Origin of the sequence: Lachnobacterium bovis DSM 14045 (assembly GCF_900107245.1) — a bacterium.
Lineage (GTDB): Bacteria > Bacillota > Clostridia > Lachnospirales > Lachnospiraceae > Roseburia > Roseburia bovis.
This window is the reverse complement of the sequence record NZ_FNPG01000021.1, coordinates 1-57,671: the sequence shown is the minus strand read 5'-3', so window position 1 is coordinate 57,671 and position 57,671 is coordinate 1. Positions and strand designations below refer to the sequence as shown.

Annotated in this window: 60 protein-coding genes, 1 tRNA gene, 1 other RNA gene and 1 riboswitch (1 of these 63 running past the window's edge); of the genes, 58 read left to right on the top strand and 4 right to left on the bottom strand. The window is 31.1% G+C overall.

What is annotated here, in order from left to right:
- The 10 genes from BLV79_RS08915 to BLV79_RS08870 all read left to right on the top strand — a co-directional run.
- On the top strand, positions 1–296 hold the 3' portion of the coding sequence (locus BLV79_RS08915) for a LytR/AlgR family response regulator transcription factor (RefSeq protein WP_207645671.1). 55 nt of this gene lie to the left of the window's left edge; the window shows 296 of its 351 coding nt (coding positions 56–351); the start codon falls outside the window, past its left edge; its stop codon occupies positions 294–296.
- Between the two features lie 141 nt (positions 297–437).
- On the top strand, positions 438–1,226 hold the full coding sequence (locus BLV79_RS08910) for a DUF2705 family protein (RefSeq protein ID WP_074718229.1): 789 nt from the start codon (positions 438–440) through the stop codon (positions 1,224–1,226).
- The gene (locus BLV79_RS08905; RefSeq protein ID WP_022748208.1) at positions 1,207–1,953 is read left to right on the top strand and encodes a WxPxxD family membrane protein; all 747 of its coding nucleotides are present in this window, start codon (positions 1,207–1,209) and stop codon (positions 1,951–1,953) included. The genes BLV79_RS08910 and BLV79_RS08905 overlap by 20 nt, the downstream gene beginning before the upstream one ends.
- A gap of 17 nt (positions 1,954–1,970) precedes the next feature.
- Positions 1,971–2,615, top strand: a complete 645-nt coding sequence (locus BLV79_RS08900) for an ABC transporter ATP-binding protein (RefSeq protein WP_330389976.1) — start codon at positions 1,971–1,973, stop codon at positions 2,613–2,615.
- A complete protein-coding gene (locus BLV79_RS08895; RefSeq protein ID WP_074718225.1) occupies positions 2,605–3,147 on the top strand; it encodes a leucine-rich repeat protein in 543 nt (180 codons plus the stop codon). Before BLV79_RS08900 ends, BLV79_RS08895 begins: the two co-directional genes overlap by 11 nt.
- A 24-nt stretch (positions 3,148–3,171) precedes the next feature.
- Positions 3,172–3,873, top strand: a complete 702-nt coding sequence (locus BLV79_RS08890) for a DUF2705 family protein (RefSeq protein WP_027422311.1) — start codon at positions 3,172–3,174, stop codon at positions 3,871–3,873.
- Positions 3,874–4,127: 254 nt separating this feature from the next.
- On the top strand, positions 4,128–5,015 hold the full coding sequence (locus tag BLV79_RS08885; RefSeq protein ID WP_083354521.1) for a transporter substrate-binding domain-containing protein: 888 nt from the start codon (positions 4,128–4,130) through the stop codon (positions 5,013–5,015).
- Positions 5,016–5,020: 5 nt separating this feature from the next.
- Positions 5,021–5,752: an amino acid ABC transporter permease gene (locus BLV79_RS08880; RefSeq protein ID WP_074718223.1), complete on the top strand. Its 732-nt coding sequence runs from the start codon at positions 5,021–5,023 to the stop codon at positions 5,750–5,752.
- Positions 5,753–5,770: 18 nt separating this feature from the next.
- A complete protein-coding gene (locus BLV79_RS08875; RefSeq protein WP_074718221.1) occupies positions 5,771–6,478 on the top strand; it encodes an amino acid ABC transporter permease in 708 nt (235 codons plus the stop codon).
- Positions 6,475–7,227 carry an amino acid ABC transporter ATP-binding protein gene (locus BLV79_RS08870; protein WP_074718219.1) on the top strand — a complete coding sequence of 251 codons (753 nt, stop codon included), beginning with the start codon at positions 6,475–6,477 and terminating at the stop codon, positions 7,225–7,227. Before BLV79_RS08875 ends, BLV79_RS08870 begins: the two co-directional genes overlap by 4 nt.
- A 413-nt stretch (positions 7,228–7,640) precedes the next feature.
- Here the strand turns inward: BLV79_RS08870 and BLV79_RS08865 are convergent, their stop codons facing one another.
- Positions 7,641–8,138, bottom strand: a complete 498-nt coding sequence (locus tag BLV79_RS08865; RefSeq protein ID WP_143470239.1) for a hypothetical protein — start codon at positions 8,136–8,138, stop codon at positions 7,641–7,643.
- Between the two features lie 869 nt (positions 8,139–9,007).
- Here BLV79_RS08865 and BLV79_RS08855 point away from each other — a divergent pair.
- The 21 genes from BLV79_RS08855 to BLV79_RS08755 all read left to right on the top strand — a co-directional run bounded on the left by BLV79_RS08855 (position 9,008) and on the right by BLV79_RS08755 (position 30,954).
- The gene (locus tag BLV79_RS08855; RefSeq protein WP_173335617.1) at positions 9,008–10,417 is read left to right on the top strand and encodes an alanine/glycine:cation symporter family protein; all 1,410 of its coding nucleotides are present in this window, start codon (positions 9,008–9,010) and stop codon (positions 10,415–10,417) included.
- A 30-nt stretch (positions 10,418–10,447) separates the two neighbouring features.
- The gene (locus BLV79_RS08850) at positions 10,448–10,858 is read left to right on the top strand and encodes a peptide deformylase (RefSeq protein WP_074718213.1); all 411 of its coding nucleotides are present in this window, start codon (positions 10,448–10,450) and stop codon (positions 10,856–10,858) included.
- Between the two features lie 50 nt (positions 10,859–10,908).
- Positions 10,909–11,214: a hypothetical protein gene (locus BLV79_RS08845; RefSeq protein WP_074718211.1), complete on the top strand. Its 306-nt coding sequence runs from the start codon at positions 10,909–10,911 to the stop codon at positions 11,212–11,214.
- A 180-nt stretch (positions 11,215–11,394) separates the two neighbouring features.
- Positions 11,395–12,300, top strand: coding sequence for an alpha/beta hydrolase (locus tag BLV79_RS08840; RefSeq protein WP_083354520.1), 906 nt, complete (start codon positions 11,395–11,397; stop codon positions 12,298–12,300).
- Between the two features lie 117 nt (positions 12,301–12,417).
- Positions 12,418–13,185, top strand: coding sequence for a ZIP family metal transporter (locus BLV79_RS08835; RefSeq protein WP_074718209.1), 768 nt, complete (start codon positions 12,418–12,420; stop codon positions 13,183–13,185).
- A 168-nt stretch (positions 13,186–13,353) separates the two neighbouring features.
- Complete coding sequence (locus BLV79_RS08830; RefSeq protein WP_074718207.1) at positions 13,354–15,342, top strand: methyl-accepting chemotaxis protein; 1,989 nt, start codon at positions 13,354–13,356, stop codon at positions 15,340–15,342.
- A 267-nt stretch (positions 15,343–15,609) separates the two neighbouring features.
- Positions 15,610–16,008: a DUF1284 domain-containing protein gene (locus tag BLV79_RS08825; RefSeq protein WP_074718205.1), complete on the top strand. Its 399-nt coding sequence runs from the start codon at positions 15,610–15,612 to the stop codon at positions 16,006–16,008.
- 139 nt (positions 16,009–16,147) lie between these two features.
- Positions 16,148–17,113 (top strand): lysozyme inhibitor LprI family protein, encoded by a 966-nt coding sequence (locus BLV79_RS08820; RefSeq protein ID WP_074718203.1) that lies wholly within the window; start codon positions 16,148–16,150, stop codon positions 17,111–17,113.
- 128 nt (positions 17,114–17,241) lie between these two features.
- Positions 17,242–18,372 (top strand): SLC13 family permease, encoded by a 1,131-nt coding sequence (locus BLV79_RS08815; RefSeq protein WP_074718201.1) that lies wholly within the window; start codon positions 17,242–17,244, stop codon positions 18,370–18,372.
- Positions 18,373–18,390: 18 nt separating this feature from the next.
- Entirely contained in the window at positions 18,391–19,092 is a 702-nt protein-coding gene (locus tag BLV79_RS08810) for a DNA alkylation repair protein (protein ID WP_074718199.1), read from the top strand.
- 1 nt (position 19,093) lies between these two features.
- On the top strand, positions 19,094–19,273 hold the full coding sequence (locus BLV79_RS08805) for a PspC domain-containing protein (protein WP_074718197.1): 180 nt from the start codon (positions 19,094–19,096) through the stop codon (positions 19,271–19,273).
- A gap of 251 nt (positions 19,274–19,524) precedes the next feature.
- On the top strand, positions 19,525–20,913 hold the full coding sequence (locus BLV79_RS08800; RefSeq protein WP_242871456.1) for a uracil-xanthine permease family protein: 1,389 nt from the start codon (positions 19,525–19,527) through the stop codon (positions 20,911–20,913).
- Positions 20,914–21,054: 141 nt separating this feature from the next.
- Positions 21,055–21,261 carry a hypothetical protein gene (locus BLV79_RS08795; protein WP_074718193.1) on the top strand — a complete coding sequence of 69 codons (207 nt, stop codon included), beginning with the start codon at positions 21,055–21,057 and terminating at the stop codon, positions 21,259–21,261.
- A 106-nt stretch (positions 21,262–21,367) separates the two neighbouring features.
- Entirely contained in the window at positions 21,368–22,231 is an 864-nt protein-coding gene (locus BLV79_RS08790) for an MBL fold metallo-hydrolase (RefSeq protein ID WP_074718191.1), read from the top strand.
- Between the two features lie 113 nt (positions 22,232–22,344).
- Positions 22,345–22,441, top strand: a riboswitch (THF riboswitch).
- A 70-nt stretch (positions 22,442–22,511) separates the two neighbouring features.
- Positions 22,512–23,090: a folate family ECF transporter S component gene (locus tag BLV79_RS08785; RefSeq protein WP_074718189.1), complete on the top strand. Its 579-nt coding sequence runs from the start codon at positions 22,512–22,514 to the stop codon at positions 23,088–23,090.
- A gap of 156 nt (positions 23,091–23,246) precedes the next feature.
- Positions 23,247–23,798, top strand: a complete 552-nt coding sequence (locus BLV79_RS08780) for a 3'-5' exonuclease (protein ID WP_074718187.1) — start codon at positions 23,247–23,249, stop codon at positions 23,796–23,798.
- A gap of 375 nt (positions 23,799–24,173) precedes the next feature.
- A complete protein-coding gene (metG, locus tag BLV79_RS08775; protein ID WP_074718185.1) occupies positions 24,174–26,156 on the top strand; it encodes a methionine--tRNA ligase in 1,983 nt (660 codons plus the stop codon).
- A 438-nt stretch (positions 26,157–26,594) separates the two neighbouring features.
- Positions 26,595–26,813: a cation transporter gene (locus BLV79_RS08770; protein WP_074718183.1), complete on the top strand. Its 219-nt coding sequence runs from the start codon at positions 26,595–26,597 to the stop codon at positions 26,811–26,813.
- 54 nt (positions 26,814–26,867) lie between these two features.
- Positions 26,868–28,793: a heavy metal translocating P-type ATPase gene (locus BLV79_RS08765; protein ID WP_074718181.1), complete on the top strand. Its 1,926-nt coding sequence runs from the start codon at positions 26,868–26,870 to the stop codon at positions 28,791–28,793.
- Positions 28,794–28,954: 161 nt separating this feature from the next.
- A complete protein-coding gene (locus BLV79_RS08760) occupies positions 28,955–29,611 on the top strand; it encodes an HAD family hydrolase (RefSeq protein WP_074718179.1) in 657 nt (218 codons plus the stop codon).
- A 101-nt stretch (positions 29,612–29,712) separates the two neighbouring features.
- Positions 29,713–30,954 carry a methyl-accepting chemotaxis protein gene (locus tag BLV79_RS08755; protein WP_074718177.1) on the top strand — a complete coding sequence of 414 codons (1,242 nt, stop codon included), beginning with the start codon at positions 29,713–29,715 and terminating at the stop codon, positions 30,952–30,954.
- 369 nt (positions 30,955–31,323) lie between these two features.
- Here the strand turns inward: BLV79_RS08755 and BLV79_RS12940 are convergent, their stop codons facing one another.
- On the bottom strand, positions 31,324–31,839 hold the full coding sequence (locus BLV79_RS12940) for a hypothetical protein (protein ID WP_074718175.1): 516 nt from the start codon (positions 31,837–31,839) through the stop codon (positions 31,324–31,326).
- Positions 31,840–32,375: 536 nt separating this feature from the next.
- On the opposite strand from BLV79_RS12940, the gene BLV79_RS08745 reads away from it, so the two are divergent.
- The 13 genes from BLV79_RS08745 to BLV79_RS08685 all read left to right on the top strand — a co-directional run bounded on the left by BLV79_RS08745 (position 32,376) and on the right by BLV79_RS08685 (position 43,252).
- Positions 32,376–33,365, top strand: a complete 990-nt coding sequence (locus tag BLV79_RS08745) for a PTS sugar transporter subunit IIB (protein ID WP_074718173.1) — start codon at positions 32,376–32,378, stop codon at positions 33,363–33,365.
- A 12-nt stretch (positions 33,366–33,377) separates the two neighbouring features.
- On the top strand, positions 33,378–34,199 hold the full coding sequence (locus tag BLV79_RS08740; protein WP_074718171.1) for a PTS mannose/fructose/sorbose transporter subunit IIC: 822 nt from the start codon (positions 33,378–33,380) through the stop codon (positions 34,197–34,199).
- Between the two features lie 20 nt (positions 34,200–34,219).
- The gene (locus BLV79_RS08735; RefSeq protein WP_074718243.1) at positions 34,220–35,149 is read left to right on the top strand and encodes a PTS system mannose/fructose/sorbose family transporter subunit IID; all 930 of its coding nucleotides are present in this window, start codon (positions 34,220–34,222) and stop codon (positions 35,147–35,149) included.
- Positions 35,150–35,243: 94 nt separating this feature from the next.
- Complete coding sequence (locus BLV79_RS08730; RefSeq protein ID WP_074718169.1) at positions 35,244–35,624, top strand: DUF956 family protein; 381 nt, start codon at positions 35,244–35,246, stop codon at positions 35,622–35,624.
- 93 nt (positions 35,625–35,717) lie between these two features.
- Positions 35,718–36,221: a hypothetical protein gene (locus tag BLV79_RS08725; RefSeq protein ID WP_074718167.1), complete on the top strand. Its 504-nt coding sequence runs from the start codon at positions 35,718–35,720 to the stop codon at positions 36,219–36,221.
- Positions 36,222–36,223: 2 nt separating this feature from the next.
- Positions 36,224–36,805: a rhomboid family intramembrane serine protease gene (locus tag BLV79_RS08720; RefSeq protein WP_074718165.1), complete on the top strand. Its 582-nt coding sequence runs from the start codon at positions 36,224–36,226 to the stop codon at positions 36,803–36,805.
- Positions 36,806–37,023: 218 nt separating this feature from the next.
- Positions 37,024–37,899, top strand: a complete 876-nt coding sequence (rsmA, locus tag BLV79_RS08715) for a 16S rRNA (adenine(1518)-N(6)/adenine(1519)-N(6))-dimethyltransferase RsmA (protein ID WP_074718163.1) — start codon at positions 37,024–37,026, stop codon at positions 37,897–37,899.
- A 5-nt stretch (positions 37,900–37,904) separates the two neighbouring features.
- Positions 37,905–38,432, top strand: a complete 528-nt coding sequence (locus tag BLV79_RS08710) for a hypothetical protein (protein WP_074718161.1) — start codon at positions 37,905–37,907, stop codon at positions 38,430–38,432.
- Positions 38,433–38,481: 49 nt separating this feature from the next.
- Positions 38,482–40,098, top strand: a complete 1,617-nt coding sequence (locus BLV79_RS08705; protein ID WP_074718159.1) for a tetratricopeptide repeat-containing diguanylate cyclase — start codon at positions 38,482–38,484, stop codon at positions 40,096–40,098.
- A complete protein-coding gene (locus BLV79_RS08700) occupies positions 40,079–40,363 on the top strand; it encodes a GIY-YIG nuclease family protein (protein WP_074718157.1) in 285 nt (94 codons plus the stop codon). Before BLV79_RS08705 ends, BLV79_RS08700 begins: the two co-directional genes overlap by 20 nt.
- Positions 40,364–40,470: 107 nt before the next feature.
- A complete protein-coding gene (locus tag BLV79_RS08695) occupies positions 40,471–42,072 on the top strand; it encodes a DEAD/DEAH box helicase (RefSeq protein WP_074718155.1) in 1,602 nt (533 codons plus the stop codon).
- 250 nt (positions 42,073–42,322) lie between these two features.
- On the top strand, positions 42,323–42,985 hold the full coding sequence (locus BLV79_RS08690; RefSeq protein ID WP_242871455.1) for a histidine phosphatase family protein: 663 nt from the start codon (positions 42,323–42,325) through the stop codon (positions 42,983–42,985).
- Between the two features lie 181 nt (positions 42,986–43,166).
- Positions 43,167–43,252, top strand: a tRNA-Ser gene (locus BLV79_RS08685).
- Between the two features lie 186 nt (positions 43,253–43,438).
- Here the strand turns inward: BLV79_RS08685 and BLV79_RS08680 are convergent.
- Complete coding sequence (locus BLV79_RS08680) at positions 43,439–43,984, bottom strand: NADH peroxidase (protein WP_074718151.1); 546 nt, start codon at positions 43,982–43,984, stop codon at positions 43,439–43,441.
- 146 nt (positions 43,985–44,130) lie between these two features.
- Positions 44,131–44,688, bottom strand: a complete 558-nt coding sequence (locus BLV79_RS08675; protein WP_074718149.1) for a GNAT family N-acetyltransferase — start codon at positions 44,686–44,688, stop codon at positions 44,131–44,133.
- Between the two features lie 154 nt (positions 44,689–44,842).
- On the opposite strand from BLV79_RS08675, the gene tadA reads away from it, so the two are divergent.
- The 14 genes from tadA (at position 44,843) to BLV79_RS08605 (ending at position 56,459) form a co-directional block, all read left to right on the top strand.
- Positions 44,843–45,331 carry a tRNA adenosine(34) deaminase TadA gene (tadA, locus tag BLV79_RS08670; RefSeq protein WP_074718147.1) on the top strand — a complete coding sequence of 163 codons (489 nt, stop codon included), beginning with the start codon at positions 44,843–44,845 and terminating at the stop codon, positions 45,329–45,331.
- Positions 45,332–45,404: 73 nt separating this feature from the next.
- An RNA gene (gene ffs / locus BLV79_RS08665) (signal recognition particle sRNA large type) lies at positions 45,405–45,667 on the top strand.
- A gap of 84 nt (positions 45,668–45,751) precedes the next feature.
- A complete protein-coding gene (gene nudC / locus BLV79_RS08660) occupies positions 45,752–46,630 on the top strand; it encodes an NAD(+) diphosphatase (protein ID WP_074718145.1) in 879 nt (292 codons plus the stop codon).
- A gap of 71 nt (positions 46,631–46,701) precedes the next feature.
- Positions 46,702–47,127, top strand: a complete 426-nt coding sequence (locus BLV79_RS08655; protein WP_074718143.1) for an RrF2 family transcriptional regulator — start codon at positions 46,702–46,704, stop codon at positions 47,125–47,127.
- A gap of 105 nt (positions 47,128–47,232) precedes the next feature.
- The gene (gene mnmA, locus BLV79_RS08650) at positions 47,233–48,303 is read left to right on the top strand and encodes a tRNA 2-thiouridine(34) synthase MnmA (protein ID WP_074718141.1); all 1,071 of its coding nucleotides are present in this window, start codon (positions 47,233–47,235) and stop codon (positions 48,301–48,303) included.
- Positions 48,304–48,342: 39 nt separating this feature from the next.
- Entirely contained in the window at positions 48,343–49,272 is a 930-nt protein-coding gene (gene cysK / locus BLV79_RS08645; RefSeq protein ID WP_074718139.1) for a cysteine synthase A, read from the top strand.
- 229 nt (positions 49,273–49,501) lie between these two features.
- On the top strand, positions 49,502–50,359 hold the full coding sequence (locus BLV79_RS08640) for a GTP pyrophosphokinase (protein ID WP_083354518.1): 858 nt from the start codon (positions 49,502–49,504) through the stop codon (positions 50,357–50,359).
- Positions 50,360–50,452: 93 nt separating this feature from the next.
- Positions 50,453–50,758 (top strand): CarD family transcriptional regulator, encoded by a 306-nt coding sequence (locus BLV79_RS08635; RefSeq protein WP_074718137.1) that lies wholly within the window; start codon positions 50,453–50,455, stop codon positions 50,756–50,758.
- On the top strand, positions 50,742–50,969 hold the full coding sequence (locus BLV79_RS08630; RefSeq protein WP_074718135.1) for a hypothetical protein: 228 nt from the start codon (positions 50,742–50,744) through the stop codon (positions 50,967–50,969). The genes BLV79_RS08635 and BLV79_RS08630 overlap by 17 nt, the downstream gene beginning before the upstream one ends.
- A gap of 58 nt (positions 50,970–51,027) precedes the next feature.
- Entirely contained in the window at positions 51,028–52,098 is a 1,071-nt protein-coding gene (locus BLV79_RS08625) for a 6-phosphofructokinase (protein WP_074718133.1), read from the top strand.
- 177 nt (positions 52,099–52,275) lie between these two features.
- Entirely contained in the window at positions 52,276–53,856 is a 1,581-nt protein-coding gene (gene dnaX / locus BLV79_RS08620) for a DNA polymerase III subunit gamma/tau (RefSeq protein ID WP_074718131.1), read from the top strand.
- Between the two features lie 213 nt (positions 53,857–54,069).
- Entirely contained in the window at positions 54,070–54,408 is a 339-nt protein-coding gene (locus BLV79_RS08615; RefSeq protein WP_074718129.1) for a YbaB/EbfC family nucleoid-associated protein, read from the top strand.
- Between the two features lies 1 nt (position 54,409).
- Positions 54,410–55,006 (top strand): recombination mediator RecR, encoded by a 597-nt coding sequence (recR, locus tag BLV79_RS08610; protein WP_074718127.1) that lies wholly within the window; start codon positions 54,410–54,412, stop codon positions 55,004–55,006.
- Positions 55,007–55,268: 262 nt separating this feature from the next.
- Complete coding sequence (locus BLV79_RS08605) at positions 55,269–56,459, top strand: DUF5711 family protein (protein ID WP_074718125.1); 1,191 nt, start codon at positions 55,269–55,271, stop codon at positions 56,457–56,459.
- Positions 56,460–57,671 lie beyond the last annotated feature (1,212 nt).

Below are 57,671 nucleotides of genomic sequence, written 5' to 3'. Positions count from 1 at the left end.
GGTGTAAAAAACCAGAAATAGTCTATTGTACGGTAATAGATAGAAAAATTCAAATTTATATAAAAGATGGAAATAGATTTGATATACGATCGACTATTAAAAAAGTGATGTCAACTTTAAATGACATACATTTTTTGAAAATTAATAGCGGAACAATTGTTAATGTTGCTTTCATAAAAGGAGTTAGCAATAAGGAGGTTGTTATGGATAATGGAGATATTTTATCATTAAGTAGGTCAAATTCAAAAAATGTAAGAAATGCTGTCAAAGCTTACTGGGGATATAATGCAGATTAAGCAAAAAAATAAACAGAATACGCAAAATACCTATTAAAAAACAAAAAGAATGCTAAAATATAACTAGATTAAGTTAGAGGTATTCTGAATTCACATGAGTTTGGAATACCTCTGTAAAAAAGTTTTAGGGGGATAGTAGTTATGTTACTTAAGTATCAAGTAAAAAAAATATGGAATGATCCAGTAAAAAACTTCATTTGTTTTTTAGTTTTATTTTTCCCATGTTTGGAGATTATCTACAATTTATTTGATTTAATTTCAACTGAAAATCATGTGTTAAGGCCAGAATTTATGTGTTTTTTGGTTGGTAGTTCAACTCGTTTATCTCATGTCTTTCAAAGTATTGTCTTATGGTTTTTTCCATTATATAGTTTGTTATTAACAGCAGAAGATTGTATAGAAGAAAGAAAAACAGGAATAAGAAATATTGTGATTGCAAAAGAAGGTAAGAAAAAATATATAAAATCACATTTATATAAAAGTTTTATTTTTTCATTTTTATTGATAATGCTAATGCTACTTATAAATATGGCTTTAGTTTATATTATATTTGCAGGTGGCAAAACGCCTATGTATGATGACATGATGCTTTCATTAAGAACAGATAATTTGCTTTGGGCTTGTAAGAATGGTTTGTTAGTTAATTTCATTTATATTATTATCACGGCTGCTATTTGTGGTCTAATTTCTATGGTTGGAACAATTAGTGCAATTATGCTTGTAGATAGAAAAATAGTTTATGGAATTACTATGTTATTTTGGTTTGCGCCAACGTTTTTATCAAAATCATTACTTTATGTATTTCAACCTTTTACAGAATATTCTCTTAGCTTTGTTGCACCAACCATTATCGGTGTTTTCGTGGTTTATATATTATATATTAGTGGTTGGTATGTGAAGGAGGTATGTTTTGACAAAAAAAGTATTTAATAAAAGGGTGTTATTTGCACTTCTTTTCTGTTTGGTTTTAAATGTAATTAAGGTATATGTTGATAATAAAGGTTTCGCAGAAATGTATAGTAAAGGTTTAATGACAAAGGTTAGCTATAATGAAGACCTATTGTCTGGGGCCTATTATACTATTGTGGATTATGCAGTTTGGCAAGCAGCTGTATATTTGATTTTTATAGAGTATGTTATGAATTATAACCGTATATGTTACATGATAAGATATGTTAATCGTGATGAATATTGGAAAAGTCAGATTAAAAATGTAACAAAAGCTACAGCATGTTTTGTTTTTGTACATGAGTTAGTTAGTTTTTTTCTCACAATTCAAAAAGGTGATTATAAGATACTAATGAAGCACAATTGGATACAAGGACTATTTTTGCAGTTTGTTGCTGCAAATTTGTTTTATTTATGTACGTATCTTTTTTATGAGTTTTTAAGATCATATTTTGGAAAGAGCAAATCAAATGTGCTTATTGTAATTATATATTTTGTAGAATACGTTTTGAGCAGAAATGTTTTGGATAATTTTTGGTTTCCAGAAAATGATGTAAATATGATGACAAAGAGATGTGTGGATAACATGCCGTTACTCATGTGTTTCTTAGGAATATTTAGATTGGCGATGGAAGTATTCATAATGAGTCGAATCTTATCTTGGAAGAAGGGAAAGGAAGATTTGTTGATTTATGAAAAGGTTAATTAAAATAAATTAGGAAGGTAATGGATAGGATGTATAGATTAAAAAATGTTACAAAGGTAATAAAAAATCAGAGGGTTTTAGAAGATATAAATTACGAGTTTGAAAACGGTAAAATATATGGACTTTATGGAACAAACGGATCAGGAAAAACTATGATAATTAGAGTTTTATCTGGGTTAGTAGTTCCAACAGAAGGTGAAGTTGAAATTGATGGAAAGGTTTTGCATAAAGATATTTCTTTTCCACCAAGTGTTGGGATTATAATAGAAAATATGGAGTTACTCCCTAAATTAACAGCTAAGGAAAACTTGAAAGCTTTATCAGAAATAAAGGGGATAGCAACTGATGAGGATATAGAAAGTGCTTTAGAAAAAGTGGGGTTAGATACGAATAAACCTGTAAAAAAATATTCGTTAGGAATGCGTCAAAAATTAAATATTGCACAAGCTATATTCGAAAAACCAGAATTGATATTATTAGATGAGCCAACTAATGCATTAGATGAGAAAAGTGTTACTCGAGTATATGATGTTTTGAGAAAAGAAAAAGAACGTGGAGCTTGTATAATTATGGCAACTCATAACAAGTCAGATTTTTCAAGTATATGTGATGAAATTATAAAGGTTGATGCCGGAAGAATTGAGGGGGTTGTCAATGAAAACTAAGAGGTTTCATATAAATATAAAGACGATAGTTGGAATTTTTTGTGTGATGTGTTTATTGGCTGAGGCTTCAAACATTTTTTTGAAAAAAAATTATGCGTATAAGTTTGAAAATGATATTAAAGTATCTGAATCAGAAATTAAAACGACTAAAAAAACTAATGATGGCAAATATGTATATAAGATTTTGAAAGACAAAAAAAGCATTATATTGAAATCTTATAATTGTTTTGATGAGAAAGATGTTATTGTGCCATCAAAAATAGATGGTTATAAAGTTATCGGATTAGATGATTCAGTTTTTGCATGTCATGAAGAGATGAAAAGTATTGAAATACCTGATTCAGTTGAGAAAACTGAAATGGCTACCTTTGGAGGTTGTAATAATCTAAAGAAAATACTTTTTAAAGGTGATGTGAAACAGGTAAGTAAATGGACTTTCTTAGATTGTAAAGGCGTTGTAGTTGCAAAAAACAATTCAAATATCGAAAAATGTGCAAAAAAACAGGGCATGAAAGTAGAAATTGAAAATTAAAACTGTTTAGGAGGCCTTGTGTTAATGAAAAAAAATAAAGAAAACATTTTTTGTTACGTAATAGCTTGTATTGTTCAGACTATGTATTATTTTTTTAGGAGAAATAAAGTTTTTGTTTTTGCAAATGGGATACCCGGAGTAAAAATGGGGGAGGGTTTTCCAATTTTAGATATTTGCGCATTAGTCATGCCTGGATTGATGATGTTTTTGATTTTTTCTAATTTCTATTCTTTTCATATGGAAGAGTATGGAAGATTATTATTGGTAAGAGATTGCAATATAAGAAAAAGAATTTATAAATTATTTAAAAATATTGCAATTGAAGAGTTGATATTGATTTTGTTACACATTGCAGTTAATATGGTATTTGATATGAATTATTTTATAAGGAATTTATATCAAATAATAAAGGGAGGAGCAATTTATTATTTAGTAATGCTTGTTCTTTTGACTGTGGAATTTTTCGTGTCGACCTGGTTTGATGATAGTATTGTGATGACGAATTTAGGTTTATATCTATTCGTTTCTGTTATTACTGTGATTATTAGCGATAATAAAGTTTTAGGAATATTATTTTTTCCAGGCAGAATTTTGAGACTTTATAAAATAAATGCAGCAGATGGATTAATAGGATTTTTTGTCCCTTCGATTGTTACTGCATTACTGTTTATTGTGGTGTTATTAGAGTTGATAATTAAACGTTGTAGTAATAAAGATTATTTTTAGAAAGATATATTGTATTAAAAAAGAAGTTATAACACTGAGGTGACCCCAAAAAGTGTGATAACTTCTTTTTTTGTAATTCTATGTGGGTTTAGATATAAGTTATCACAAATAATAGGTATTAGATATTAGTAAAGTGAGAAAAAAAGTTCTATAATGAAAAAAATCAAGAAAACATATCGCAAGTAAAAAAGGGAGAATGTAAAGAATTATAAAAAAGATATGTCAAATAGTTTTGAGAGAAGAGGAGGTTTTTTATGAAAACAGTAAAAAAAGATTTTATTAAAAAGAATTTGAAGATAAAGGGGAAGGTACTTTCATGTGGAACAATTTTAGCAATGAGTCTTTTTGCATTGGGAGGTTGCGGACAAAAAGTTGGTGTTAATGCAGATACAAAGAGTTCATCAGATTCAGGTAAAGTAAAAAAAATTATTGTAGGGTCAGGAAATTCATATAATCCATACTGCTATTTAGATGATAATGGAAAAGCAGTGGGATACGAATATGAACTTTTAAAAGAAGTAGATAAGCTTCTTCCGGATTATGAATTTGAATATAAAACAATGTCATTTGATAGTTTATTATTGTCATTAGAATCTGGAAAGATTGATGTGGCCGCTCATCAATTTGAATATACAGACGAGAGGGAAAAAAAATATCTATTTGGAAAAGAGCCATATACAACTTATATTACATACATATCTGTTTTAACAAGTAATAATTCTGTGAAGTCATTAGAAGATTTAGCAGGAGAAAAAGTTAGAACAGGTGGAACAACAAGTGCTTCTACGACGATAGTGAAAAACTATAATGATAAACATCCTGACAAAGCAGTAGAAATAGTAAGTAGCTCTAATTCCACAGATGAAGAAGTTGTAGCTGCATTAAAGAGTGGAGCAGCAAAGGCAACTGTTTTAACAAAACGTGATGTAGAAAAATACAATAAGAATTATGGAAAAGGAAAAGATTTTCTTAAAGTAGTTGGAAAACCTATTAATAATTCGAAAACATATTATGTATATAGGAAGGATGAAACTAAATTGCAAAAGAAGATAGATAGTGCATTAAAGAAATTAAAGGAGAACGGTAAATTAAAAGAATTATCAATCAAATATCTTGGTGGCGATTATACAGAAAGTGAGTAAGGTGTATGAATGAGTATTTTGATTCTGAGCGATTTATAGAAGATATACCAAAAATACTTCCACAATTAAGTGTAACTTTTTCTATAGTGGGAATTTCAATTTTTCTAGGAACCATCTTGGGTATTATTGTTGCAGTATTGAGGATAAAAAATATTCCGATACTGCATCAAATATTAGGAATATATATATCTTTTATGAGAGGAACTCCACTTTTAGTTCAAATGATGATAGCATTTTATGGTATTCCACTATTGATATGGAATTTGTTTCAAATAAATATAAATGATTGGTCACCGGTTGTGTTTGTAGATATTGCGTTTATATTAAATGAAGGTGCATTTTTAGGAGAAATATTTAGAAGTTCTATTCTTGCTGTAGATTCTATTCAGACAGAGGCAGGATATTCCATAGGAATGACGAAAACACAAACTTTTCTACGCATTGTGTTACCGCAAAGTATAAGAATGATTTTACCATCATATGGGGTTGATATAATAGGGGTTTTTCAAAACACATCATTGGTGTTTACAGTTGGCGGAGTCCTCGATATTATGGGAAGAGCAAAGACAATAGGCACTGCAACAGGTCATACACTTGAAGCATATTTGGTAGTTGCCTTTACATTTGTAATAATTAGTTTGATTTTAAGATTTGTTTTTTATTTAATTAATGAGAAAATTCGTTATGAGAGTAAAATCAAAGTTGATAAAAGGAAAAAGCACATAGAAAATTTATAATAGAAAGAAGGTGGTTAAGTGGCATTCGATTTGGAAAATTTTTTAAAGTCGTTACAAGAGGCAATTAATTATCTACCTGTAACAATTAAATTAACTGTTGTTACATTTGTTTTTAGTCTAATTATAGGTAGTGTAATTGCAATTATTAGAAATTATAACATACCATTACTATCTGAGTTTTTTGCTTTTTTTGTTACAGTATATAACGGCTTGCCACTCATGGTTGCTCTAGTTATTTATAATTTGTTGTATATGAACTATTATAGTAGAATTGCTTCCTTTTTTCATATTTCAAAGGCAATAAGTGATATTAGTCCAATTTATGTAGGGTATTTTGCATTAATAATGAGTTCAAGTTGTATTTATTCAGAAACAATAAGAGGTGCTTTAAAATCTATAGATAAATTACAATATGAAGCGGGTTACTCAATTGGTTTAAATAAGTTTCAAACATTAAGAAGGATTATAATACCACAATTAATACCTGTAGCATTACCAGGATTAACAAACAATTTGGTTGGAACGATAAAAGGATCTAATCTTGTTTCTGCAATAGGTATTTTAGAGGTAATGGGAGGAGCAATCACACCATGTGCAATATCATATAGTTATTTAGAAGGTTATCTTGCGGCGGCAGTTGTATATTGGGGATTTTCCGCTGCACTCGAATTTTTAATAAAAAGAGGTGAGCATTATGGTACAAGATATAGGAGGAGTTTGGCATGATAGAAATAACAAATCTAAAAAAATCATTTGGTAAGCATGAAGTTTTAAAAGATGTTTCGTTAAAAATAAAAAAAGGTGAAGTAGTGACAATTATTGGACCTAGTGGTTCCGGAAAAACAACTTTTTTAAGATGTATTAATTTCTTGGAGAAGGCTGATGATGGTAAACTTACAATAGGAGATATTAGCGTTGATTTAAAAAAAACGAAAAAGAAAGAGATACTAAACGTTAGACGAAAAACTGCGTTTGTTTTTCAAAACTATGGATTGTTTTCGCATAAAACTGCTATTCAAAATGTAATGGAAGGATTAGTAGTTGTAAAGAAAATACCTAGAGATGAAGCTAAAAGAATCGGAGAAAATGTATTAGACTGGGTTGGTTTATTAGATAAAAAGGATTATTATCCAAGTCAATTATCAGGTGGACAGCAGCAAAGAGTTGGAATAGCAAGAGCAGTGGCATTAGATCCAGAAGTAATATTATTTGATGAACCAACATCAGCGTTAGATCCAGAATTGGTTGGAGAGACATTAGATGTAATTAAAAAAGTAGCAAAAAAGGGAATTACGATGGTTGTAGTAACTCATGAGATGGCTTTTGCAGAAGAGGTCTCGAATAAAGTTATATTCATGGACGGAGGAAAAGTCGTGGAAGAGGGTACACCAAAAGAAATTTTTATGAGACCAAAAGAAGAAAGGACAAAAGAATTCTTATCAAGATTTATAACAAAAGACATGTATTATATATAGATTATAGATGAATTATATATGGGAAAACACGTTGGATATGTTTCGGAAAAGTATAATGACATCAGAGATTAATTTTTAAAGAGCGGAGAAAAATGCTCCGCCCGGATTCTATGGTCATATTTTTTTATTATTTTATGAGTTTTTCGTTTATTATCTTTCCATCTTTCATTTCGATTTTGTGATTTCCAAGTTTGGCTAATTCCAAGTCATGTGTAACCATAATGATTGTTTTTCCAGATTCGTTTAATTCTTTCAAAAGATTAATAATATTATTACCATTTTCTTCGTCAAGTGAGCCTGTTGGTTCGTCGGCTAGAATAATGTCAGTATCAGCAATTATGCTTCGTCAGTACCGTAGTGTACTGAAATGTTATTGAGTTTAATCATTATTTTTACCTCTTATTAAAAAAATATTATTCTTTTCCACCAATATAGTGGACTAACTGAATTTTTTTCATATAAAAATGAACAATAGTGCAAGTGAATATTAAAATAATTCCAATCAAAAACTGGACATACAAGTAGGATATTGTAAGTTCGTTAAATGTTATTAGAATTAAAAAGCCAAGTAAATCGGCACTTAAAAGAACCAAAAATACTGGAATAAAGGCTTCAAGGTCAATATCGATTTGCCGTGCACCACAAAGTCTTTCTATGCAGAAATTTGCATCGTTTTCACGAAGCATATTTAAAAATACACTAACATTAATTATAAAAGCTAAAAGTATCAGAGTAAAAAGAATTATTTTAAATTGATTTGCAACTTCATTTGTCATAGAAGAGTATGTTTCTAAAATATTGTCACTGTCTGATTTTTCAGTAATTACGTTAATGGGATAGTTGGAAAGGCCAGTTGCTTTTTTATAATTATAAGTGTAATCATCACTGGAGAAAGAACGCCCATTCGCCAATGAAATATTAAAGATTTCAAAGAATTTACCAGAAACCTGTAAACTTTTAACGGAATAGATGGTATTTTTTCCTTTTTTATATATACATTCAGAGTTATTGTTTTTATCTGAATAGTCATCAGAATAACTATATAAAAACTTTTGCGGGATTTTTTTTGTTTATTATTAGAGTTTAAGACTGATCCAAACAAAGAAAAAAGCAATCCTGATAAAATAATCTTTAAAAATGCTTGCATTTTGTGTTTGTTTAAAATTTTGAAGCCACTAATTAATTTCATGATTAACGAATTACCTCATCTAATGGTGATCTGAAAAGTTTAAAAATGGATATTGCTAGTACAATAAACATAAATCCGATACATATGAATCACAAACTGTTTTCTTTTCATATCCGATTATTCCAAGAACTTTATATTTTGTTCCTTTGTATGAATAGTATAAATTTCCATCTTTGAAAGAGTATCAGTGATAGAAATGTGTTGTATCATTAAAATAGTGATAATCGGCATGATACTGTATAACAATATTAACAAGATTGTTGTGTAATTAATTTTTTTTAGTAGTTTCATTTTTTCTCCAAGAGACAACTGAGACTATATGAAGAATCAGTTGTCTGTGATTTGATTTTATATGGTTTTATTAATAGTTATACAATAATAATAATAACTGTCAAGCGTTTTATTAAATTTATTTGACGTAACAGGAAAAATAAGGTTTAATATAATATATAGATTGTATAATTGTATGTAATCTATAAAGAGGATATAATTAAATATAAAATAAGAACTAGAATAATCAAATAATCTTATGAAGGTGAATATTATATATGAGTAGGGATGGGTAAATATATGTTATAACGGAGAGAATATATGATATTAGAATTACTACAGAAATTAGATGATGTAATGTATTATCCAATTTTGATTATTGTTATGGCGATAGCAGGATTATACTTTACAATTAAAACAAGATTTGTTCAGATTAGACATTTAAAAGATGCCTTTAAATTAGTAATGGAAAAGCCACAGGATAAGTCACAAGTCTCATCATTTCAGGCACTTATGGTTTCGACTGCATCGAGAGTAGGTACAGGAAATATTGTCGGCGTATCAACAGCAATTTGTTTAGGAGGCGCGGGTTCAATTTTCTGGATGTGGGTTATGTGTATTATAGGTGCATCTTCTGCATTCGTAGAAAGCACTTTGGCGCAGATTTATAAACAAAAAGAAGAAGATGGTAATAGTTATGGTGGACCAGCTTATTATATTGAACAGGCATTAAAAGCTCCTTGGTTATCAGTAGTATTTTGTGTTTGCTTAATAGTTACATACGCGGTCGGATTTAATTTATTGTGTTCTTATAATTTACAATCAACATTTGAAACATATAGTTTTTATAATAAAAATATTACACCATATGTAGTCGGAGTGATTATTACATTATTAGTTGGATTTTGTGCCATGGGTGGCGGTAAAAAAATCATTAAATTTACAGAAATATTAGTGCCTATTATGGGTGTTTGTTATGTTTTAGTATCTTTAATTGTAATAATTTTTAACATAAAAAATGTACCTACAATGTTTATAACTATCTTAGAAGATGCATTTGATTTTAAATCAATTCTAGGTGGCGTCGCTGGTTCGTGTTTAATATATGGTGTAAAGAGAGGATTGTATTCGAATGAAGCAGGTGTTGGTTCTGCACCAAATGCATCAGCATCGGCGAATGTAAGTCATCCTGTAAAACAGGGATTGGTTCAAACAGTTTCAGTATATATTGATACAATGCTTCTATGCACAGCAACTGGTTTGATGTGTTTGAGTTCAGGAGTAAAAGCTTCAGAAAAGGTTGCAGGAATGCCTTATGTACAAAATGCAATTAGTACTGTTTTTGGAAAATTCGGTCCTATTTTTATAACAGGAGCAATGATTCTATTTGCGATAACAACACTTTTAGGAAATTTATATTATGTTGAAAATGCAGTAATATACCTTAATGGTAAAAAAAGACCAAGTGAAAGATTTTTCAAAATCTTTAGACTTATTTGTGTTATTATAATTTTCTTTGGATCAATAGTTTCAATGGATGTAGCTTGGGCTGCAGCAGATATAACAATGGGCTTTATGACGTTGATAAACTTACCATGTTGTGTTGCATTATTTAAAGTAGTCAATTTGGCATTAAAAGATTATGAACGACAGTTAAAAGAAAACAAAAATCCAGAATTTAAAGGTGTAGATATTGGGCTTGATGATAAAGATATTAGTTTTTGGAAATAATCAAGAGGTTAGAAGTTATAAGGAGAAGATATGGTTAGAGAAATTGTAAGAGATCAAATGTTTTTGAGACAAAAATCAGAGCCAGCAACGATTAAAGACAAACAAGTTGTAATGGATTTGATAGATACTTTGCGCGCTAACCAGGATAGATGCGTGGGAATGGCTGCAAATATGATTGGAGTAAAAAAACAAATAATTGTTGTTATGGTTGGTCCTTTTATTTTTCCAATGATAAATCCTAAAATTATAAGAAAAACCGGAAAATATGAGACAGAGGAAAGTTGTCTATCATTAGATGGCGTAAGACCGTGTACAAGATACAAAGAGATAGAAGTCGAATATTTAGATAGCGATTTCAAATTAAAACGTGGTACATATACAGATTTTACGGCGCAAATTATTCAACATGAAATTCAACATTTTTCAGGGGATTTGATATAATAGAGCGAATGATAAAATATACAGAGAATTTGACTTAAAGGAGAGAACTAGTGATTATTTTGAAATTTATTAAATTGATTTTAACCCCAGTTGTTTGGGTAATCCAATTACTTTTATCAATATTGGCATTTTTGATAGAATTAGTTGGTGTTATGTTAGAGATTATTTTTGCTATCGCAGGTACAATTGGTGTGGTAGCAGCAGTATATGGAATTTACACTCAAAGTATAGATCCTGTAAAAACTATTGCATTGTTAGTTGTTTCGTTGATTCTTGCATCAATAACTATTTGTTTGCACAGATGGGGAGCAGCAGGTATACATTCTTTAAAAAGAGCTATCTCAAATGTATTTTAAATTATATAAATAAAAACACATTAAGGACGTGTTACCAAATATTTTATATAAAAATTCAAACCTTGCAGAGAGTATGTAGGGTTTGGATTTTTTTTTATTGCTCTTTAATGTATGTAGAGATATAATAGGAATGAAATAAGTTAGTTTTAACTAACGGAAGAGACATAAGGAGGCGGGATAATGAGCTTAGGAGCCAAAATAATAAATTGCGGAATAAAATTATCAGGAATAAAGAAAAAGTATTTACTGCCAGAGGATGAGTTTTTAAATGAGATTAAAAAGATGAATAAAAATAGAGGATTTTATTTGCCGAAGGATAAAAAAGCGTTTTACAAGGAACATGAAGTGATGGGAAATAAGTGTTTGATAGTACAAAGCAGTGAAAAATTATCTCAAAGAGCAATTTTATATTTTTTTGGAGGTGGGATGATATTAGGCCCAGATAAGGGTGATGTTAGTGTTATTTTGAAACTTATGAAAAAAACAGGATGTGATATATGGTTTCCGATGTATCCATTGTGTACAAAAAGTTCTATAATGGATTCTTTTGAAATGGTATATGAATGCTATAGACAGATGATTGATTTATATGGAGGCGGAAATGTAAGTACATGTGGATTTTCCTCAGGAGGCGCATTAGCAATAGGAGTAGCAACATATAATAACACAAGAAAGAATAAACTTCCTATGCCTCGTCATATTGTTGCGGTTTCACCGGGTGAAGTTCCATGGAAAGATGAAGAGAAAGCAGCAATGAAAAAGAACAATAGAAAAGATATGATGGTAGATTATTCTTTCATGGAGAAAGTAGAGAAATTGGAAAGGCATGGAAGGAATGATGTTCCTGATTATATGATTCATATCTCTAAAGGGGATTTATCCGGAGTTGATAATATTCATTTCGTATATAGTACAGATGAAGTTTTATACGGTGCAAAGCAATGCTTTATTGATGCCTGTAAAAAATATAATGTCAAATATTCTGTGCGTGAACGAGCAGGAATGTTTCATTGCTATGCAATGTTGCCATATTTTAAGGAGGCAAAAGAGGATTTTGAAGAAATAGCTCAGATTTTATCTGAATAGAGAATAAAAGTTTATAGAAAGAATAAATAAAGAAAAATAAGAGAGTATATAAAAAGAAGGAAGGAGGCAAGTATGATGTGTCCATAGTTAACACATCATACAAAAGATATGCTGAAAATGTGGGAAATTATTTTGATTCCTTTTATTGGAACAAGCTTAGGTGCAGCAAGTGTATTTTTATTCAAAAAAAAGATGGGTGATAAAGTTCAAAAATCTTTTACGGGTTTTGCATCAGGAGTCATGGTTGCAGCGTCTTTTTTTAGTTTAATTATACCAGCATTAGAACAAGTAAAAGATATGGGAAAATTAAGATTTATACCTGTTTCGATTGGCTTTTCAATAGGAATGCTTTTTTTATTGTTACTTGATGTTTTAACACCTCATATGCATTTTAATAATTGTGAAGAGGGAGTAAAAAGCGGATTAAAAAGAACTACAAAACTGGTATTGGCAGTTACACTTCATAATATTCCTGAAGGAATGGCAGTTGGAATAGTAGTGGCTGGTTGGATGTATGGTAATTCTTCTATTACTTTTGCAGGAGCAATGGCTTTATCAATAGGAATTGCAATTCAAAATTTTCCAGAAGGAGCAATTGTGTCGGTGCCTTTATTAGGCGAAGGACTTCCAAAAAATAGGACGTTTTTGTACGGAGTATTATCAGGAATTGTAGAACCAATTGGAGCAATTTTTATTATTTGTGCTTCGCGTCTGTTGATCCCAACGATGCCATATTTACTAAGTTTTGCAGCAGGTGCAATGATTTATGTCGTTGTGGAAGAATTAATACCCGAAATGTCAGAAGGAAAACATTCAAATATTGGAACGCTTTCTTTTGCAGTTGGATTTATTCTAATGTTGTCACTTGATGTTGGACTTGGGTGAGTCGTAGGATTAAAAAATAACAAAAGATGAAAGTAATGTTTATATATTAGTTACAGGGATTTTTGAAAAAGTTAATAGTTAAAGTCTTTAATTGTTTTTTTCGAAGTCGATAAATAATTAGTAGTATTATATATTTTTGGTCGAATATTATTTTTTCGGAGGAAAATTATGAAGAAAAAAACTTTTCTTTTTTCAAGTATTAAAACAAAGCTGACTTTAGCTATGTTTGCGGTTGCAGCAATCCCATTGATTGTGGCTATTTCTTTAACGTACTATACGACCACAAAAAATACGGAAGCAACGACAAAAGATACATTAGACTGGTCGGCGTGGTATCTTCAGGCAAGTATAAATAATCTTTTTGAAAAAACTAAAACATCGCTTTCTACTTTAGCAATATCTGATAGTGTTATTGACTTTCTAACGACAGGAGGCTCAGAAGAAGAAGCTAAAAGAGAGTTGATTGAAACAAATAAACAATTTGATGACGAAAACCAAATTGTTCTTTCTAATATCAAAGGTATGATGGTACTTCGTTCTGATGATAGCAAATTTGCAGATATTCATGATCGTGACTATTGGATAGGTGCATCAAAAGGTGAGGCAACTTGTTCGGGCGTAATCGTAAGTAAATCAACTAATTCAAGAATTCTTTGTTATGCGGTTCCAGTTTTTCAAAAAGGGAGCAAAAATGTAATAGGTGTATTACATCGTAGTTATGACTTGAACCAAATTCATAAGATTCTTAAAGAAGACGGAGGAGAGTCTTTTGTTGTAGATAACACAGGTATTTTGGCTGCGCATTCTCAATATGAGATTTCCGTAAAAGATGATCCGGTTGATTTTAGCAAATCTCCATATATGACTTCCAATAAACAAAATGATGTTTATGAGAGTTATGCTGTAGGTAAGCACACTATAGTTGCATATGTTAAGGAGCCTTTAACAAATTATACAGTTGCGATGGCAACTTCGTATGATACTGTAAAAAAGAGCGCAAGAGAATCAGCTTTTTTAAATATAGTTATAGGAGCAGTTCTTTTGATAATAGGATCAGTTTTTGCATTCTTCCTGGCAGTAACATTCATTAAACCAATATCAGAAGTAAATGTTACATTATCAGAATTATCAAATGGTAAGTTTAGGCATATTAAGAAGTATACAACGCGTGTGGATGAGTTTGGACATATTGTAAGAAATACAAATTCATTGATTGACAAGTTGTCATCAATTGTTAGCAATATTAAAAATTCATCTGGTACAGTTGGAAATTCTTCGGAAAAACTTTCAAATATGGCTAATCAGATTGCAACTACAACTGAAAATGTAGCACTTGCTGTACAACAGATTGCATCTGGTGCAGCTCAACAGGCTGATGACATTCAATCGTCAGCAGAGAGTTCAAAAGATATAATGGAAGCGGTTGAAAGTGTTCAAAATTCAACAAATGATATGTCAGCTCTTGCAGAAAAAATGAAAAATGCATCAGAAATTTCAAGTAGTTCACTAGCAATACTTCAGAAAACGAGTACGGAGATGACGGATAAGATAGAAGAAATTTCAAAGAGAATTTCTTCAACGCAACAGGCGGTAGCAAACATAAACGAGCGAGTAGAAGGAATAACAGGAATAGCTGCCCAGACAAATCTACTTTCGTTGAATGCTTCTATAGAGGCAGCACGTGCAGGTGATGCAGGACGTGGGTTTGCAGTAGTTGCTGACGAGATTAGAAAGCTTGCAGATGATTCTAAGAGTCTTGCTTCCGAAATTAGAGTTTTAATGGATGAACTTTTAGTTGAAGCAAATCAGGCTGTAGAAGTGGCAGAGCAGGTTAAGGAAGGAAATGTTGACCAACAAAAGGCTTTAAGTGAAACTTTTGATGCTGTGGATGGAATGATAGGTGATATTGAAGAAACTGTAAACAGCGTTTCAGAGATTAAAGGTGAGGCTGATACCTGTGTTACATCAAATACAGTAGTATTGAATGCAATGACTTCGTTATCGGCTATTTCAGAAGAAAATGCAGCATCATCAGAAACTACAGGAGCATCACTAGAAGAATTATCAGTGACAGTATCTACGTTGGCAGATTCAGCGATTGAACTTAATTCCATTGCCGAGAAGCTGAATGATGAAATGCAGTTCTTTAAGGAGTAAAACATGTCACTAAGAAAAAATATTAAATAGAAATATTTATAATAGTAAAAACTTATAAAATTAGGTCAAATAAATAACGTGTTAATAAGAATCGGAAAAGTTGAAATGTAAGGAGTCCAAGAAGTAGTTTTTGGAAGCAGTGCAGGGTCAGCTTTTCTGGTTCTTTTTTATAGAACAAAGAAATAAAAAGTAGTATAATAAAAATGTTTAGATAAAAAAATAGAGTAAGAGTAGTGAAAATAAAAAAAGGTAGGAGAAAACATAAAAATGAATTTTGAATATGAAAACAAAAAAGTAACATTACGTCCGCACCATGGAATGTGTTTTGAATTTTATGAAGGAAAAGGATATAGCGAAGATTTTACAGACCATATGGGAATCATTATTAGAGAATTAGAAAACAATCCAAATCAAATTGTAACTGTAAAGGCAAAAACAGATATTGTATGTAGTCACTGTCCAAGTAATAGAAATGGTTGTTGCGAAAGCCAGGGTAAAGTTACAAAATATGATAAGGCAGTATTACAACTCTGTAAAATTAAAGAAGGTGAGACTATGACATATAGTGATTTTAGAAAAAAAGTAAAAGAGAAAATTTTGAATAAAGGGCTTAGAAATCAAGTATGTGGTGATTGTCATTGGAATTATATATGCGGCAGAGAGTAAAAAAATATAAAGATATAATTGCAGAGAGTGGAAAAATTTTGTAGAATGTACTTAAAGAATATGAATAAAGATTATACTCAAAGAAGTAGTAAAAAAATAAAAGAAGAATAAATAAAAATAGAGAAATGGGGAATCAACTATGAAAAAAGGCTGGATTGCTTTAGGAATTACCTGTGTTGTTTTGTTAGGTGGATGTGGTGGAAAAACAAATAATAAGCAGGAAACATTAAAAAGTGATGTAAATCAATCTAACAATAAAACTGAAACAAAGGCAAAGCAGTCGAGCGAAAAAAAAGAGTGGTCAAAAGAGTTTTTTAGTGAGTTCGCAGACAATTATAAATTAACTAAAGAGCAAGGAATAGAAAGAGCTGAAAAAGACTACACTGCTCAGATAAAAAAAGAAGTAGGTACCATAACAAAAAACTCAAATTCTATACAGGAAGAAATAAAATATATAGAACAACTTTCTGGTAAATATGAAAGTTTGACGGCAGAATTAGATTTGCCACAACAGCCCATGAATATTGCAGCTAAATGGCGATTTTGTGTATGGGATACAGAGCTCAATAGCCTCTGGGGAAGAATGAAAAAAAGTTTAAATGCTACTACTAAAAATAGAGTTTTGACTAATTTACGTAAGTGGAATGCAATGAAAGATAAGACAGCAACTTTAGGAAATCCACGAGAAGTTGAGGGTGGATCAATGTATTCATTAGTTTATACTATAGAAAAAACTGCTTTTACGCGCAATAAGACATATTATCTTGCAAATGAGTATGCAAAGTCTTTAGATCAAAGTTTTGAAATGCCAGAATATGATGAATGTAAAACATTTGTAAATGATAAGGGTACTAAAAAAATACGAGAGTATTTAGCTATCTATAAGGATATGGAAAAAGAAAATAGAATTAATTTATTAATTGATGATATACAGTTTGAAGGAACATATCAGAAAAAAGATAACAAACTCTCTTTTGTATCAGACGATGGAAGCTTATGTGGAACAGTAGAATACACTAGAGATTCAGCAACTTTTGTAGTACAAACCAGTACAAACAACTCAGTTTCAATCGGGAAAAAATATGAGTTTGATTTTGCATTTTAAAAAAGCTCCGACCGACAAGGAGAATATCCCTACAGGTCGGAGTTACTTATGTAACTCAAAAATCCGTAATAAATAAACCCTAAAATAAATAATTAAGAGGTAATAAATAATTTAGAGGTACAGGTTAAATGAATTTAAAGAATAGACTTAAAAAGATTGATATAGTATTAGCAGTTGCTTGGATTTTGGCAGTAATATCTGCATTTTTTGTGCATCCAAGTGTAAAATATGTTGACTATATCGATTTTCGTTCGCTAGGCATTTTATGGGGATTAATGGTTATAATTCAAGGCCTTAGATATCATAATATTTTTGAAAAAATAGCTCAATACCTACTTGAAAAAGTCAGTAAGCAATGGCAATTGGTCATGGTGTTGGTATTTATGTGTTTCCTTGGAAGTATGTTAATTACCAATGATGTTGCACTTATAACGTTTGTGCCATTTTCGATTATGATTTTAAAAAGTTGCAATAAAGAAAAAATAATGATTCCAGTTATAGTGTTACAAACGATAGCAGCAAACCTTGGAAGTATGCTTACTCCAATAGGAAATCCGCAGAATCTTTATATGTACGGCTTAACGAAGATGAATTTTGTAAGTTTTGTTAAAATTCTTCTTCCATACTCTGTAGTGTCAACGGTTTTGATTATAATTGCAATTTTCGTTTTTACATATGACAAAGAAGAGTTAGATACTTCAATCACAGATTTTGAGATTGGAGAAAATTCTTCAAAATATAAAATAATCATGTATTCGGTTTTGTTTTTAATAGCGATTTCATCAGTTTTAAGAATGATACCTTGGTATGTTTTTGTGGTAGTAGTTCTTTTTTGTGTCGGCTTTTTTGAAAGAAAAATATTATTTAAAGCAGACTATATTTTACTTTTAACATTTGTTGGATTTTTTATTTTTACAGGAAATATGGGAAAACTAGAAATAGTTCGTTCATTGCTTGAAAGTGTACTAAAATCTCATGAATTCGCAGTTGGAATTGTTACAAGCCAGTTTATTAGTAATGTTCCGGCAACTCTTATGCTTTCTGGTTTTGCAAAAAATTACAGACAGCTTTTGATAGGTGTAAATGTTGGAGGATTAGGAACTTTAATTGCATCGATGGCAAGTCTTATTTCGTATAAAGCGTATGTAAAAGAATATCGCCAGGGTGGTGGAGAATTTATAAAAATCTTTACGCTGTTTAATGTAGTATTTCTAATAGCTTTAGTTGGTGTTAACGCATATTTTTATGGTGGTTTGTAGAATAAGGCAGGTGTTAAAATGAATCAGAAGAAAATAGAACTAGAGATTCAAGAAAAACTATTTGAAAATCAAGACCTCAAGTACAAAGATTTTCAGAGTAAATTAATACCAAACGTTCAGGCAGATACGATAATAGGAGTAAGAACCCCAGTTCTAAGGAAGTTAGCAAAGAGTATTTCAAATGAGAAAAAAATGTCTTTTATAGAGTGTTTGCCTCATAAATATTATGACGAAAATCAATTACACGCATTTATAATATCAGATATGAAAGATGAAGAAAAATGCTTCAATATAATTGAAGATTTTTTGCCATACGTTAACAATTGGGCGACGTGTGACCAGATGACACCCAAAGTGTTCAAAAAAAATAAAGAAAAACTATTGGAACATGTTAAAGTATGGTTGAATTCAAAAAAGGAATATACTGTAAGGTTTGCTATAAAAATGTTAATGACACATTTCTTAGAGGATGATTTTAGACCGGAATATTTAATTTGGGTTGGCAAAGTTTCTAGGGATGAGTACTATATAAAAATGATGCAGGCATGGTATTTTGCAACGGCATTATCAAAACAGTATAAGAATACGATATATATACTCGAAGGAAAAAAATTAGATATTTGGGTTCACAATAAGTCTATTCAAAAAGCTGTAGAAAGTAGGAGAATTCCTAAAGAAACCAAAGAATATTTAAAAACATTAAAGGTAAAGGAGAAGTAGTATGTACGAGAAGAGATTAAGAAAAAGCAGGAATAGAAAAATATTTGGTGTATGTGGAGGAATAGCGGAGTATTTTGACATTGATCCTGTAATTGTTCGTTTGATTTGGGCAATTGCAATATGCTGTTTCGGTACGGGTTTATTACTCTATATCGTAGCTGCAATTGTTATGGATGATTAATTTATAACAATCGCAAATGAATTAATATACAGTACAGAATATCCACAATATGTATTTACAATTGTGAAGTATTAAGGATGTATTAAGTATTGTGTGAAAATTATAAGGGTGTTAGAAAGATTAATAAATAATAGACTCTTTTTTTGTGGTTTATGATTATATTTTGTGCTAAACTAGTTGCTGTTGAGTAAATTTATGTAGCGCTATTTTAGCACTTTTTTGTGTGAAAATAGCAAGAAATGGAGGAAAAAATGGGCGATAAAAAACACGCAATTTATGACGCCACAACACTTGGTAAACCCAAGATGTTATTATTAGGCTTGCAACATATGTTTGCAATGTTCGGAGCGACGATATTAGTTCCAATTTTAGTTAATGGATATTTTCATGGTGAAGGGCTTTCAGTTCAAGTAACATTGTTCTTTGCAGGAATAGGAACTTTAATTTTTCATTTATGTAGTAAATTCAAAGTGCCAGCTTTCCTTGGTTCATCTTTTGCTTTCTTGGGCGGCTTTTCGGCAGTAGCTAATCTAAATTCCGGCAAATTTGCCACAATGCCATATGGAGAAAAACTTCAATATGCATGTGGTGGTCTTGTTGTTGCTGGATTATTCTATATTGTATTTGCACTAATCATTAAATGCATTGGAGTAAAAAAAGTAATGCATTTTCTTCCACCAGTTGTAACTGGTCCTATTATCATTTGTATCGGACTTTCACTCGCACCATCAGCTATAAAAAATGCATCTTCAAATTGGATATTAGCTATAGTCGCACTTTCAGTTGTAATTATTTTTAATATCTGGGGAAAAGGTATGTGGAAAATTATTCCAATTCTTTTAGGTGTTGTAATTTCATACATTGTTGCAGTTATTATGAATGCATGTGGATTGAAAAACGTTGACGGAAGTGCAATCATTAATTTTGCACCAATCGCAAAAGCATCATGGGTAGGTTTGCCACCATTTTTAATTGCTAAATTTGATTTAACTTCTATTTTGGTTATGGCCCCAATCGCAATTGCATCAGTAATGGAGCATGTTGGTGATATTTCTGCTATTTCAGCAACAACAAATAAAAACTTCATTGAAGAACCAGGTTTACACAGAACTTTACTTGGTGATGGTTTAGCAACAGCGGTAGCCGGATTGTTTGGTGGTCCAGCTAATACAACATATGGAGAAAATACAGGTGTATTAGAGCTTTCGAAAGTATATGATCCAAAAGTTGTAAGAATAGCAGCAGTTTATGCAGTTGTTTTAAGCTTTATTCCAAAAACTGCAGACGTAATTGGTACAATGCCAACAGCTATCATCGGTGGAATCAGCTTTATTTTATATGGAATGATTTCAGCTATTGGAGTTAGAAACGTAGTAGAAAACAAAGTAGATTTAACAAAATCAAGAAACTTAATTATTGCAGCAGTTATTTTGGTTTCAGGATTGGGATTTGGAGATGGCTTAACATTTAAAATTGGTTCAACACCTATTACACTTACATCTCTTGCAATTGCAGCTATTTTAGGAATTTTATTAAATGCTATTTTACCAGGAAATGACTATAATTTTGGTACGAACCTTGAAGGTGATATCAACCGTGGAGTAAGTTTTAATAAATTACCAGAAAAAGATGAAGAGTAATTAAAAATTATAATACTAATTCAATCAAAACTAGTACAGAATAAATAAAACAATAATTTTAAAATAATATTGATAATATGCCTATTTAATTATACAATCATAATTAGATAGGCATATATTTTTTTGAAAGGATGAATAACAATGAGTAAGCTTTTAATTAGTGAAACAACAAAAGAGGAAAGAATTGCACTTATAAAAAAGTGGATTCCTGATGATGATGGTTTAAATGATTCAGATATGGATTTATGGGACATCTATGCAGATTACATCAATGGAAAAAGAGAAATTGCAGAGATTAATGCGTCCATGACAGGAACATATTATACAGAAGAGGATTTAAGAAAATAATCTAAGTAGAAAATGCTTAAAAATAGTAAATAAAGTGCTAATTAGAGTAAATATTTTAATGAGTTAAATATAAGCTCTGAATAGATTGGGAGATGATTTTTGAAATATGAAAATAACAGTTTTAGTAGAAAATACAACAAAAAAGGGAATGACAACGGAACATGGCTTAAGTTTATATATCGAAACAATGGGTAAAAAAATTCTATTTGATTCGGGACAAAGTGATTTGTTTAAAAAAAATGCAAAAGAATTAGGTGTAGATTTATCACAGGTAGATTTTATGATTTTATCACATGGACATTATGATCATGGTGGCGGAATATCAGAGTTTATAAAAATTAATAACAAAGCTCCAATCTATGCAAACGAAAATGTTTTTGGTGAATACTATAATGGAACTGAAAAATACATCGGTCTTAATCCTGAATTAAAAAAATCAAATAGATTTATTTTTACCAAAGGAATAACAGAAGTGGCAGAAGGAATGACTTTGTACGATTCTATCGGAAGAAAGAAACTAATAGATATGGGAGCGTCAGGATTAAACAAAAAGATATATTTGTTAGAAAACTCTAATGATAAATTAAACGATGATTCAAAGAATTCTTGTGCAAATAATTCCGGTGATATATCAAAAAATGGTTTAGTCACAAAATTTGAAAGTGATGATTTTTTACATGAGCATTATCTTATGATAGAAGAAAATTCAAAAAAAATTTTGATAAGTGGTTGCTCACACAATGGAATAATCAATATTGTAGAATGGTTTAAGCCAGATATTTTAGTTGGCGGTTTTCATTTTATGAAAAAAGAATTAGATAGTACTTTAAAAGGTTATGCCGAAACACTAAATAGCTATAATACAAGTTATTATACTTGTCATTGCACAGGACAGGAACAATATGATTTTATGAAAAAATATATGAACCGTTTAAACTATATTGCAACCGGTGACGAAATTTTTCTATAAAAATAATAAAATAAGTATTGCATTAATTTAAAACTGTGCTATAATAATGTGCGAAACATGATAAGTTGCAGCTGTAAGATAAGTTGCACTTATAAAAACAAAACAGGTTTATTGGCAGAGTAGAACTTTATGCGTCAAGTGCCTTCTGAACAGGGAGTTGTCAGTTGGACGAAGAAGAAATTCGCGGTATAAGGTTCGCATCCCGCTGCTACATAATGGAAATATAATAAAAGGTCTTCCTTTATGTAGTCTAGGAACTGCTGAAAGGAGGATTTTTTTTATGAATTATTTTAAAAAGATGTTGGAACCATTTAAAGAAGAGTACATTGTAAAAACTATTGCTTTTTTAGGAATTATGGGTGCATTTTCGATTTTGTTATCCAAATTTGCAAATATCAAGGTCCTTCCAACACTTAATATTGGTTTTGGAAGCGTAGCTAACAGAGTTGTTGATTTTGTTTTTGGACCAATCGTAGGTGCTATTTTTGGTGGAGTTATGGATATTGTTAAATTTTTCCTAAACCCAGGTAATGGTCCATTCCACTTTGGATTTACATTAAATGCTATTGTAGCAAGTATATTATTTGGTGCAGTTGTTTACAAGAAAAAAATCACAATATTAAGAATTTTTTTCGCAAACTTATTAGTTAAAGTTATTGTAAATATTGGACTTAATACATTTTGGTTATCTCAGTTATACGGAAAGGGATTTTTTGCTATTATTGTTCCTAGATTATTTTCCAATGTAGTAATGTTAGGTATAGATACTGCATTATACTTTATTATATTTAAAGCAATATCAGAAGTTGCTAACAACTATCTTCCAGATTCAAATAAAAAAAACTATGAAGCACAATAATTTGCCAAAATCTTTATTAATATTTATTTGACTTATAGTTGTTGTTAAAAGTACAATAAATAGTAGAAGAAATGCAGTACAATTTATAAGCAAAGCAACCTAATAAGTAAACAATATATAAGCAATAAATAATAATATAGGATAGTAGGTATAATTATGGAGAATTTTGCAGTAATAGATACTGAAACAAATTGGAAAGATCAGGTAATGTCTATAGGAATAGTTGTTGCCGATGCGTTAACACTGAATATAGTAGATGAACAATATTATATAGTTAATCCAGCCTATAAAACTGGTGGAATGTATTCATCAGTTTTAGGCGTGGAGGATGGTGATCCTTGCAAAATAAAAAAAAGAATAGAGATTATGGATGAGATGGTAGAATGGCTAGAAAGTTTATCTGTAAAGTCTATTTATGCATATAATGCAATTTTTGATAAATCACACTTAGATGAATTGCGTAATTTTGAATGGTATGACATTATGAAAGTTGCAGCATATAAACAACATAATCCTAAACTCCCAGGAAATTTAGAATGTTGTAAGACAGGACGTTTAAAAAGAAATTACGGAGTAGAGCCAATGATTAGAATGCTAACAGGTGATTTTAAGTATAGAGAGGTTCATAATGCATTATATGACGCAAGGGATGAGTTAAGAATTATTAAATTAATAGACAAGCCAATAAGTGAATATTTTCCACTCTAAAGATGTATTGACTTTTTCTGATTAAAATGTTAGTCTAAAGAGAAAGAAGATATGTAAACGCCTTGAAGAAAAGAGTAGTTTTATTAATTCTGATAAAGAGAGCTCTTGTTTGGTGAAAAAGAGACAGTACGATAAGACGAAGATGGTTTTGGAGTGGTGAGGCTGAACTATTTAGATTTTTTAAGAAAACATTTTAAATAGATAAGCTTCGACAGGTGCGCCTGTTATAGCGCGATTGAGTAATATTATTTAGTGAAAAATATTACTTATAGAGGCTTTTATTGTGAAATAAAAGTGAAATGAAGTGGTAACGTGGATAATCCGCCTTCTGTTAGATGCAGAAGGCGTTTTTTATTACAAAAAAGGAGAGATATTATGGCAACAAATAAAGGTAAATTTTATATGACTACAGCTATTGCATATGCGTCAGGAAAACCACATATTGGTAACACATATGAAATAATATTAGCAGATGCTATTGCAAGATATAAAAGAGCGGAAGGTTATGATGTGTATTTTCAAACAGGTACAGATGAACATGGCCAGAAAATTGAAGAAAAAGCTAATGCAAAAGGTATTACTCCAAAAGAATATGTTGATGAAGTTTCAGGAGAAATCCATAAAATATGGGATTTAGTAAATTCTTCATACGATAATTTTATTAGAACAACAGATGAAGATCACGAGAAATGTGTTAAGAAAATCTTTAAGAAATTATATGATCAAGGCGACATTTATAAATCTTCATATGAAGGATTATACTGTACACCATGTGAATCATTTTGGACAGAATCACAACTTGTAGATGGAAAATGTCCTGACTGTGGAAGAGAAGTAAAACCAGCTAAAGAAGAAGCATATTTCTTCAAAATGAGCAAATATGCAGATAGATTAATTAAATATATCAACGAGAATCCTGATTTTATTCAACCGGTTAGTAGAAAAAATGAAATGATGAATAACTTCTTATTACCAGGTCTTCAGGATTTATGTGTATCAAGAACTTCATTTAGTTGGGGTATCCCAGTTGATTTTGATCCCAAACATGTAGTTTACGTTTGGTTGGATGCATTAACTAACTATATTACTAAAATTGGATACGACCCAGATGGTTCAAGCGATTTATTCAATAAAAACTGGCCAGCAGATTTACACTTGATTGGAAAAGATATTGTTAGATTCCACACAATTTATTGGCCAATTTTCTTAATGGCATTAGACTTACCATTACCAAAACAAGTTTTCGGACATCCTTGGTTACTACAAGGTGGAGAAAAAATGTCAAAATCTAAAGGTAATGTTATTTACGCAGATGATTTAGTAAGAATGTTTGGCGTAGATGCTACTCGTTATTTTGTTTTGCACGAGATGCCATTTGAAAATGATGGAATCATTACATGGGATTTAGTAGTAGAGAGATTCAATTCAGATTTGGCAAATATTTTAGGTAACTTAGTAAATAGAACAGTATCTATGAGCAATAAATATTTCGATGGTATCGTAAGAAAAACAGATGCAACAGATGAAGTAGATGAATCATTAAAAGAAGTTGTGACAAATGCAAAAGCAAAAGTTGAAGAGAAAATGTCAAGACTTAGAGTTGCAGATGCAATCACAGAAGTGTTTAATGTTTTCCGTCGTTGTAATAAATACATTGATGAAACAACTCCATGGATTCTTGCAAAAGATGAAGCAAAACACGATAGATTATCAGAAGTTTTATATAACTTAGTTGAATCTATTACAATTGGTGCAAGTTTATTAAATAGTTTCTTGCCAGAGACAGCAGAAAAAATCTTCACTCAACTAAACACAGAATGTAGAGATTTCGATGATTTAGATAAATTTGGTTTATATGAAAGCGGAAATAAAGTTGTTGAAAAACCAATTATGTTATTCGCTAGATTAGATCAAAAAGAAATCGAAAAACAAGTTGAAGAAATCAAGGCAAAACAGCAAGCTGAATTTGCTGCAGCAAATGGAGCAGATGAAGCTAAAGAAAATGATGACGCAATTGATATTGAACCAAAAGAAGAAATTACATTTGATGATTTTGAAAAAATGCAATTCCAGGTTGGTGAAATTATTGCTTGCGAAGCTGTACCAAAATCAAAGAAATTACTTTGTTCACAAGTAAAAGTAGGAAGCCAGATTAAACAGATTGTTTCAGGAATTAGAAAATACTATACTCCAGAAGAAATGGTTGGTAAAAAAGTTATGGTATTATGCAATTTAAAACCAGCTAAACTTGCAGGAGTATTATCAGAAGGAATGCTACTTTGTGCAGAGGATGCAGAAGGTAATTTGGCACTAATGAAACCTGAAAAAGAAATGCCAAGCGGAGCAGAAATTGCGTAGTATTAAATCTAATAAGTAAAATAATGCAAAAATCTTAAAAATAAAGTTGTATTATTGAGCATATAATTGAATAAAATGTTATAAACAAGAAAGTGGGTTATTGTATTTAACAATGATCTGCTTTCTTTTTTGTATAGCTTGTGTTTAGGATATTGTAATAAAAAATTATAAAATAAAATTATAAAGATATAAAAAAATATTTATCTTTCAGTTTTCTGTTGACAACGAGAACTAGATACGATAATCTTATATTAAAGATTAAACAAATGCTTAATCTTTAATAAGATAATACTTTTTATAACTGAATATAAAACTTTTAATAATTACTAGTAAGCACTAGAAATGCCGAGGTAATAATAGAGATAAAAGAGTAGGTTACTAGAGAAATTAGCAAAAGTTTAAAAAAAATATAAAAAAATAAGAAAGAGGTAGAGAATTATGAAAAAAACTTACAAAATCGATGTAGATTGTGCAAACTGTGCTAACAAAATGGAAGAAGCTGCTCGCAACACAAATGGGGTTAAGGATGCAGTGGTAAATTTCATGACTCTAAAAATGAAAGTTGAATTTGAAGATGATGCTGACAAGGATAAAGTTATGCAAGAAGTTCTAAAAAATTGCAAAAAAGTAGAAAGTGATTGCGAAATATATTTATAAAAAAGTAATCAATATATGTTTTTGTAATAATATATAAGAAAATGGAGATGGGCTATGACAAAAAAGCAGAAAAACGTATTGTATAGGATAGTAGTTTCAGCTGTTATTTTAGCAGCTTTGTTGATTTGTGAGAAAAGTGGAACTATAAAGAATATTAATAAATCGATTGTTTTTGGAGCATACATGATACCATATCTAATAATTGGTTATGATATTATTATAAAAGCTTTTAAAGGAATAAAAAATAAACAGCCATTTGATGAATGTTTGTTAATGGTTATTGCAACAATTGGGGCTATAGTAATAGGAGTGATAGATAATGGTGATTATGTAGAAGCCATTGCTGTAATGTGGTTTTACCAGGTTGGAGAATTATTTCAGAGTTATGCCGTTGGAAAAAGCAGAAGAAATATATCAGATCTTATGGATATTTGCCCGGAATACGCTAATGTTTTAGATGAAAATGATAATGTTGAAGAATACGATCCTGAGGATGTTGAGATAGGAAGTAGAATTCTTATAAAAAAAGGAGAAAAGATTCCTATTGATGGTATTGTAATTGATGGAGAAACAAGTCTAGACACAGCTGCGTTAACTGGTGAGTCAGTTCCAAGAACAGTTAGAAAAAATGATGAAGTAATTAGTGGATGTATAAATTTAGATTCTGCAATCACAATTAAAACAACAAAACTATATGAGGAATCAACTGTAGCCAAAGTATTTGAATTGATTGAAGAAGCTAGTTCAAGAAAATCAAAATCAGAAAAATTTATAACAAAATTTGCAAGATACTACACTCCAATTGTTGTATATTCTGCATTGGCATTAGCTATTGTCCCACCAATTATTTTGAATGTAATTGGACAAAGCTCAGATTTTAAAATATGGATATATAGAGCTTTAACATTTTTGGTAATTTCATGTCCATGCGCATTGGTAATTAGTATACCACTAAGCTTTTTTGCAGGAATAGGAAGTGCAAGTCATGAAGGTGTTTTGGTTAAAGGATCCAATTATCTAGAACTATTAGCAGATACTAAAACAATAGTTTTCGATAAGACCGGAACCCTTACAAAAGGAGTTTTTGAAGTTGTTGCAGTTCATCCAAAAACTTTAAGTACAAAAGAATTATTGCACATAGCAGCGCATGTTGAAAGATTTTCAACACATCCAATTGCAAATTCAATAAGAAAAGCGTATTCAAATGAGGCTGATAGTTGCATTGTTTCAGATGCAACTGAAATAGCTGGACAAGGTATAGAAGCTATGGTAAATGATCATAAAGTTAGCGTTGGAAATACAAAACTTATGGATTCAATTGGTGCAAAATGGAATAATTGTTCTAAGTTAAAAGGTACAACGATACATGTTGCGCTTGATAATGTATATCAGGGACACATAGTAATTTCTGATGTGATAAAAGAAAACAGTAAATGCGCCATATCAGAATTAAAGAAAAATGGTGTAAAGCAGACTGTTATGTTAACTGGCGATTCAAAATCTGTAGCAGAGAATGTTGCAAATGAACTGAAAGTTGATGAAGTTTATAGTGAGTTGTTGCCACAGAATAAAGTAGAAGAAATAGAAAAAATACTAGCAAATAAAGAAAATGAAAAAGACGTTGTTGCATTTGTAGGAGATGGAATAAACGATGCGCCGGTCTTATCAAGAGCAGACATTGGAATTGCAATGGGAGTTCTAGGTTCAGACGCAGCTATTGAAGCAGCTGATGTAGTATTAATGGATGATGATCCTTTAAAGATAGCGACGGCAATAAGAATTTCGAAGAAATGTCTTACTATTGTAAAAGAGAATATATATTTTGCAATAGGAATTAAAGTGATTTGTCTTATTTTAGGAGCAGTAGGTATAGCAAATATGTGGTTTGCAATTTTTGCAGATGTAGGTGTTATGGTGCTTGCAGTTTTAAATGCAATAAGATGTTTACATATAAAAAATAATAAGATTTCTACGTATTAAAAATAAAAAAACATAATAACGAAAACCAGATTTGTGATAAAGGGATATTGTTTTTTAAGAAGAAAAATAATATCCCTTTTAAAAAACTAAAATTTTTGATATAATACTTTGTAGTTATATTAAGTAAAAAAGGTAAGAAAGTAAGAGGTGCGAGTTGTTTTATGTCACGCAATTATGATTTAAATGAAGTAGAATTATCAAAAGTAAAAACAGTAGTTTTTGATGTGGGAGATGTATTACTAGATTATAGATGGAAAGATATGCTTATGGATTATGGTTTAAGTGAAGAAGATGCATTACGCGTAGGAAAAGAATTGTTTGATGATCCTGAGAAACTTTGGCATGTTTTTGACTTAGGAATAAATTCTGATCAAGAGATTATTGATTCTTTTTGTAAGAAATATCCTAATGATAAAAAAGCAATATCATGGTTTATTCGTCATGGTGAATTTATGCATGTTGCTAGACCGGATGTGTGGGAGAGAGTTCACTTATTAAAGGAACAAGGATACGGAATTTATCTTTTATCGAATTATCCAGAGTCATTATTTAAAAAACATACTAGATATGCGGATTTCCTTGATGATATCGATGGAATGATGGTCTCATACATGATAAAAAAGGCAAAACCAGATCAAGCAATTTATAAAGCATTATGTGATAAATATTATTTAAAAAAAGATGAATGTTTATTTTTTGATGATAGAATTGAGAATGTAGAGGGTGCGATTGATTTTGGAATGCAGTCAGTACAAGTTCATTCTAGAGCAGGATTGTCAAAAGATCTTGATGTTTTGTTGAAACAAAAAAATAACTAATACGAAGGCCATTAGAGAGGCATATTAAATATCATTATCAAATTATCCGATAAACAGTTCAGAGAGTATTCAGTTTTGAGATGTCTAAGGAGGATTTTTTGATGAATGATGTAGGAGAGATTAAAGAGACAGCTAGAAACTTGACGGCAATTTTTTTGTTTGCTTCAATTGGTTGTTCAATATTGGCAATGGTTACAGGTATTATTGGAATAGATGTAATTGCAAGCATATCTGTAATATGTGCTATTGTTTTAGATCTTCTGACGGTGTATACAATAAAAAAAGTTGTAGCATCGGGTGGACTTATAAGTGATGAAGTGATTGAAATAACAGAAAAGATGAAGAAAATAGAGCATGGTGATTTATCAGTACAGTTCGATGGAGATTATGGAATTTATTCAGAACTTACAGATTCTATTAATGTTATGCTTGAAGAGCTAAGAAAATATACAAAGGATATTAGTCATGTTGTTAGAAATATTGCAAAAGGTAATTTGACAGTACATAAGCATGTTTCTTATCAGGGTGATTTCAAAGAGATTGAACATGCACTTGATGACATAAAAGAACAACTTACAGATACATTAAGCAGTGTTAATGATAATTCAGTGCATGTATTAAGTTGTTCAGAACATGTAAGAACAAGCTCCGAGCAAGTTTCAGAAGGAACAAATTCTCAGAATGAAGCGCTTTCTGGATTGACAGAAGAAATCAAAGTACTTTCAGATAAGATTGAAAAGATTACAGATAATACAAATGCAGCTGATAAAATTTCTAGAGAAACAAATATTCAGCTTAATGCTGGAAATGATAAAATGAAAAATGTTGTTGTTGCAATGGAAGAAATCAATACAACGTCTGATAAAATTGGAGAAATTATTGGAACAATTAACAGTATTGCAGCACAAACAAATCTTCTAGCATTAAATGCTTCCATTGAAGCTGCTCGTGCCGGAGAAGCTGGAAAAGGTTTTGCAGTAGTTGCTGATGAAATAGGAGAATTAGCAAATGAAAGTTCAGAAGCGAGTAACAATATTGCAGATCTGATAAATGGAAGTAAAGTTGCAGTAGAAAAAGGAAAGGCTTTAGTTAACAATACAGCAGAATCAATTCAGCTTGGAGTAAAGAATTCTATGGAATTAGGAGACAAGTTAAAAGAGATTGTTGAGTATGCAGATGAACAAAATGCAGCTTTAAAGAATATTTCATCGAAGGTTGATGATATTTCAGAAGTAATAAAAGTAAATGCAAAAGTATCAGAAGAGAATTCTAAGGTAAGCAACGAATTAATAGACAGTGCTAATAGATTACAAGAATCAGTTATCCAATTTAAATTAAAATAGAATAAAAGTAATAACACTGACACATTAAAAAGAAGTATAGAAAGAATATAAACACATTTATATAGAAGAAATACATAATATACATTATAAAAAAAACAAAAAGACTGTAGAAATGTAATTGGTTCTGCGGTCTTTTTGTTTAATCAGGAAATAGATTCGACATCGCAAAATCGAATAAATAATATTGCATGAACCAATAAAAATATCATAAATATATAAAAGGGGAGTTAATTAATATTCTAATGGTTTGTATATAAAAAGGCTTATACATTTCTACAGTCGTGAAAATTTCGTCTTTTAATTCTTGTATTAAATTTTCAAAGCTAATCACATATGAATTATAAATTATATGCAATTGTTACCCTAGACCTATATTTGCAGCAAAGGTCTAGGGAGTTTGTAAGTTTTGGCATAATATCTTGCCCATGTGTAACATGAAAGTGATTTTTGGATAACTTCAGCACTTAAAAAGCTAAAATTAAAATGCCTTAGATATAAATTTGGCCATTTGTTCAGGCTATAATTTATATCATTAGTCTTACTTGACCTAGTATTTTTTTTGAGCGATAGATCTAAGTAAACACCATTTCGTTTGTTTTTGCAAAGAAATGAAAATAAAACATCTAAATCTTTTTTAAAAAAAGCATAGTTCACCCTTTTGAATAGACGAGTAGCAGAAGATAATCTGTTACTAAAAGATTTAGAAAGTTTGAAAACAACACAAACATCTATAGCAACAATAGTGCTAACTGCGAAAACTAAGTTAACTAGTTCGGGGCTGTTGCAGAAATTGAAAACAATTAAAAGCAACATGAAAAGAACAACGTAACTGTATAGAACATATAAAGTTTTTTGGTTAGCGTTTTTGCTATATATGTTTTTCATTGTAATCCTCCTTTGCAAAAATAAAATAAAAAAGGCATTAGCTAACATAAACAAGAATAGATTTAATAAAATAAATCTACTAAAAAAATGTTTATGATAGCTAATGCCTTGTAATCAAACAAGTAACACGCTTATTTCTGAAAAAATTATATCATGTAAAGAAGATTATTGTCAATAATATTTTTAATATCAAAAAAAAATAATTGCGAAAATATTTCGCCCTTTATTTTTTGAATTAGGCAGTTTGTGCATTGCTTTTGGAGAACTTAAATGAGTATATAATATATATAAGTTAAAATGACTAAAGGCAAAAGAAAAAAATAAAAAAAATTGTTAAAAGTGCTTGATTTTTTTTGAAAAGTGCTTTATCATAACTTGCAGATGCGAGAGGCGCTGTAAAAAATCATATTCAATCGATTGCGTGTTTGAATTTGAATATGATTTATGTGCAAACGGATTAATAAATTGATTAATCATATACAGCAAAGTTTTATGTGCATTGTATTACAAAATCCTAAAGAAAGGGAGTAAGAAGAATGGTAGGAATCATTGTTGCTAGCCACGGAAGTTTTGCAGCTGGAATTCTCCAGTCATGTCAAATGATTGTTGGCGAACAGGAAAACATTAAAGCTTGTACTTTAATGCCAAGTGATGGACCGGAAGATATTCGTAGACAGATGGAAGAAGCAATTGCTTCATTCGACGATCCTTCACAAGTTTTATTTCTTGTTGACCTTTGGGGCGGAACTCCTTTCAATCAGGCAAACGGCTTGATTGCAGGTCATGAGGACACATGGGCTATCGTAAGTGGCCTAAATTTACCAATGCTTATTGAAGCATGTGGATCAAGATTTACTTCAGAATCAGCACAGGAGATTGCAACTATTGTAATTGACACAGCTATCGATGGAGTGAAAGTAAAACCAGAGACTTTAGCACCAAAAGCTAAAGCACCAGCAGCAGCACCAGTAGCTGCAGCACCACAGGGAGCTATTCCAGAAGGAACAGTTATAGGTGATGGTAAAATCAAATATGTTTTAGCTAGAATTGATACTAGACTATTACATGGACAGGTTGCTACAGCATGGACAAAGACTGTTCAACCAAACAGAATTATTGCAGTATCTGATAACGTAGCTCATGATGATTTACGTAAACAAATGATAGAGCAGGCTGCACCTCCAGGGGTTAAAGCTCATGTAGTGCCAATCGATAAGATGATTCAAGTCGATAAGGATACAAGATTTGGAAACACTAAAGCACTAATCTTGTTCGAAACACCACAGGATGCACTTAGAGCAATCAAGGGTGGAGTTTCCATTAAGAAACTCAATCTTGGATCAATGGCTCATACACCTGGAAAGGCTGTTGTTTCAAAAGCAGTAGCTATGGATCAAAAAGATATCGAAACAATTGAAGAGTTAATCAGTCTTGGAGTTGAATTCGATGTAAGAAAAGTTCCAGGTGATTCACCAGCAAGTATTAAGGATATGCTTAAGAAAGCTAAGCAGGAATTAGCTAAATAAGGAGGAAATATTATGTCAGCAGTAACAGTTATTTTAATTGCTTTAGTAGCGCTACTTGCAGGTATGGGTGGAATTCTTGATGAATTTCAGTTTCATCAGCCATTAGTAGCGTGTACATTAATCGGATTAGTAAGCGGCCATTTAGTTGCCGGTATTATTCTTGGAGGAACATTACAGATGATGGCTCTTGGATGGGCTAATATCGGAGCAGCAGTTGCTCCAGATGCAGCGTTAGCATCAGTAGCATCATCTATTTTAATGGTATTAGCTTTAAATGGTGGAGATGTTTCACAAAAAGCTGCTATCGATTCAGCTATCGCAGCTGCAGTACCACTTTCAGTAGCAGGTTTATTCTTAACAATGATTTGTCGTACACTTGCTATTCCACTTATTCATGCGCAGGATGCTGCAGCAGAAAGAGGAGATTATAGAGGAATTGAAGTTATACAGTGGGTTGCTATTTTAATGCAAGGTGTTCGTATCATGGTTCCAGCATTAGCTCTTTGTGCTATTCCAGCTAAAACTGTTCAAAATGTATTGCAGTCAATGCCAGCATTCGTTTCAGATGGTATGGCAGTCGGCGGTGGAATGGTTGCAGCAGTTGGTTATGCAATGGTAATTAACATGATTGCAACAAAAGAAGTTTGGCCATTCTTCGCAATTGGCTTCTGTTTAGCAGCTGTTAGTCAGTTAACACTTATTGCACTTGGTGCTATTGGTGTTGCACTTGCTTTAATTTATCTTGGACTTAAAGATGCAGCTAAGTCAAACGGAGGAAATGGTGGAAGTGGTTCAGGTGATCCACTTGGAGATATATTAAACGATTACAAATAATTGGAGGGACAAAAGCTATGATGGAAAAAAAGAAAAAATTATCAAATGATGACATTTTTGCAGTAACATGGCGTCATCAGTTCCTTCAGGGATCATGGAACTATGAGCGTATGCAAAATGGTGGATGGTGTTATTCAATAATACCAGCTATTAAAAAATTATATACAAGCAAAGAAGACAGAGCAGCTGCTTTAAAAAGACATATGGAATTCTATAACACACATCCATATGTATCAGCACCAATTATGGGTGTTACATTAGCTCTTGAAGAAGACAGAGCTAATGGTGCAGATGTTACAGATGAAACAATCCAAGGTGTAAAAGTTGGTATGATGGGACCTTTAGCTGGTGTAGGTGATCCAGTATTCTGGTTTACTCTTAGACCAATTATTGGAGCTTTAGGTGCTTCATTTGCAATGGATGGCAGCCTTTTAGGACCAATTCTATTCTTTGTTTTATGGAATGTAATCAGATTTGCTTTCTTATTCTATACAACATACTTTGGTTACAAAGTAGGTACAGAGATTACAAAAGATTTATCTGGCGGTTTATTAGGAAAAATCACACAGGGTGCTTCAATCTTAGGTATGTTCGTTGTTGGTGCGCTTGTAGACAGATGGGTAAGTATTAAGTTTGCACTTAATGTTTCTAGTGTTGAACAACAAAAAGGAGCATTTATCAATTGGGCTGCAGTTGCTAAGACAAAAGGTGGAACTGGAAAGGTATTACACGAAGCATTTAAACAGTATAATTCATTAGGTGGAACAGGCCTTGAAAAATACAAAGTTACAACATTACAGGATAACTTAGACCAGTTAATCCCAGGATTTGCAGCATTAATCTTAACATTAATCTGCTGTAAATTATTAAAGAAGAATGTTTCTCCAATTGCAATCATCATCTTATTATTCGTTGTTGGTGTAGTTGGTAAATACTTCGGAGTATTCTAATTAGATTAGTAGCAAATACAATATAAAGTAACAGTTTAATACCCCACTTTAAAAGGTGGGGTATTAGGCTTATAAAGAAAAAGGAAGATAATTTATGATAAGTTCAAAAAATACAAAAGTTGATTTAACAATGTATGGAACAGCTTTTATTGGGTTAACAAAAACAGGACAAATATTGATTGGCGATAAGGCATTTGAGTTTTATAGCGAAAGAAATAAAAATGATTATATCCAGATTCCATGGGAATATGTTGACTATATAGCGGCATCAGTATATGCAAATAAGTGGATTGCACGTTTTAGTATTTTTATCAAGGATTCCGATAAATATTACAGTTTTTCTGCTAAAAACAATAAGGAATTGTTAAGAGCAGTTAGAAGTTATATACCAGAGAAAAAACTTGTAAAATCGTTATCATTTTTTGATGTTTTACGTAAAGGATTTTTTGGTTTAATAAGTAAAATTAAAAGATAATATGTTAAATATGACGAAATAATAATAGTAAGATAACAGGAAAATAAAAGAACAGTACAAATAACCTAAAATTATGAAAAAGAAAAGTTGAATATGAAAAAAGAAGACAGTTATTTTAACAAGGCGTTGCAAAATTTTATGTTTGATATGGCTAGTGCGGGCGCAATAAGAGCACTGACAAAGAAGGGATTAAGCACTAAAGATATAAAAAAGCAACTTGATTTTCCAACGCCAGAAAATATTATTAGTGAGATTTCGTGGGAATGTTTAGTTTCCGAAAAAATAGTATTATTAGAGGATCCCAAAATGGAAACTCCTCCGAAAAAATATAAATATGTTAAAGAGTATGGAAAGTATGGAAAGACATATTTAAAACGAGTTGAAATAGAAAATGAGGTAATAATTGACAAAGATAGTTATATTCCAATAAATTTTGGAATACAGATGTACAAAGATAAAGATAAATTTTTGAAAAAATTAGATAAATTAAATGAAAAAGATAGAGATTTTATTTTAGGACTCCCTTGGCCTTTAAAAATAGTGTATTATAAAGAGGATGAAAGAATCAAAAGGATTATAGAAAGATTAGGAGAGTAAGGATGAATAAAATTTTTGAAAAGTTCAAGATATCAAATAATTCACCAGTGATTGTGACGTTTACGTTGTTGTGTTTTGCGTCATATATTTTAAGCCAGATTTTTGGGTATAAATTCAATCATACATTTTTTTCTGTGTATAGATCATCGCTAGCAAATCCACTTACGTATCTTAGATTTTTTACACATGTATTAGGTCATGCGTCTCGCAGTCATTTGATAGGAAATATAACGTTGCTGCTCGTTGTTGGACCATTATTAGAAGAAAAATATGGATCAAAAAACATCTTAATGATAATATTAGTGACAGCTTTTATGACAGGTTTAGTAAATTATATGTTTTTCCCTTATCGATCATTATTAGGGGCTAGCGGAGTAGTATTTGCATTTATTTTACTATCACCATTTACAAATCTTAAAAGTGGATACATTCCTATAACATTAATATTAGTAGTTATTTTCTATATTGGCGGTCAAATTTTTGACGGACTTTTTGTTAAAAGTAATGTATCAAATTTAAGTCATATAATCGGTGGAGCTGTTGGTGCTGTATCAGGTTTTATTTTACAAAAAGCACATAATTAGAGCACTTTTACAGCTAAGAAAGAATTCAATATATATTATATGTTTTATAAAAGGTAGAATTTATTGTTTATTCTTTAGAGAATAAAGATAATGTTTAGTGGATAACATAAATAAAATATCAAGGCACACGGTGATAATTTAAGTTGTTGCCGTGTGCTTTGCATATGATATAATATACTAAGTGATAAAAATAGAAAAATACGAGTAGGAGGATTTTAATGGCAACACTCGGAAATCCAAAGAATACAATTGAAGTATTACAAAAATATAATTTTAATTTTCAAAAGAAATTTGGACAAAACTTTTTAATAAATACAGGTGTTTTAGAGGATATTATTGAAGCATCAGAGATTACAAAAGATGATTTTGTTGTAGAAATAGGTCCGGGAATAGGAACAATGACACAGTATTTATGTGAAAATGCAAGAGAAGTTTTAGCAGTTGAAATTGATACGAATCTAATTCCGATTCTAAAGGATACATTAAAGGAATATGATAATGTTGAGGTTATTAACCAAGATATTTTAAAAGTTGATATTAATAAAATTGCAGAAGAAAAAAATAATGGACGCCCAATTAAGGTTGTGGCTAATTTGCCATATTACATTACTACACCAATCATTATGGGCTTATTCGAAAGTCATGTACCGGTTGAAAGCATTACAATTATGGTTCAAAAAGAAGTTGCAGATAGAATGCAGACTGGTCCTGGAAGCAAAGAGTATGGAGCACTTTCGTTAGCGGTTCAGTACTATTCAAATCCCAAAATAGTATTGAATGTACCACCAAGTTGCTTTATGCCACAGCCTAAAGTCGGAAGTGCAGTTATTAAATTGACATGTCATAACAATCCACCGGTAGAAGTGGATAATGAAAAAATGCTATTTAAAGTTATAAGAGCATCATTTAATCAACGAAGAAAAACACTTGCAAATGGGCTAAAAAATTATGGTGGAATACCGTTATCAAAAGAACAGATACAAGAGAGCATTGAAGAACTTGGAGTAGAAGCCAATATTAGGGGAGAAAAGCTATCGCTAGAACAGTTCGCACAGCTAAGTAACATTATAAATAAAAAATTAAAAGAGGGTTAAAGGATATGCAATATAATGATAATTTACATTATCGAATACAACCAAGAGGAAATAGAAAAAAAGTAAAAGACTATACTAGAACTTTATTAGCTGTTTTATTGCCTTTTCAAGCAATAATTACATTAATTAGCTGCATACCGTTTAGAGAAAGCATAGAATTAACGATACAAGTTAGTAGAAGAGAAAAATGTAGCGATTTAATGTATACAACAGCATATTCTATTTGGTCGAATTTTTTATTGATTGTAAATGTATTGATATTTTTAGTAATTATATATGATATATATCAAATAAAAAAAGCGGGCTATAGGGTTTTGCTACATATTGTTATGTTGTTTATGTTAAGAGATTTATATTTAGTATATAGAGCATCCGCATTTAGAGAAAAATTGTCATATGCTGAAATAATTTCAATTATAGGTTGCGTTGTAAGAGTGATTGCAATAGGCGTTATGAGTATGATCATTATCAAAAATCCGCAAATTGTAGATATGATACTAGTATCTAATAAATTTGAAATGCTAGGATTTTAAGTTTTTTTACACGTCAAAGTTTGCTATATAGCAAGATGGGAGTGAAAAAATGAAAAATAGGGGTTGTAATGGGAATATAAGAAAAATTGTAGATCAAATTATAAAAAACAGGAGCACGGACGCTAAAATAACGTTAGAATACTGTGGTAAACTGTTAGAATATGCCCGTATAAATAATGATTTTTCTGCATATGGATTAGGTTATTATTTTAGAAGTGAAGTTTATTATTGGTTGAATGATTCTGATAAGTTTTTTGAAGATGCCAGTAGGGCGTTGACGTTTCTTGTTGAGATGGGAAAAAATAAATTGATTGCAAAGAGTTATAATAGAATGGGCATTTTTACAGCTAATGGTGGAAATGCCCCTATAGCTATGGATTATTATCTAAGTGGTCTTAAATATTGCGATTCTAGTGAATTATATGAAATAAAAAGTATTATAGAGATGAATATAGGGACATTGTATTTTTCAGTGGGGAAATATGAGCAAGCAAGCGAAATGTTGCATAAAGCATTGTCTTTTTTTGAAGATAAAGTAGAAAAGCCATACTATGATACTGTAATGATGTGCATTTATTCAAATTTAATCAAAACATATATCCAGAAACAAGAATATGAAAAAACACAAAATATAATTGAATTTGTTGTAAAAAACTACTGGAATGATGCAGAAAATATAGATAAAATTTCTCTACTTATGATAGAAGCAATTTTTTACCATAAAATAAAAGATTATAAATCAAGGAACGAGTGCGTAAAAATAGTGACAGAAAGTATGCCGAATCACATGGGGATAATAGATTGCTTTGATGATATAGATGAGTATTGCAATATGTTGCTTGAAACAGATTTAGATGAAGATTTTTGGGCAGTTATAAATGTTGTTGAACCAATTTTGAAAAACGTCAGAATGATATATTTTCAGATGAGATTGATGTCAATAAAAATAAAATATTATAGAATACATAAAAAAAATGCTGAGTTTCTGCAGGCTACAGGATTATATTATGAATATTCGGAGTTGATGGAGCAAGAGAATATTCTTATGGCAAGTAATATGCTTACAATTAGAATTAACCTTGAAAAAGAAGAAAAACGAAGAATACAAATAGAGAGAGAAAATGAAAGATTACAGCAAAAATCAGAGTTAGATCAGTTGACACAAATGCCAAATAGATATGCTCTTGTAGAGTATGCTAATAAGTCTATAAAAAAAGCGTATAAAAACCAAAAAAGCATAGCGGTAGAAATCCTAGATATTGATTATTTTAAAGAATATAATGACAATTATGGCCATCAAGAGGGAGATAAATGTTTGCAAATGATTGCCGAGAATATAAAGGAAGTTGTAGCAAGAAAGGGTGGTTTTTGCGCAAGATATGGTGGAGATGAATTTGTGATTATTTACGAAAACATTTCGTTGGAACAAGCGATAAAACATGAAAGGCTGCTCCATGAATCCATAAGACATTCAAAAATAAAACATGAATATTCTAAATGTGATACAAAAGTGACAGTCTCACAAGGAATATGTTGTGGAATTCCAAGAAAAGATGATGGTTTAAAAGATTATCTTGCAATTGCGGATGAAATGTTGTATAACGTAAAAGAGGCTGGAAGAAACGACTATGAAGGTGGAATTTTAAGTGAAAAAATTAGAAGATAATACTTTAAATTATACATATATCGTAAGATGCAGTGATGGTACGTATTACACAGGATGGACTAATAATTTAGCAAAAAGAATTAAGGCGCATAACGATGGAAAAGGTGCAAAATATACAAAGGCCAGACGACCCGTAGAGTTAGTATATTATGAATCTTTTCCAACAAAACAAGAAGCTATGAGTCGTGAATGGCATATTAAACAATATTCTAAAAACAAGAAGGAAAGCCTTATCAAAAATCTTGACATAAAATACAATAATTGATAAAATTGAAATGTTAAATATGAATAATATGAGTACGAAGAAATCCAGGTTATTAGAACGCTGCATTCAGCGTTCTTTTTTTAGGTATACACAAAGAAAGGATATATATGAAGACAGTTAAATTTGAAGATCTTGAGTTAAAACCTCAAATTTTAAGAGCTATCAAAGACATGGGATTTGAAGAAGCAACACCTATTCAAAGTCAGGCAATTCCAGCCGTAATCAGTGGAGTTGACGTTATCGGTCAAGCTCAGACAGGAACTGGTAAAACAGCATCATTTGGAATTCCATTACTACAAAAAGTAGATCCAAGTATCAAAAAAACACAGGCAATCGTGTTATCACCAACTAGAGAATTAGCAATCCAATCTACAGAAGAATTACACAAATTATCAAAATACATGCATGGCGTAAAGATTTTACCAGTATATGGAGGACAAGATATTAGCCGCCAAATTAAAGCTTTAAAAGGTGGAGTGTCAATCGTAATTGGAACACCAGGACGTATTATGGATCACCTTAGAAGAAAAACAATTAAATGTGATGAAATTAAAACAATTGTTTTAGATGAAGCAGATGAAATGTTAAATATGGGATTTAGAGAGGATATTGAGACAATTTTAGAATATATGCCATCAGAAGACAGACAGACAGTATTATTCTCTGCTACAATGCCAAAACCTATCATGGATATTACCAGAAAGTATCAGCACGATGCTAAGCATATCAAAATCACTAAAAAGGAACTTACAGTTCCTAATATAGAACAGTATTATTATGACGTAAAAAGACACGATAAAATCGATGTTTTATCAAGATTATTAGATTATTATAATCCAAAACTTTCTGTTGTGTTTTGTAACACAAAAAGAATGGTTGATGAATTAGTTTCAGAATTAAAACAAAGAGGATATTTTGCAGAAGGTTTACACGGAGATATGAAACAGGTTCAACGTGATAGAGTTATGCGTAAGTTTAGAACAGGTAAAACAGATATTTTAATCGCTACTGATGTTGCAGCAAGAGGAATTGACGTTGATGATGTTGAAGCTGTATTTAACTACGATATTCCACAAGATGATGAATATTATGTACATAGAATAGGACGTACAGGCAGAGCCGGTCGAGAAGGAAGAGCATTTACTTTTGTACGAGGTAAAGAAGTTTACAAGCTTAAAGATATTCAACGTTACTGTAAGACAAAAATTAAACATAAAGCAATTCCTTCATCAGAAGATATCGCTCAAATTAGAGCAGAAAAGATAATGGACGAGATTTCAAGAATAATTGATAATGAGAAATTAGATGATATGATTGATATCATTGAAAGCCAGGTTAATGAATCTGATTATACATCAATGGATATTGCAGCAGCATTCTTAAAACAGGCATTAGGTATGGTGGAAGGAACGAAAGAAGAAATTGAAGAAGAAAATTCATGGGATTTCTCAGATACAGGTGCTGAAGAAGGTATGGTTAGATTATTCGTTAACATCGGTAAAAACCAAAAAATCAGACCAGGAGATATCTTAGGAGCTGTTGCAGGCGAAGCAAATATTCCAGGCAAGCTAGTAGGAGCAATTGATATGTATGATAATTATACATTTGTTGAGGTGCCAAAAGAATATGCTAAAGTTGTTTTAAAAGCTATGAAAAAAGCAAAGATTAAAGGTAAATCTATTAACGTAGAACCAGCAAATGCAAGATAAAAATGGATAAAAGATAAATAAAAAATAATTTTTCTGAAAGAAGTATAAATTTTTATAAAAAATGACGATATATAAGATGAGAAGAAGTCAGGAGATTATTTATAAATGCCTTGAAAAAGGTGTGAAGCGGGGAAGTACTGGGGAGTATTTCATATAAACTGTTTCAAATTTTAACTAGTAGGTTCTGTTTGAGCGTGAAAGAACCTACTAGTTTTTTTGCTATTTTTAAGAAAAATATGCTAAAATATCATTGAAAAAATTAAAAACGAAAGGATTAGATATGACATTATATGTTTTACGTCATGGTCAAACTCCATGGAACAAATTAAAAAAATTACAAGGTAGAATGGATATTCCACTTAATGAGAATGGTTTAGAGCTTGCTGCTAAAACAGGAGAGGCAATGTTAGAAGTCCCTATAGATTTAGTGATTTCTAGCCCATTAAAAAGAGCTAGACAGACAGCTGAATTAATTACAGTAGGAAGAAATATTCCAATGATAATAGATGAAAGAATAGAAGAAATTTCTTTTGGCGACTACGAGGGAGAAAGTGTTTTAGACGGCGAGAGTGAAGTAATCCCAGCTGATTTTCTTCACAAATTTTATAACAAACCGTTAAAATGTAACAGACCACCACATGGTGAATCATTCCAAGACGTTATAGAAAGAACAAAAGATTTTTATAAATCTTTGATTGAAAATCCAGAATATAAAGATAAGAATATTTTGATTTCATCACATGGTGCAGCAAGTCGTTGTTTCTTATGCAATTTCTATACTGATAAGGAAGACGTATGGAGAGGTCAGATACCACCTAACTGCTCAGTTACAATAGTAGATGTAAATGATGATGGACAAGGCAGAGTAAGAGTTTTAGATAAACAGTTTGCAAAGCTAGATGATAAGAAGTAATAATCAATCAGAATGAGAATAAAGAATTATCAAACTAGGCAATCAGGATAAACGGTTGAAATAATACTTTAATCCTCAAAAAACTACAAATGAAATAATTTATAAAAAAATATAAAATTAAGTTGACAATGCCCATGCGTTGTGGTAATATAATTTGTGTCGAGTGACAAATTGAATAGATGCAGGGGTATCGAAGTGGTCATAACGAGGCGGTCTTGAAAACCGTTTGTCCGCAAGGGCACGTGGGTTCGAATCCCACCCCCTGCGTTAACATTAAAAGAACTTGTAGAGTTTATAAGCTTTACAAGTTCTTTTTTTGCAAGAGAACAACCACGAGAATTACTGCAATTGTTCTCAAATACTTTTATCGTAATGGAGAAAATTGCAGCATTCTGTGATGAAAAATTCCTGCTTTATTAAGAAAACAGTTATAAAAATGATCGAATAAATAAATTATTCACCAAAATATCTCTTTAATAATCCCTCAAAAGCTTTTCCGTGTCTAGCTTCGTCTCTGGCCATCTCATGAACAGTATCATGAATTGCGTCAAGATTAGCTGCTTTTGCACGTTTTGCAAGATCTGTTTTGCCCATTGTAGCACCGTGTTCAGCTTCGACACGCATTTCAAGATTTTTCTTTGTTGAATTAGTTACTACTTCTCCTAATAATTCAGCAAATTTAGCAGCATGTTCTGCTTCTTCGTAAGCAGCTTTTTCATAATACATGCCAATTTCAGGATATCCCTCACGCATAGCAACACGAGCCATTGCTAAATACATACCAACTTCAGAGCATTCACCATTGAAGTTAGCGCGTAAATCTTCGATGATATCATCACTTGCACCGCCTGCAACACCAACAACATGTTCTGAAGCCCATGTACGATTATCATCTTGTTTTACAAATTTTGTGTCTGGAGCATTACATACGGGACATTTTTCTGGTGGTTCATCTCCCTCATGAACATAACCACATACTGAACAAACCCATTTAGCCATAAACTTTACCTCCTATAATAAAAATTAGCGTTTTATAACGCATATAAAAAATGTTAAAAAACTTAATGCATAATAATTACTTGATAAAAATAGTAATCATTACTAGTATTAATATATCACATATTTATAAAATGTCAAATCTATATTTAAAAATTTTCTAAAGGGTTTATTAAACTATATAAATAATGGTCTTCCCATTTGTTATGAAGGTATATACATTTTCGGTTTAATCCTTCTTTGTAAAAACCAAGTTTTTCCAATAAATTAATAGAAGCTGTATTGCATGGCATAACTTTAGCCTCGATCCTGTGTAAATGCAAATCATTAAAAATAATATCATTTAAAGTCATAAGAGATTCTAAGGCATATCCATGATGTTGAAATTCGCTTGAAAATTTATACCCGACTTCACAACTTTGATAAATACTTTTTTCAATTCGGTGATAACACACAGTACCAATAATTTTATGTGGATCCTTTTTTAAAAAAACATAAAATCGCACAGCCTCTAGCTTCAGCAATAGTGAGTGTTCCCATTTGAGAACTTTTTTTTGATAATTTACAGTATAAAAGTTTGGCATTCTTTCAGGTTCATATTTTTCAAATAAATCTTTATCTTTTAAATAAAAATCAAGAATATGTTTAGCTTCATCAGTCCTGCAAACCCTAAGGACTAATCTTTCAGTTTCATATTGAAATAGCATAGCAGTCCATCCTTTGCAATGTTATAGTTTTATTTCCGCTTATATCAATGTATAATGATATAGAGTATATCGTATTAAACAAATGTATAATTAAATCTATATTAATATGATAATTAATTTAAATTGAAAAGTCTATTAACAATGAGGAAGAATAATGTATACAAAAGATGAGAAATACATGGCGGAAGCTATAAAACAGGCTAAAAAAGCACAGAAAATTAACGAAGTTCCAATAGGATGTGTGATAGTACAAAATGAAAAAATAATAGCTCGCGGATATAATAAAAGAAATTCTAAAGGATGTGTATTAGAGCATGCAGAAATAAGCGCAATAAAAAAAGCATGTAAAAAAACAGGAGATTGGCGTTTAGAAGACTGCACGATGTATGTAACTTTAGAACCTTGTCAAATGTGCGCTGGCGCAATTGTTCAATCTAGATTAAATAAAATAGTTATAGGTTCAATGAATCCTAAGGCAGGTTGTGCGGGATCGGTAATTAATTTGTTACAGATGAGCCAGTTTAATCATCAGGTTGAGATTCAAAAGGGAGTTCTTCAAGAAGAGTGTAGCCAATTATTAACAGATTTTTTCAAAGAATTACGAAAAAATAAAAAGAAAAAAACGAAAGAAAAAAATAAGTAGCAATATTAAAAAAATATAGAATATAGACGTATAATGGTTGACAATAGAGGATATTATATATTATAATTAAAATCCGAGCAGCCGGGGTGTTAGCGGTACCTTGAACCAACAATCCGCTATAGTTGGGGTGATGCTTCGCAGAGGGTTGTATATGTTAGAGACGCCCTCTATAAGTGGCGATGAAGCTTGGGTCTTACGCAATAGAAATCCATGAACCGGGTCAGGGCAGGAATGCAGCAGCCATAAGTGGAACCTTTTATGTGTCGTGAGGGTGCCTGGGCGGAGTTAACTGTAGAGGTAACGGTCTAGTGTATAGATTCGAAGTGAAGCGCTCGTTTTTTATTTAAAGAAAAACAACGTAATATAAAACAGTAAATAGTTAATAGTTTGTATGCGCGTAAGCGTAGAAATGAGGGAAAAATGATACAAGACATTGAACCACATAATTTTAATAATCAGTATTTGGATGCAACACCAGAAGATGATAGTTTAATTTTATTCTTTAACAATAATCATTTGGCAATTTATGAACAAACAGTCGACGAGTCTATCAATAAAATCGAAATTAAATTTCCACACTACAAAAAAGTAAAAGATCATATATGCTCATATACCTATTTATTCGCCTTAGATGGGGTTTCTTTTTTCAGAGTTTACGTAGAAGATGACCAGGTTGATGAGTTAAAAGATTTAGGATTAAAGTTTAAAAAGAGACATTATTTTAGAAATACTTTACCAAAAGAGTACGCTTTTGCATCACTTACCGCTTTACATTTGAATGGGTGGTATGAAATTAATAGATTTTGTGGAAAATGCGGTTGTGAAATGTTGCACGATTCAAAATTGAGAATGTTAAAATGTAAAAAATGTGGTAATGAAGTTTTTCCTAAAATTGCTCCAGCTGTAATTGTGGCAATTGTAGATAAAAACAGAATTTTATTAACAAAATATAGAGGACGTGAATATAAGAATTATGCATTAGTAGCAGGCTTTAACGAAATTGGTGAAAGCCTAGAAGAGACCGTTAAAAGAGAAGTGATGGAGGAAGTCGGTCTTAAAGTAAAAAATATCCAATATTATAAATCACAACCATGGGGATTGGCCGATAATATACTAGCAGGATTTATATGTGAATTAGATGGGACAGACAAAATTTTAAAAGACGAACTAGAATTATCTGTTGCAATGTGGGTAGATATGGATAAAATAAATCCTGATGAGCTAGAAACTATAAGTTTAACAATGGATATGATAAAACATTTAGTTTTAGCTAATTCTGCCTCTAAAATGACAAAATGAGTCAAGTATAAAGTCTATTGACATGGTAGAAAATAAAAGATAGTATTTTACTATGAAATGGAGGAATTGAAATGAAAATCTCTACAAAAGGAAGATATGCGTTAAGGCTTATGGTAGACATAGCAGTACATTCAGACGGTCATCCAATTAGTTTGAAAGATGTTGCAAAAAGACAAAATATTTCTGATAAGTATCTAGAACAAATTATATCTATACTTAATAAAGCAGGGTGTGTGCGAAGTATCAGGGGAGCACAAGGCGGATATTTGCTAAATGTTGATCCTAAAGAGTGCACAGTAGGTAGAATTTTAAGAATAACAGAAGGATCGTTAGCGCCGGTTTCATGTATAGAAGATGATGAATTAGTATGCGAAAGAGCAGATAAATGCGTTACTTCATTCGTATATATGAAGATTAATGAAGCAGTAAAAAATGTTGTAGACAATATAACGCTTCAGGACTTGGTAGATACCTATTTTAAAAAAAAGAATAACTAAATTATAAAAATTGTACAAATATACATTTTTTTATGGTTTAATTGTAAAAATCGTACAAAATACAATAATATAAATATATTTCGAATAGATGGAGAGGAAATAATATTGAAAAAGAAAGTAATAGTAGGATTGTCAGGTGGAGTTGATTCATCAGTAACTTCGTACCTTTTAAAAGAACAAGGATACGAAGTAATTGGCATGACAATGCGAACATGGGATGATTCTAAAGATGATATTTTATCTCAAAGTTCGGATGAGCTAATAATAAATGATGCAAAAAGAGTAGCACAAGCAATTGGAATAGAACATTATGTAGTAGATTTCCACGAAGAATTCCGTAAAGAGGTAATTAATTACTTTATTGATGAATATAAAAATGCAAGAACGCCAAATCCTTGTGTTGTATGCAATAGAGCGATAAAATGGAAAGCATTATTTACTGCAGCAGAAAAGTTTGGCGCAGATTATGTGGCAACAGGCCATTATGCCAAAATAGAGCAATTAGAAAATGGAAGATATGTAATCAAGAATTCTAAGACTGCTCAAAAAGATCAAACATATGCTTTATATAATTTAACACAAGAGCAGTTGCAGAAAACATTGTTGCCATTAGGTGAATATGAAAAAACAAGAATTAGAGAAATAGCAGAAGAAGTAAACATTCCTGTGGCAGATAAAAAAGATAGTCAGGATATTTGCTTCATAAAAGACGGTGACTACGCTTCTTTTATAGAAAAAGAAACAAAACAAACTTTTGAAAAAGGTGATTTTGTAGATTTGAATGGAAATGTATTAGGAGAACACAAAGGAATAATACATTATACAATAGGTCAAAGGAAGGGCTTAGGAATTACAGCAGCTACTCCATTATTTGTAAAAGAGATTCGACCAGAAACAAATGAAGTTGTAGTTTGTCAGTCGGATGATTTGTTTTCAAAAGTTTGCTATGTAGAGAATGTTAATTTTATGGCAATTTCAAATTTGACAGGACCATATAATACAATTGGAAAAATAAGATACTCACATAAAGGATCGGAATGTATTATAGAACCAGTTACAGATAGCAAAATAAAATGTACATTTAATGAACCACAGAGAGCTTTTACACCTGGACAATCAGCAGTATTCTATGAAGACGGTCATGTTTTATGTGGTGGTACAATTGTTTTACAATAGTATAAATATTTATTAATTGAGAAGAGGGAGAATCTAGTTATGGCAAATATTCATAAAAGTGCATTGGAATTAATTGGTAGAACACCATTAGTTGAATTAAACAACATAGAAAAAAAATTCGGCTTAGAAGCCAAGATAATTGCTAAAATTGAAACTTTTAATCCAACAGGAAGTGCAAAAGATCGAGTAGCAAAAGAAATGATAGAACAAGCCGAAAGAGACGGCATTCTTAAACCTGGTGCTACAATAATAGAACCAACTTCAGGAAATACAGGTATAGGTTTAGCATCAGTTGCAGCGCTAAAAGGATATAAACTAATTATAGTTTTACCAGATACTATGTCGATTGAAAGAAGAAACATAATAAAAGCGTATGGAGCAGAAATTGTTTTATCAGAGGGAAAGCTGGGAATGCAGGGTGCTATTGATAAGGCGAATGAATTGAATAAACAGATTGAAGGAAGTTTTATCCCAGCACAGTTTGATAATGAAGCAAACGCTTTAGCTCATGAAAAAACAACAGGACCAGAAATTTGGGAAGATACAGAAGGAAAAGTGGATTATTTTGTTGCAGGAGTCGGCACTGGTGGAACTATAACAGGTACATCAAGATATCTAAAAAAACAAAATCCTTTAGTTAAGGTAGTGGCTGTTGAGCCAGCAACTTCAGCAGTTTTATCGCATAAAGAAGCAGGTGCTCATGCGATTCAGGGAATTGGAGCAGGCTTCATCCCTAGCATTTTAGATGTAAATTGTTACGATGAAGTGTTAGCAATTGACAATGAAACTCCATTCGAATATGCTAAAATGATAGCTCAACTTGAGGGAATTCTAGTAGGTATTTCATCAGGAGCAGCACTTGCAGCAGCAGTTGAAATTGCAAAACGTCCAGAAAGTAAAGGAAAAAATATAGTTGTATTCTTCACAGATAGTGGAGATAGATATTATTCAACTAAAATGTTTCAATAATATATTTCAATAATGTTAATATATAAAAGGGATTCTTTTATGATTTTTTTTAAAAATGAAAATATAAAGGAATTCCTTTTTGTCTGAAAAAATCTTTTAATCTCTTAACAATATATAAAACGCCCAGATAACAAAAAATTCACAAAATAATAATACAATTATTTACATATAGATATTATAATGTAAGTGAGGTCAAAAACAAAACAGGAAGAATGAGAAGGAAAAAATTATGGATGAAATTTTAAATAAAGTAAAAGAAAAATGGATTAAAGAGAATCTATTATCAGATAAAGTTTTAGATGCAATTAATGCAAACATAATGCCAATTGAAAGATTTATGGCATATTATAGATGTGCAATAATGGAAGTAGAAACAAAGTTTAAAGTTTTAAATGAACAATTTTCATTACAGTATGATCGAAATCCAATAGAATCTATAAAGACAAGAGTAAAATCTGTTGAGGGCATTATTAAAAAAATAAATAAAAAAAATATCCCTTTATCGTTAGAAGCAATTGAAGAAAACGTAACAGATATTGCAGGTGTTAGAGTTATTTGCTCTTTTCCAGAAGATATATACTATCTTGCAGATTGCTTGCTTCAACAAGATGATATTACACTTATAAAGAAGAAAGATTATATAAAGAACCCAAAACCAAGTGGCTATAGAAGTTTACATTTGATAGTAGAAGTGCCTATTTTTTTGGAAAACCAAAAAAGACCTATGAAAGTAGAAGTTCAACTTAGAACTATCGCAATGGATTTTTGGGCAAGTCTTGAACATAAATTACAATACAAAAAGAATATTCCAGAAAGTGAAGTGGAATATTTGTCGAAGGAATTAGAGGAATGTGCAAGAATTAGTGCTAGCTTAGATGAAAGAATGGAAAAAATCAGAAATAGAATGAATAATTGCGCAAAAGAAACAAATGATATAAATAATGAAGAACGAAAATTATTTACAGCATTAATAAGAGAAAATGCAATGAATTCAGATGATTTGAGTTTTGGTGAAACACAAAATTTAGCACAATCTTCTAGAAATATGTTAACATATAATAAAGAAAACTTTTTTTTAGAAGAATAAAAGTTAAATATAAAATTGTAGACGAAAATTTTGACAAAATGTCTTTTTTTGGCTAAGATAGGTTTTACGGTAATAAGAATTGGAGATGAAATTATGTTTCAAAAAAAGCAATATATATATAGTGAGACTCAAGGAGTGTGTCAGGTAGATAATATTGTATCTTTAAAAACTAAAAGGCGTGCTCCAATGCAATATTATGTGTTGAAGTCGGTTTATGAGCCTCAAACTATTTCATACATTCCGGTTGAAGGACATAAAGTAGAATTAAAAGAGTTGTTCTCAGCAGAAGAAGCGAAGGTGTTAGAACATTCCGAATTAGCTAAAAAAGATCTCAAATTGCAAGATGCTATTGATTTCGTCCTACAAAGAGAGAAGGGGAAAGATGGCGCAAGGAATTAATAAGTTTATGCTTGGTCAACAAGATGTTGATGGAAAGAATTGTGAATTTCATTATGACAGGGGGCAATACTTAATAATAGAAAAAGTCAATGATGATAAAAAACAGCTTTATAAGTCGAGTAATTCACAAGAAGCATATAAAACATGGAATACATTAATCGGTAGAAAAAAAGGTTTTAAAAATGATGAACGTAAAAAGGAAAAAAAATAAGGTAAGATAAAAGATTTCAGAGAAATCAAATTTTCTGGAAAAGGAAAGGAGTCATAATATGAGAGTTGGTTTGTTGACTAGTGGTGGTGATTGTCAGGCGCTTAATGCTGCAATGAGAGGTGTTGTAAAAGGATTATTTGAATATGACAAAAAAGTTGAAATTTTCGGGTTTCGAAATGGATATAAAGGCTTGATTTATAAAGATTATACTCAAATGTCACGTTCAGATTTTTCAGGGATACTTACGAGAGGCGGCACAATATTAGGTTCTTCAAGACAGCCATTTAAGCAGATGCGAGTTCCAGATGAAAATGGATTAGATAAAGTAGAAGCAATGAAACAAACATATTATGACTTAAACTTAGATTGCATAGTTATTCTAGGTGGAAATGGAACAGAAAAAAGTGCCAATATGCTTCGAGAAGAAGGGCTTAATGTTATACATTTACCCAAAACTATAGATAATGATATTTATGGAACAGACGTTACTTTTGGGTTCCAAAGTGCAATTAATATAGCTACAGATGCAATTGATTGCATTCATACAACGGCTGCTTCGCATAATCGTGTGTTTATAGTTGAGGTAATGGGACATAAAGTGGGATGGCTTACTCTTTATGCAGGCATTGCAGGCGGAGCGGATATTATCCTTATTCCGGAAATACCATATGATATAGATAATGTGGTTTCTGCCATAGAAAAAAGAGGAAAAGAAGGTAAAGGTTTTACAATTTTGGCTGTAGCAGAAGGCGCAATTTCGAAAGAAGATTCTAAATTGTCAAAAAAAGAATACAAAAGCAAACTGGCTGAAAGAAAGTATCCTTCAGTTTCTTATGAAATCGCAGCAGAAATTGAGAAACGAACAGGTGTTGAAGTTCGTGTAACAGTTCCCGGACATACGCAAAGAGGTGGCAGTCCATGCCCATATGATAGAGTTTTGTGTACAAGATTAGGAGCAGCAGCAGCAAAAGCAATTGTAGATAAAGACTATGGAAATATGATTGCTATGGTCAATGGAGAAACAAAAAGGGTTCCGCTTGGAAAAGTTGCAGGAAAACTCAAATCAGTTGATCCTAAGGCACAAATGATAAAAGAAGCAAAAATAGTAGGAATAAGTTTTGGCGATTAAACATAAATATAGTATTAAGCATATAAGTCAATCGTTAACCTAAAAATAAATGAGCGAATATAATGCTAGGAGATAAATTTAAAAATAATTGCCCAAAACACAGATTAATAATTATTTTTCGAGAAGAAAACTTCTTACAATAGAAAAAAGAAACAGATAGAAAGTGGGTGAAATAACGTGTCATATACGGCACTGTATAGAAAGTTTCGACCACAGGGATTTGAAGATGTAAAAGGGCAGGATCATATAGTTACAACCCTAAAAAATCAAATTAAAGCAAATAGAATTGGACATGCATATTTGTTTTGTGGAACAAGAGGAACAGGAAAGACTAGTGTGGCAAAAATCTTTGCAAAAGCAGTTAATTGTGAAAACTCAAAAGATGGAAGCCCATGTGGAGAATGTCCGACTTGTAAAGCTATTGCTGAAGGTTCATCAATGAATGTAATAGAAATCGATGCAGCTTCGAATAATGGTGTAGAAAACATTCGACAAATAAAAGAAGAAGTGGCTTATAGGCCTACAGAAGGTAAATATAAAGTATATATCATTGATGAAGTTCATATGTTGTCAAACGGAGCTTTTAATGCATTATTAAAAACATTAGAAGAACCACCATCATATGTAATTTTTATATTGGCAACAACAGAAGCGCATATGATTCCGTTGACAATTTTGTCTCGATGTCAACGCTATGATTTTAAAAGAATATCGATAGAGACAATATCGGATAGACTAAAAGAACTTATGACAATAGAAAATGTTGAATGCGAAGAAAAAGCCATACGTTATATAGCCAAATCAGCGGATGGAGCCCTAAGAGATGCTTTGTCCTTGCTAGATCAATGCATAGCATTTCATCTAGGAAAAAAACTAACGTATGATATGGTCCTAGAAGTTTTAGGAGCAGTAGACACAGATGTTTTCACTAAATTGTTCAATCAAATTGTAGAAAAAAACCTGTTGGGTGCGATTTCTACATTAGAAGAGCTTGTTATAAAAGGAAGAGAGCTAGGGCAATTTGTAAATGACTTTACATGGTATTTGAGAAATCTGTTGCTTTTAAAAAGTTCAGATGGAATGGAAGATGTGTTAGATGTCACATCCGAAAATCTAGAAATACTAAAAAAAGAAATACAAAGAGTATCAATTGATGAATTAATGAGATACATCCGTATTTTCTCAGAATTGAGTAATAAACTAAAACATGCTACTCAAAAAAGAATTCTTGTAGAAATTGGAATTATAAAAATATGTAAGCCAGAAATGGAACAAAATTATGATTCCATAGTAAATAGAATAATTGCATTAGAAAAAAAGATGGAAAAAGGAATAGTCGTTGCAAATTCTAACGTACAAGGAAGCTCAGAAGCTACTCAATTATCTAATGATACTCAAAAGGTTATTCCTAAGAAACTACCAAAGGCATTGCCAAAAGAGATAGAAGCTCTCGCCAGGGAATGGAATGCAACAATATCTGCGTGTGGAGGACTATCAAGAAATTATTTCAAACAAGCAGTACCGACAATAGGTTCAAATAATGAAATAATCCTAATGCTAGATGACAAAAATGCATACGAATATCTCAGCAATAACAGAGGTGATTGTCTCACTGATTTAAAGAATCAAATTGTAAACAAAATAGGAAAAAGTGTAGAAGTTGTTGTAAAACAAAATACAGAAAATGTGGCAGCACAAGAAGCTGTTATTGATATTACAAAATTGATAAATATGGATATAGAAGAAGAGCAGATGTAACCACAATTTGCTCTGGATTAATGTAGCGTTAATTTAATAATCATAATATAGTTAATATCTAATGCAACAGTATCAACAATGGTAAAAGGTTACAACAAACTTTTAATAAAGTATAGACAAAATGAAAAAAAATTAATACAATAAAAATATTGTATTAATGAAAAGTAATTAATAAAAAAGCATTAAATATAATGCGTATAGGAGGAACAAAGAATGGCAAGAAGAGGTGGATTTCCAGGTGGAATGCCAGGAAACATGAATAATATTATGAAACAGGCACAGAAAATGCAGAAGCAGATGGCAGAAGCACAGCAAGCCTTAGAAGAAAAAGAACATACAGCAAAAGCAGGCGGTGGAGCTGTAGAAGTAACAGTTAATGGTAAACATGAAATTGTTAGCGTAAAATTAGCTGAAGAAGTTGTTGATCCAGATGATATTGAAATGCTTCAGGATTTAATAATTGCTGCAACAAACGAAGCAATGAGAATGGTTGATGAAGATTCACAACAAACAATGTCTAAATTTACAGGTGGATTAGGCCTAGGATTCTAATATGGAATACTATAGCAAAGAAATAACAAAGCTTATAGAAGCTCTATCAGGATTACCTGGGATTGGTAGTAAGACAGCTCAAAGACTTGCTTTTCATATATTAAATATGCCAGAAGAGCAAGTGCAAAATCTTTCGAGCTCCATAATAAACGCAAAAAGAAATGTAAAATATTGTAAAGAATGTTTTACTTTGACAGATGAAGAAATATGTCCGATTTGCAAGGATGCCAAAAGAGATCATTCAACAATAATGGTTGTTGAAAACACCCGAGATTTAGGAGCATACGAAAAAACAGGTAAGTACAATGGTGTTTATCATGTTTTACACGGAGCAATATCTCCGATGTTAGGAATAGGTCCCCAAGACATTAAATTGAAAGAATTAATGACACGTTTGCAAAAAGATGTAAAAGAAGTCATAATAGCGACAAATTCAAGCCTTGAAGGTGAAACAACAGCTATGTATATTAGTAAACTCATAAAGCCTACTGGAATAAAAGTAAGTAGAATTGCAAGTGGTGTTCCAGTAGGAGGAGACTTAGAATACATAGATGAAGTGACTTTATTACGCGCGTTAGAGGGTAGAACAACATTATAATCCAACTCCAAAAAATATATGATGTTAAACGTTACATTTAAACAGTAAGTATAACATCGCGTATAAAAATAATGTTTTATTTTAACTACACAAAACCGGAAAATATAGTTGCAATAAAAAAGTAAAAAAAGATTTGACAATAAAATCCTAGGTGCATAAAAATTCATGTTCTAGTAACTAAGAAAGTTATTATGTAAGCTTGAATTAATTGTGTGCCTGGGATAATATTGTTATTAGGGAAAAACAAAATGTGAGGGGAAAAATGGCTATTAAGAGTGAGTTCAAAAGAATAGAAACAAATGAAGATATAATTGAAAAAAAAGTTCGAGAACACAAAAATAAAATATTTAGACGAATAGTTGCAATTGCTTTGGTGATTACATGTTGCATAATTCTTTTTGAATTGTTATCATCAATGCGCTCTTATTCAAAATATACCGTCGTCGATTACAGTAAATGTTCAGACACAGGTGCCGCAAAATACGAAAGTTTCAAGGGAAATATTGTAGAGTATAGTAATGATGGGGCTAACTGCAAAACATCATCAGGAGATTTAGTCTGGAATCAGGCTTATACAATGACAACTCCGGTAGTTACAAAATGTAAAGATTATATGGCAATTTACGACAAAGGTGGAACAAAAATTGTTCTTCTTAATGAGGGCGGCTTAGTAGAAAATTTAGATACAACGAAGCCTATACAAAAGGTAAAAGTAGCGGCTCAGGGAAGTATTGCAATAATCCAAAAAAGTGGAACAGAATATGATGTCAAATTATACGATAAAAAAGGTAAAGAGTTGGCAGGTGGAGAATACCACGGCAATAGAGGTGGCTTCCCGATTGATATAGCGATATCAATGGATGCAAAAAAAATGGCAGTTTCATTAATAGACATAAATAAAGGAAAAGTAGATACAACTTTGAATTTTTACAATTTTGACACGGTAGGCCAAAATAAAATAGATAATAACGTAGGTTCATTCTCATACAATAATACAGTTGTACCTGAGATATATTATTCGTCTAATAATTCAATGGTTGCAATAGCCGATAATGCTATATATCAATTTTCCGAAACAGATACACCGAAACTCAAAAGAAAAATAGAAATAAAAGAAAACATTAGAAGTGTTTTTTACAATGAAAAGTATGTTGGTGTCGTAACAGAAAATAATGCTGAAAAAAGTGAGAAAAAGCATATCGTTGTTTATGATAAAAACGGTAAAATTGCAATGGAAAATAACACATCTCTTGCTTATGATACAGTAGAGATTTTAGATAACAATGAAATATGTTTAAAGAACAATTCAGAGTGTGAAATTTATACAATGTATAGTATAAGAAAATTTAAAGGAAAATTTGACCAGGAAATATATAAAGTATTTACAAGAGGATCATCCCGTAAATATGTTTTTATAGCGAAAGGCGAGATGCAAGAAGTCAAACTGTATTAATTGTATTAATATATATTACAATATAACGTGTGTCCAATACTGCATAAAACGAAATTGGTAGCATAAAAACGAGATTAATATTACAATTATGAGATTAATATTGCAATTATAAGATTAATACTATAATGTATAATCAATATATAATGCGTGTAAAAAAATCTGTGAAATTTCATAATGAATGTGAAGAATTTGAAGCGCTAAGAAGAATAAAAAACTTTATGGCGCTTCAAACTTATAAAAAAGATTACATAATAAATCATAGGATAATAAAAAAGCAATCTAACAATCCCATAACATCAACCCCAACCAGTCTCAACATCTTCAACCAATCCCAATAATCTCAACCAACTTCAATAACTTCAGCCATTCCCAATAATCTCAACAAACTTCAACCAACCTCAATAATTTCAGCCAATCTCAACAATCTCAGTCAACTTCAACCTCAATAACTTCAACCAATCTCAACAATCTCAACCAACTTCAACCCCAACCAATCCCATAAGCCAGTAAAGGAATGCAATAAGTAATAAATAGATTGTAGAAAAGGTTGAAAAGCGAAAAAAGTAAAGTAAATGTTAATTGAAATACGACTTTTTCATGGGCATAATATAGAATAATATAAAATAATAATATAAAAAATAAAAATTAATAAAAAAGTAAAAAAACATGTTGACATAAGATACAAAAGATGATATTATAATTGAGCTGACAGCGAAGAGCTCACAAGCAAAGGAAACTTAAGCATAAAAGTTAAAGTAGATATACGGAAGTAGATATATATATGGAAGCATGTGCTTGGGGTTGTGAGAAAAACTTCGACAGTCATCTTTCGTCAATTGCCTATATAAACATTAATAAGCGATTGATAATCATTTGTTTTTTGTTTTAAATATTCGATTATTAGCACCTTGATTGGTAGCTGCGAATTAAAAAATAAAAACAAAAAAGTGTTGACAAACACAAAGAAAGATGATAAGCTATAGAAGTTGTCGCTGATAAGCGAAACAAAAACTTTGATAACTAAATAGTGAAAAACCTTGAAAGATTCTAAAGAGAATTATTCAAGTAATCAAAAGATTACACGAACAGCATCAAAAAAGATGCACCTTTAAAACAGTAACAAGGAAATTAGCCAAGCTAAGTTCTGAGAATCAAATTTTAAAATGAGAGTTTGATCCTGGCTCAGGATGAACGCTGGCGGCGTGCTTAACA

Coding starts and splice junctions, on each gene's coding strand:
- BLV79_RS08910 (WP_074718229.1), top strand. CDS start 438: ATGTTACTTAAGTATCAAGTAAAAAAAATATGGAATGATCCAGTAAAA.
- BLV79_RS08900 (WP_330389976.1), top strand. CDS start 1,971: ATGGATAGGATGTATAGATTAAAAAATGTTACAAAGGTAATAAAAAAT.
- BLV79_RS08895 (WP_074718225.1), top strand. CDS start 2,605: ATGAAAACTAAGAGGTTTCATATAAATATAAAGACGATAGTTGGAATT.
- BLV79_RS08890 (WP_027422311.1), top strand. CDS start 3,172: ATGAAAAAAAATAAAGAAAACATTTTTTGTTACGTAATAGCTTGTATT.
- BLV79_RS08885 (WP_083354521.1), top strand. CDS start 4,128: ATGAAAACAGTAAAAAAAGATTTTATTAAAAAGAATTTGAAGATAAAG.
- BLV79_RS08880 (WP_074718223.1), top strand. CDS start 5,021: ATGAATGAGTATTTTGATTCTGAGCGATTTATAGAAGATATACCAAAA.
- BLV79_RS08870 (WP_074718219.1), top strand. CDS start 6,475: ATGATAGAAATAACAAATCTAAAAAAATCATTTGGTAAGCATGAAGTT.
- BLV79_RS08855 (WP_173335617.1), top strand. CDS start 9,008: ATGATATTAGAATTACTACAGAAATTAGATGATGTAATGTATTATCCA.
- BLV79_RS08850 (WP_074718213.1), top strand. CDS start 10,448: ATGGTTAGAGAAATTGTAAGAGATCAAATGTTTTTGAGACAAAAATCA.
- BLV79_RS08840 (WP_083354520.1), top strand. CDS start 11,395: ATGAGCTTAGGAGCCAAAATAATAAATTGCGGAATAAAATTATCAGGA.
- BLV79_RS08835 (WP_074718209.1), top strand. CDS start 12,418: ATGTGGGAAATTATTTTGATTCCTTTTATTGGAACAAGCTTAGGTGCA.
- BLV79_RS08830 (WP_074718207.1), top strand. CDS start 13,354: ATGAAGAAAAAAACTTTTCTTTTTTCAAGTATTAAAACAAAGCTGACT.
- BLV79_RS08825 (WP_074718205.1), top strand. CDS start 15,610: ATGAATTTTGAATATGAAAACAAAAAAGTAACATTACGTCCGCACCAT.
- BLV79_RS08820 (WP_074718203.1), top strand. CDS start 16,148: ATGAAAAAAGGCTGGATTGCTTTAGGAATTACCTGTGTTGTTTTGTTA.
- BLV79_RS08815 (WP_074718201.1), top strand. CDS start 17,242: ATGAATTTAAAGAATAGACTTAAAAAGATTGATATAGTATTAGCAGTT.
- BLV79_RS08810 (WP_074718199.1), top strand. CDS start 18,391: ATGAATCAGAAGAAAATAGAACTAGAGATTCAAGAAAAACTATTTGAA.
- BLV79_RS08805 (WP_074718197.1), top strand. CDS start 19,094: ATGTACGAGAAGAGATTAAGAAAAAGCAGGAATAGAAAAATATTTGGT.
- BLV79_RS08800 (WP_242871456.1), top strand. CDS start 19,525: ATGGGCGATAAAAAACACGCAATTTATGACGCCACAACACTTGGTAAA.
- BLV79_RS08795 (WP_074718193.1), top strand. CDS start 21,055: ATGAGTAAGCTTTTAATTAGTGAAACAACAAAAGAGGAAAGAATTGCA.
- BLV79_RS08790 (WP_074718191.1), top strand. CDS start 21,368: ATGAAAATAACAGTTTTAGTAGAAAATACAACAAAAAAGGGAATGACA.
- BLV79_RS08785 (WP_074718189.1), top strand. CDS start 22,512: ATGAATTATTTTAAAAAGATGTTGGAACCATTTAAAGAAGAGTACATT.
- BLV79_RS08780 (WP_074718187.1), top strand. CDS start 23,247: ATGGAGAATTTTGCAGTAATAGATACTGAAACAAATTGGAAAGATCAG.
- metG (WP_074718185.1), top strand. CDS start 24,174: ATGGCAACAAATAAAGGTAAATTTTATATGACTACAGCTATTGCATAT.
- BLV79_RS08770 (WP_074718183.1), top strand. CDS start 26,595: ATGAAAAAAACTTACAAAATCGATGTAGATTGTGCAAACTGTGCTAAC.
- BLV79_RS08765 (WP_074718181.1), top strand. CDS start 26,868: ATGACAAAAAAGCAGAAAAACGTATTGTATAGGATAGTAGTTTCAGCT.
- BLV79_RS08760 (WP_074718179.1), top strand. CDS start 28,955: ATGTCACGCAATTATGATTTAAATGAAGTAGAATTATCAAAAGTAAAA.
- BLV79_RS08755 (WP_074718177.1), top strand. CDS start 29,713: ATGAATGATGTAGGAGAGATTAAAGAGACAGCTAGAAACTTGACGGCA.
- BLV79_RS12940 (WP_074718175.1), bottom strand. CDS start 31,839: ATGAAAAACATATATAGCAAAAACGCTAACCAAAAAACTTTATATGTT.
- BLV79_RS08745 (WP_074718173.1), top strand. CDS start 32,376: ATGGTAGGAATCATTGTTGCTAGCCACGGAAGTTTTGCAGCTGGAATT.
- BLV79_RS08740 (WP_074718171.1), top strand. CDS start 33,378: ATGTCAGCAGTAACAGTTATTTTAATTGCTTTAGTAGCGCTACTTGCA.
- BLV79_RS08735 (WP_074718243.1), top strand. CDS start 34,220: ATGGAAAAAAAGAAAAAATTATCAAATGATGACATTTTTGCAGTAACA.
- BLV79_RS08730 (WP_074718169.1), top strand. CDS start 35,244: ATGATAAGTTCAAAAAATACAAAAGTTGATTTAACAATGTATGGAACA.
- BLV79_RS08725 (WP_074718167.1), top strand. CDS start 35,718: ATGAAAAAAGAAGACAGTTATTTTAACAAGGCGTTGCAAAATTTTATG.
- BLV79_RS08720 (WP_074718165.1), top strand. CDS start 36,224: ATGAATAAAATTTTTGAAAAGTTCAAGATATCAAATAATTCACCAGTG.
- rsmA (WP_074718163.1), top strand. CDS start 37,024: ATGGCAACACTCGGAAATCCAAAGAATACAATTGAAGTATTACAAAAA.
- BLV79_RS08710 (WP_074718161.1), top strand. CDS start 37,905: ATGCAATATAATGATAATTTACATTATCGAATACAACCAAGAGGAAAT.
- BLV79_RS08705 (WP_074718159.1), top strand. CDS start 38,482: ATGAAAAATAGGGGTTGTAATGGGAATATAAGAAAAATTGTAGATCAA.
- BLV79_RS08695 (WP_074718155.1), top strand. CDS start 40,471: ATGAAGACAGTTAAATTTGAAGATCTTGAGTTAAAACCTCAAATTTTA.
- BLV79_RS08680 (WP_074718151.1), bottom strand. CDS start 43,984: ATGGCTAAATGGGTTTGTTCAGTATGTGGTTATGTTCATGAGGGAGAT.
- BLV79_RS08675 (WP_074718149.1), bottom strand. CDS start 44,688: ATGCTATTTCAATATGAAACTGAAAGATTAGTCCTTAGGGTTTGCAGG.
- tadA (WP_074718147.1), top strand. CDS start 44,843: ATGTATACAAAAGATGAGAAATACATGGCGGAAGCTATAAAACAGGCT.
- nudC (WP_074718145.1), top strand. CDS start 45,752: ATGATACAAGACATTGAACCACATAATTTTAATAATCAGTATTTGGAT.
- BLV79_RS08655 (WP_074718143.1), top strand. CDS start 46,702: ATGAAAATCTCTACAAAAGGAAGATATGCGTTAAGGCTTATGGTAGAC.
- cysK (WP_074718139.1), top strand. CDS start 48,343: ATGGCAAATATTCATAAAAGTGCATTGGAATTAATTGGTAGAACACCA.
- BLV79_RS08640 (WP_083354518.1), top strand. CDS start 49,502: ATGGATGAAATTTTAAATAAAGTAAAAGAAAAATGGATTAAAGAGAAT.
- BLV79_RS08635 (WP_074718137.1), top strand. CDS start 50,453: ATGTTTCAAAAAAAGCAATATATATATAGTGAGACTCAAGGAGTGTGT.
- BLV79_RS08630 (WP_074718135.1), top strand. CDS start 50,742: ATGGCGCAAGGAATTAATAAGTTTATGCTTGGTCAACAAGATGTTGAT.
- BLV79_RS08625 (WP_074718133.1), top strand. CDS start 51,028: ATGAGAGTTGGTTTGTTGACTAGTGGTGGTGATTGTCAGGCGCTTAAT.
- BLV79_RS08615 (WP_074718129.1), top strand. CDS start 54,070: ATGGCAAGAAGAGGTGGATTTCCAGGTGGAATGCCAGGAAACATGAAT.
- recR (WP_074718127.1), top strand. CDS start 54,410: ATGGAATACTATAGCAAAGAAATAACAAAGCTTATAGAAGCTCTATCA.
- BLV79_RS08605 (WP_074718125.1), top strand. CDS start 55,269: ATGGCTATTAAGAGTGAGTTCAAAAGAATAGAAACAAATGAAGATATA.